The sequence below is a fragment of the Trueperella sp. HMSC08H06 genome, assembly GCF_001808465.1.
In the GTDB taxonomy this organism is placed as follows: Bacteria; Actinomycetota; Actinomycetes; order Actinomycetales; family Actinomycetaceae; genus Trueperella; species Trueperella bernardiae.
The window spans coordinates 170,314-226,629 of sequence record NZ_KV793341.1 but is presented as its reverse complement, the minus strand read 5'-3'; the positions used below and the strand labels follow the sequence as shown (position 1 = coordinate 226,629).

Annotated in this window: 49 protein-coding genes and 4 tRNA genes (2 of these 53 cut by a window edge); 36 read left to right on the top strand and 17 right to left on the bottom strand. The window is 66.7% G+C overall.

Features of this window, described 5'->3' with window-relative positions; genetic code table 11:
- Together HMPREF3174_RS01650 and HMPREF3174_RS01645 are read left to right on the top strand one after the other, a co-directional pair.
- On the top strand, positions 1-1,011 hold the 3' portion of the coding sequence (locus tag HMPREF3174_RS01650) for a pyrophosphate--fructose-6-phosphate 1-phosphotransferase (protein ID WP_070447531.1). The gene continues 213 nt to the left of window position 1, outside the view; only the last 1,011 of its 1,224 coding nucleotides appear in the window; its start codon lies beyond the left edge, outside the window; it ends in the stop codon at positions 1,009-1,011.
- 98 nt (positions 1,012-1,109) lie between these two features.
- A complete protein-coding gene (locus HMPREF3174_RS01645) occupies positions 1,110-2,462 on the top strand; it encodes a class II 3-deoxy-7-phosphoheptulonate synthase (protein WP_070447528.1) in 1,353 nt (450 codons plus the stop codon).
- Positions 2,463-2,490: 28 nt separating this feature from the next.
- On the opposite strand, the gene pknB is transcribed toward HMPREF3174_RS01645, so the two are convergent.
- Positions 2,491-4,512 (bottom strand): Stk1 family PASTA domain-containing Ser/Thr kinase, encoded by a 2,022-nt coding sequence (pknB, locus tag HMPREF3174_RS01640; RefSeq protein WP_070447525.1) that lies wholly within the window; start codon positions 4,510-4,512, stop codon positions 2,491-2,493.
- Between the two features lie 61 nt (positions 4,513-4,573).
- Positions 4,574-5,833 carry a lytic transglycosylase domain-containing protein gene (locus HMPREF3174_RS01635; protein WP_068538352.1) on the bottom strand — a complete coding sequence of 420 codons (1,260 nt, stop codon included), beginning with the start codon at positions 5,831-5,833 and terminating at the stop codon, positions 4,574-4,576.
- Between the two features lie 136 nt (positions 5,834-5,969).
- Here HMPREF3174_RS01635 and HMPREF3174_RS01630 point away from each other — a divergent pair, with 136 nt between their 5' ends.
- Positions 5,970-6,320: an Rv2175c family DNA-binding protein gene (locus HMPREF3174_RS01630; protein WP_244899201.1), complete on the top strand. Its 351-nt coding sequence runs from the start codon at positions 5,970-5,972 to the stop codon at positions 6,318-6,320.
- A gap of 3 nt (positions 6,321-6,323) precedes the next feature.
- On the opposite strand, the gene HMPREF3174_RS01625 is transcribed toward HMPREF3174_RS01630, so the two are convergent.
- Positions 6,324-7,373 carry a polyprenyl synthetase family protein gene (locus HMPREF3174_RS01625; RefSeq protein ID WP_062612322.1) on the bottom strand — a complete coding sequence of 350 codons (1,050 nt, stop codon included), beginning with the start codon at positions 7,371-7,373 and terminating at the stop codon, positions 6,324-6,326.
- 117 nt (positions 7,374-7,490) lie between these two features.
- Between HMPREF3174_RS01625 and HMPREF3174_RS01620 the strand changes: the two genes are divergently transcribed.
- The 3 genes from HMPREF3174_RS01620 to HMPREF3174_RS01610 are packed head-to-tail and all read left to right on the top strand — an operon-like array spanning position 7,491 to position 10,790.
- Positions 7,491-8,594 (top strand): DUF4192 family protein, encoded by a 1,104-nt coding sequence (locus tag HMPREF3174_RS01620; RefSeq protein ID WP_168160550.1) that lies wholly within the window; start codon positions 7,491-7,493, stop codon positions 8,592-8,594.
- Between the two features lie 42 nt (positions 8,595-8,636).
- Entirely contained in the window at positions 8,637-9,035 is a 399-nt protein-coding gene (locus HMPREF3174_RS01615; RefSeq protein WP_062612325.1) for a universal stress protein, read from the top strand.
- A 57-nt stretch (positions 9,036-9,092) separates the two neighbouring features.
- The gene (locus HMPREF3174_RS01610; RefSeq protein WP_371440856.1) at positions 9,093-10,790 is read left to right on the top strand and encodes an RNA polymerase sigma factor; all 1,698 of its coding nucleotides are present in this window, start codon (positions 9,093-9,095) and stop codon (positions 10,788-10,790) included.
- Between the two features lie 50 nt (positions 10,791-10,840).
- Here the strand turns inward: HMPREF3174_RS01610 and HMPREF3174_RS01605 are convergent, their stop codons facing one another.
- Positions 10,841-11,443 (bottom strand): 3'-5' exonuclease, encoded by a 603-nt coding sequence (locus HMPREF3174_RS01605; RefSeq protein ID WP_070447579.1) that lies wholly within the window; start codon positions 11,441-11,443, stop codon positions 10,841-10,843.
- A gap of 390 nt (positions 11,444-11,833) precedes the next feature.
- On the opposite strand from HMPREF3174_RS01605, the gene HMPREF3174_RS01595 reads away from it, so the two are divergent.
- From HMPREF3174_RS01595 to HMPREF3174_RS01585, 3 genes are read left to right on the top strand one after another with little or no spacing between them, the layout of a single operon-like run.
- Entirely contained in the window at positions 11,834-13,966 is a 2,133-nt protein-coding gene (locus HMPREF3174_RS01595) for a DNA gyrase/topoisomerase IV subunit B (RefSeq protein WP_068538349.1), read from the top strand.
- Between the two features lie 33 nt (positions 13,967-13,999).
- Entirely contained in the window at positions 14,000-15,028 is a 1,029-nt protein-coding gene (locus HMPREF3174_RS01590) for a GNAT family N-acetyltransferase (RefSeq protein WP_062612329.1), read from the top strand.
- A complete protein-coding gene (locus HMPREF3174_RS01585; RefSeq protein ID WP_062612331.1) occupies positions 15,028-15,993 on the top strand; it encodes a GNAT family N-acetyltransferase in 966 nt (321 codons plus the stop codon). The genes HMPREF3174_RS01590 and HMPREF3174_RS01585 overlap by 1 nt, the downstream gene beginning before the upstream one ends.
- Positions 15,994-16,004: 11 nt before the next feature.
- Here HMPREF3174_RS01585 and HMPREF3174_RS01580 read toward each other — a convergent pair whose 3' ends face one another.
- Complete coding sequence (locus HMPREF3174_RS01580; protein ID WP_070447518.1) at positions 16,005-18,395, bottom strand: DNA gyrase/topoisomerase IV subunit A; 2,391 nt, start codon at positions 18,393-18,395, stop codon at positions 16,005-16,007.
- 112 nt (positions 18,396-18,507) lie between these two features.
- On the opposite strand from HMPREF3174_RS01580, the gene HMPREF3174_RS01575 reads away from it, so the two are divergent.
- Together HMPREF3174_RS01575 and HMPREF3174_RS01570 are read left to right on the top strand one after the other, a co-directional pair.
- On the top strand, positions 18,508-19,068 hold the full coding sequence (locus tag HMPREF3174_RS01575) for a DUF5998 family protein (RefSeq protein WP_062612335.1): 561 nt from the start codon (positions 18,508-18,510) through the stop codon (positions 19,066-19,068).
- Positions 19,065-20,144 (top strand): alkaline phosphatase family protein, encoded by a 1,080-nt coding sequence (locus tag HMPREF3174_RS01570; RefSeq protein ID WP_070447513.1) that lies wholly within the window; start codon positions 19,065-19,067, stop codon positions 20,142-20,144. Before HMPREF3174_RS01575 ends, HMPREF3174_RS01570 begins: the two co-directional genes overlap by 4 nt.
- Before the next feature lie 15 nt (positions 20,145-20,159).
- On the opposite strand, the gene sepH is transcribed toward HMPREF3174_RS01570, so the two are convergent.
- Entirely contained in the window at positions 20,160-21,125 is a 966-nt protein-coding gene (gene sepH / locus HMPREF3174_RS01565) for a septation protein SepH (protein ID WP_062612338.1), read from the bottom strand.
- A 185-nt stretch (positions 21,126-21,310) separates the two neighbouring features.
- Between sepH and HMPREF3174_RS01560 the strand changes: the two genes are divergently transcribed.
- The 4 genes from HMPREF3174_RS01560 to HMPREF3174_RS01545 are packed head-to-tail and all read left to right on the top strand — an operon-like array spanning position 21,311 to position 23,169.
- Positions 21,311-21,610, top strand: a complete 300-nt coding sequence (locus tag HMPREF3174_RS01560; protein WP_062612340.1) for a DUF4193 domain-containing protein — start codon at positions 21,311-21,313, stop codon at positions 21,608-21,610.
- A gap of 8 nt (positions 21,611-21,618) precedes the next feature.
- On the top strand, positions 21,619-22,239 hold the full coding sequence (locus HMPREF3174_RS01555; RefSeq protein WP_062612342.1) for a DUF3710 domain-containing protein: 621 nt from the start codon (positions 21,619-21,621) through the stop codon (positions 22,237-22,239).
- Positions 22,236-22,484: a single stranded DNA-binding domain-containing protein gene (locus HMPREF3174_RS01550; RefSeq protein WP_062612344.1), complete on the top strand. Its 249-nt coding sequence runs from the start codon at positions 22,236-22,238 to the stop codon at positions 22,482-22,484. The genes HMPREF3174_RS01555 and HMPREF3174_RS01550 overlap by 4 nt, the downstream gene beginning before the upstream one ends.
- Complete coding sequence (locus tag HMPREF3174_RS01545) at positions 22,477-23,169, top strand: DUF3159 domain-containing protein (RefSeq protein WP_062612346.1); 693 nt, start codon at positions 22,477-22,479, stop codon at positions 23,167-23,169. The genes HMPREF3174_RS01550 and HMPREF3174_RS01545 overlap by 8 nt, the downstream gene beginning before the upstream one ends.
- On the opposite strand, the gene HMPREF3174_RS01540 is transcribed toward HMPREF3174_RS01545, so the two are convergent.
- Positions 23,166-23,822 carry a potassium channel family protein gene (locus tag HMPREF3174_RS01540; RefSeq protein WP_062612348.1) on the bottom strand — a complete coding sequence of 219 codons (657 nt, stop codon included), beginning with the start codon at positions 23,820-23,822 and terminating at the stop codon, positions 23,166-23,168. The genes HMPREF3174_RS01545 and HMPREF3174_RS01540 overlap by 4 nt on opposite strands.
- A gap of 1 nt (position 23,823) precedes the next feature.
- Positions 23,824-24,486 (bottom strand): potassium channel family protein, encoded by a 663-nt coding sequence (locus HMPREF3174_RS01535; RefSeq protein WP_246783046.1) that lies wholly within the window; start codon positions 24,484-24,486, stop codon positions 23,824-23,826.
- Between the two features lie 45 nt (positions 24,487-24,531).
- Between HMPREF3174_RS01535 and HMPREF3174_RS01530 the strand changes: the two genes are divergently transcribed.
- The 4 genes from HMPREF3174_RS01530 (at position 24,532) to dxs (ending at position 32,416) form a co-directional block, all read left to right on the top strand.
- Positions 24,532-26,343, top strand: coding sequence for an APC family permease (locus tag HMPREF3174_RS01530; protein WP_070447510.1), 1,812 nt, complete (start codon positions 24,532-24,534; stop codon positions 26,341-26,343).
- A complete protein-coding gene (locus tag HMPREF3174_RS01525; protein ID WP_062612351.1) occupies positions 26,343-27,533 on the top strand; it encodes a class I SAM-dependent RNA methyltransferase in 1,191 nt (396 codons plus the stop codon). Before HMPREF3174_RS01530 ends, HMPREF3174_RS01525 begins: the two co-directional genes overlap by 1 nt.
- A gap of 82 nt (positions 27,534-27,615) precedes the next feature.
- Positions 27,616-30,402: an aconitate hydratase AcnA gene (gene acnA, locus HMPREF3174_RS01520; RefSeq protein WP_062612352.1), complete on the top strand. Its 2,787-nt coding sequence runs from the start codon at positions 27,616-27,618 to the stop codon at positions 30,400-30,402.
- A 148-nt stretch (positions 30,403-30,550) separates the two neighbouring features.
- On the top strand, positions 30,551-32,416 hold the full coding sequence (gene dxs, locus HMPREF3174_RS01515) for a 1-deoxy-D-xylulose-5-phosphate synthase (RefSeq protein ID WP_070445093.1): 1,866 nt from the start codon (positions 30,551-30,553) through the stop codon (positions 32,414-32,416).
- Here dxs and HMPREF3174_RS01510 read toward each other — a convergent pair.
- From HMPREF3174_RS01510 to HMPREF3174_RS01485, 6 genes are all read right to left on the bottom strand, one after another.
- Complete coding sequence (locus tag HMPREF3174_RS01510) at positions 32,413-33,612, bottom strand: HRDC domain-containing protein (RefSeq protein ID WP_070447508.1); 1,200 nt, start codon at positions 33,610-33,612, stop codon at positions 32,413-32,415. The genes dxs and HMPREF3174_RS01510 overlap by 4 nt on opposite strands.
- Positions 33,609-34,187: a DUF3000 domain-containing protein gene (locus HMPREF3174_RS01505; RefSeq protein WP_062612357.1), complete on the bottom strand. Its 579-nt coding sequence runs from the start codon at positions 34,185-34,187 to the stop codon at positions 33,609-33,611. The genes HMPREF3174_RS01510 and HMPREF3174_RS01505 overlap by 4 nt, the downstream gene beginning before the upstream one ends.
- Before the next feature lie 63 nt (positions 34,188-34,250).
- Positions 34,251-35,975 (bottom strand): malto-oligosyltrehalose trehalohydrolase, encoded by a 1,725-nt coding sequence (treZ, locus tag HMPREF3174_RS01500; RefSeq protein ID WP_070447505.1) that lies wholly within the window; start codon positions 35,973-35,975, stop codon positions 34,251-34,253.
- Positions 35,968-38,475 (bottom strand): malto-oligosyltrehalose synthase, encoded by a 2,508-nt coding sequence (treY, locus tag HMPREF3174_RS01495; protein ID WP_070447502.1) that lies wholly within the window; start codon positions 38,473-38,475, stop codon positions 35,968-35,970. Before treY ends, treZ begins: the two co-directional genes overlap by 8 nt.
- A gap of 68 nt (positions 38,476-38,543) precedes the next feature.
- Complete coding sequence (gene glgX / locus HMPREF3174_RS01490; RefSeq protein ID WP_082661068.1) at positions 38,544-40,781, bottom strand: glycogen debranching protein GlgX; 2,238 nt, start codon at positions 40,779-40,781, stop codon at positions 38,544-38,546.
- Positions 40,782-40,937: 156 nt separating this feature from the next.
- A tRNA-Val gene (locus HMPREF3174_RS01485) sits at positions 40,938-41,012 on the bottom strand.
- A 158-nt stretch (positions 41,013-41,170) separates the two neighbouring features.
- Here HMPREF3174_RS01485 and HMPREF3174_RS01480 point away from each other — a divergent pair.
- The 3 genes from HMPREF3174_RS01480 to HMPREF3174_RS01470 all read left to right on the top strand — a co-directional run bounded on the left by HMPREF3174_RS01480 (position 41,171) and on the right by HMPREF3174_RS01470 (position 41,434).
- A tRNA-Gly gene (locus tag HMPREF3174_RS01480) sits at positions 41,171-41,243 on the top strand.
- A gap of 35 nt (positions 41,244-41,278) precedes the next feature.
- Positions 41,279-41,349, top strand: a tRNA-Cys gene (locus HMPREF3174_RS01475).
- An 8-nt stretch (positions 41,350-41,357) separates the two neighbouring features.
- Positions 41,358-41,434: transfer RNA gene (locus HMPREF3174_RS01470), tRNA-Val, on the top strand.
- A gap of 292 nt (positions 41,435-41,726) precedes the next feature.
- Here HMPREF3174_RS01470 and HMPREF3174_RS09340 read toward each other — a convergent pair.
- Complete coding sequence (locus tag HMPREF3174_RS09340; RefSeq protein WP_160326856.1) at positions 41,727-41,903, bottom strand: hypothetical protein; 177 nt, start codon at positions 41,901-41,903, stop codon at positions 41,727-41,729.
- Positions 41,904-43,154, bottom strand: coding sequence for a PspC domain-containing protein (locus tag HMPREF3174_RS01465; RefSeq protein ID WP_070447499.1), 1,251 nt, complete (start codon positions 43,152-43,154; stop codon positions 41,904-41,906). It abuts the gene before it with no gap.
- A 134-nt stretch (positions 43,155-43,288) separates the two neighbouring features.
- Here HMPREF3174_RS01465 and HMPREF3174_RS01460 point away from each other — a divergent pair, with 134 nt between their 5' ends.
- The gene (locus tag HMPREF3174_RS01460) at positions 43,289-44,452 is read left to right on the top strand and encodes an ATP-binding protein (RefSeq protein WP_070447496.1); all 1,164 of its coding nucleotides are present in this window, start codon (positions 43,289-43,291) and stop codon (positions 44,450-44,452) included.
- Positions 44,449-45,090 (top strand): response regulator, encoded by a 642-nt coding sequence (locus HMPREF3174_RS01455; protein WP_062612365.1) that lies wholly within the window; start codon positions 44,449-44,451, stop codon positions 45,088-45,090. Before HMPREF3174_RS01460 ends, HMPREF3174_RS01455 begins: the two co-directional genes overlap by 4 nt.
- A gap of 7 nt (positions 45,091-45,097) precedes the next feature.
- Here HMPREF3174_RS01455 and HMPREF3174_RS01450 read toward each other — a convergent pair whose 3' ends face one another.
- On the bottom strand, positions 45,098-46,465 hold the full coding sequence (locus tag HMPREF3174_RS01450) for an L-serine ammonia-lyase (RefSeq protein ID WP_070447493.1): 1,368 nt from the start codon (positions 46,463-46,465) through the stop codon (positions 45,098-45,100).
- 119 nt (positions 46,466-46,584) lie between these two features.
- Here HMPREF3174_RS01450 and thrS point away from each other — a divergent pair, with 119 nt between their 5' ends.
- The 12 genes from thrS to secD all read left to right on the top strand — a co-directional run.
- Positions 46,585-48,600 carry a threonine--tRNA ligase gene (gene thrS, locus HMPREF3174_RS01445; protein ID WP_371258049.1) on the top strand — a complete coding sequence of 672 codons (2,016 nt, stop codon included), beginning with the start codon at positions 46,585-46,587 and terminating at the stop codon, positions 48,598-48,600.
- A 9-nt stretch (positions 48,601-48,609) separates the two neighbouring features.
- Positions 48,610-49,236 carry a phosphatidylinositol phosphate synthase gene (pgsA, locus tag HMPREF3174_RS01440; RefSeq protein ID WP_068538334.1) on the top strand — a complete coding sequence of 209 codons (627 nt, stop codon included), beginning with the start codon at positions 48,610-48,612 and terminating at the stop codon, positions 49,234-49,236.
- Positions 49,233-50,192, top strand: a complete 960-nt coding sequence (locus tag HMPREF3174_RS01435) for a phosphatidylinositol mannoside acyltransferase (protein ID WP_068538333.1) — start codon at positions 49,233-49,235, stop codon at positions 50,190-50,192. Before pgsA ends, HMPREF3174_RS01435 begins: the two co-directional genes overlap by 4 nt.
- Positions 50,189-51,313 (top strand): glycosyltransferase family 4 protein, encoded by a 1,125-nt coding sequence (locus tag HMPREF3174_RS01430; protein WP_068538332.1) that lies wholly within the window; start codon positions 50,189-50,191, stop codon positions 51,311-51,313. The genes HMPREF3174_RS01435 and HMPREF3174_RS01430 overlap by 4 nt, the downstream gene beginning before the upstream one ends.
- Positions 51,310-51,894: a hypothetical protein gene (locus HMPREF3174_RS01425; protein WP_070447490.1), complete on the top strand. Its 585-nt coding sequence runs from the start codon at positions 51,310-51,312 to the stop codon at positions 51,892-51,894. Before HMPREF3174_RS01430 ends, HMPREF3174_RS01425 begins: the two co-directional genes overlap by 4 nt.
- 4 nt (positions 51,895-51,898) lie before the next feature.
- Positions 51,899-52,435, top strand: a complete 537-nt coding sequence (locus HMPREF3174_RS01420; RefSeq protein WP_244899202.1) for an NUDIX hydrolase — start codon at positions 51,899-51,901, stop codon at positions 52,433-52,435.
- Positions 52,436-52,487: 52 nt separating this feature from the next.
- Positions 52,488-53,246, top strand: a complete 759-nt coding sequence (locus tag HMPREF3174_RS01415) for a YebC/PmpR family DNA-binding transcriptional regulator (protein ID WP_062612380.1) — start codon at positions 52,488-52,490, stop codon at positions 53,244-53,246.
- A 2-nt stretch (positions 53,247-53,248) separates the two neighbouring features.
- Positions 53,249-53,857: a crossover junction endodeoxyribonuclease RuvC gene (gene ruvC / locus HMPREF3174_RS01410; protein ID WP_062612383.1), complete on the top strand. Its 609-nt coding sequence runs from the start codon at positions 53,249-53,251 to the stop codon at positions 53,855-53,857.
- 79 nt (positions 53,858-53,936) lie between these two features.
- A complete protein-coding gene (gene ruvA / locus HMPREF3174_RS01405; RefSeq protein ID WP_062612387.1) occupies positions 53,937-54,527 on the top strand; it encodes a Holliday junction branch migration protein RuvA in 591 nt (196 codons plus the stop codon).
- A 2-nt stretch (positions 54,528-54,529) separates the two neighbouring features.
- On the top strand, positions 54,530-55,540 hold the full coding sequence (ruvB, locus tag HMPREF3174_RS01400; protein WP_070447485.1) for a Holliday junction branch migration DNA helicase RuvB: 1,011 nt from the start codon (positions 54,530-54,532) through the stop codon (positions 55,538-55,540).
- A gap of 99 nt (positions 55,541-55,639) precedes the next feature.
- Positions 55,640-56,008 (top strand): preprotein translocase subunit YajC, encoded by a 369-nt coding sequence (gene yajC / locus HMPREF3174_RS01395; RefSeq protein WP_062612392.1) that lies wholly within the window; start codon positions 55,640-55,642, stop codon positions 56,006-56,008.
- A 23-nt stretch (positions 56,009-56,031) separates the two neighbouring features.
- Positions 56,032-56,316, top strand: partial view of a protein translocase subunit SecD gene (gene secD / locus HMPREF3174_RS01390; protein ID WP_068538328.1) — the start only. It continues 1,548 nt past the right edge of the window; the window shows 285 of its 1,833 coding nt (coding positions 1-285); the start codon lies at positions 56,032-56,034; its stop codon lies off the right edge, out of view.

The window sequence follows — 56,316 nt, the reverse complement described above, 5'->3', positions numbered from 1 at the left end:
GGCTCGCCGATCGGTAACTCCCGGGTCAAGCTCACCAACTCCCAGAACCTGGTGGATCGCGGCCTCATTAAGCCCGGCGAGAACGCCCTCGAGGTGGCGGCCGAGCAGCTGCGCAAGGATGGCGTGGACGTGCTGCACACGATCGGTGGCGATGACACGAACACCACGGCCGCCGATCTTGCCGCCTACCTCCACGAGCACGATTACGAGCTGACCGTGGTGGGCCTGCCCAAGACGATCGACAACGACATCGTCCCGATCCGCCACTCGCTGGGCGCCTACTCGGCGGCCGAGCAGGGCGCGCTGTTTGCCCAGAACATCGTGGGCGAGCACCGAGTCAACCCGCGCATGCTCATCATCCACGAGATCATGGGCCGCGGCTGCGGCTACCTCGCCGCGGAGACCAGCCGCTACTACCGTGAGTGGCTCGAGGCCCAGGACTGGGTGCCCTCGGCCGGCCTGTCGAAGGAGCGTTGGGACATCCACGCGCTCTACCTGCCCGAGATCACCTTCGCCCTCGACGTCGAGGGCTCCCGCCTGCGCAAGATCATGGACGAGCAGGGCAACGTCAACATCTTCCTCTCCGAGGGCGCTGGCGTGAAGGAGATCGTCGAGGAGATCCTCGAGGACGGCGGCGAGGTGGAGCGTGATCCGTTCGGCCACGTCAAGCTCGACACGATTAACCCCGGCGAGTGGTTTGCGAAGAAGTTCTCCAAGATCATCGGCGCGGAGAAGGTCATGGTCCAGAAGTCGGGCTATTTCTCCCGCTCGGCGAAGTCGAACGAGCGTGACCTGGAGCTGATCGGCCAGATGTGCGACCTCGCGGTCGAGTCCGCGATCAAGGGCGTCTCCGGCGTGGTCGGCCACGACGAGGAGAACGGCGACGTGCTCACCACGATCGACTTTACGCGCATCGCGGGCCACAAGGCCTTCGACGTGACCCAGCCGTGGTTCACGGAGCTCATGGAGGCCATCGGCCAGGACTGGGAGCCCCAGCCCACGGCCGAGTAACGGCTGAGCAACTCATAGAAGGCGGGGAGCGAGCGCTCCCCGCCTTCCGTGTGCCGGACCAGATTCGCGCCGGGGCGGTTTATGCCTAGAATCGTTCTATGTTCGAAGATGCAGATGAGATGACCCGCGAGCTCCTGTCGGCATGGAAGGAGCGCTCGGCCAAGCACCAGCCGGCCTACCCGGACGCGGATTTTCTTGGCACCACGGTCGACTATCTGCGCTCCTTGCCCCCGCTCATCTTCGCGGGCGAGGCCGATTCCCTCACGGCGGAGATGGCGCGAGCCTCCCGCGGTGAGACGTTCGTGCTCCAGGGCGGGGACTGTGCCGAATCCTTCGTGGACGCCACGGCTGACAGGATCCGGGCGAAGATCCGTACGATCCTGCAGATGGCGGTGGTGCTGACCTACTCGGCGTCGGTGCCGGTGGTGAAGCTGGGCCGGATGGCCGGTCAGTACGCCAAGCCGCGCTCGAACCCGATGGAGGGCCGCGACGGGCTGGAGCTGCCCTCCTACATGGGCGACGCCGTCAACGGGCATGCCTTCACCCCCGAGGCGCGTACGCCCGACCCGCACCGGCTGGTAGAGGCCTACCAGCACTCAGCGGCCACCCTCAACTTGATCCGCGCCTTCACGGGCGGCGGTTTTGCGGACCTGGCGAAGGTCCACGAGTGGAACCGCGGTTTTTCCGCGAACCCCGCCTATCACCGCTACACGGCGATGGCACGCGAGATCGATAGGGCGATGCAGTTCATGCGCGCCGCCGGAGCCTACACCGATTCGCTGAAGACGGTTGATTTTTACTCTTCGCACGAGGCGCTCCTGCTTGACTACGAGGACGCGATGACCCGCATCGATTCGCGCACGGGCCTGCCCTATAACACGGGCGCGCACTTCCTGTGGATCGGCGAGCGCACGCGCGATGCGGACGGCGCGCACGTGGAGATGCTCTCGCACGTCCAAAACCCGATCGGGGTCAAGCTTGGCCCGAATGCCACCACGGACGAGATCCGCGCGCTCATCGACAAGCTCAACCCGGAGGGCAAGGAGGGCCGGCTGACCTTCATCACGCGGCTTGGGGCTGAGAAGGTGGGGGATAAGCTCCCCGAGATCATCGACGCTGTTCGCGACGACGGCCGGCCGGTCACCTGGATGTGCGACCCGATGCACGGCAACACGATTTCGGTGGGGGACTTCAAGACCCGCCGGCTCGACGACGTGTTGGACGAGGTGCGCGGCTTCTTCCGTGTCCATCGCGAGCTGGGCACGATCCCTGGTGGCCTGCACATCGAGCTCACGGGCGACGACGTCACCGAGGTGCTCGGCGGTTCCGAGGCGATCGTGGAGGCCAAGCTGGGCGAGCGCTACGAGACGCTCGTGGACCCGCGCCTCAACCACCAGCAGTCCCTCGAGCTGGCCTTCCTCGTCTCTGAGATCCTGCGCGAGGACTTCTAGCGCAGGGCGCGCCTCGGACGCCTGGGCGCTAGACGATCGTGATCGTGATGACCGAGCCGGGCTTGACCTTCTCGCCCGCGCCGGGCGACTGAGCTCGCACGGTGCCGAAGTAGCCTCCGAGGAAGCGGTCGTAGGCGACCACGAATCCGGCGTCTTCGAGGATCTGCGTGGCCTCTCCCTCCTGCTTGCCAAACACGTTGGGCACTTCGATCAGTTCAGGGCCCTTGGAGACCGTGAGCGCGATGGAGTCTCCCCGGTAGCGCGATTCGCCCGCTACGGGCTCCTGGGTCATGACGACGCCGGCCTCCACCGTGTCGGAGAATTCCTCGGTCACCGTGCTGGTCAGGCCCAGTTCTTCGAGGCGAGCATTGGCCGAGTCCAGCTTGTCGCGGGTGAGGTCAGGTACCGAGATGGGTTCGCGCCCCTTGGACACGGTGAGCTGCACCAGGCTTGAGTGAGGCACGGATTGGCCGGGCTCGGGCGACTGCGAGATGACCGTGCCCGCGGGCACGGTCTCCGAGTAGGCCTCCGTGACGTCGAGGGTGAGGCGGCCGTCTTGCAGGATCGTGCTTGCCTCATCTTGGGTCTTGCCGGCGACGTCCGGTACGACCACGTGTTCGATCCCGAGCGAGACGACCATAGTGACGGGCTGGGAGGGGTGGATCGGCTCGCCGACGTCGGGATCCACGCTGATGACGGATCCGGCCTCGATGTCGTCGGAATAGTCCTCCGTGACCTCGTAGGTGAGGCCGGCGTTCGTGAGCGCGGCCTCGGCGTCGGCCTGGGCGAGGTTGATGACGTTGGGGACGTTGACTCGCAGGCCGGGGCCCTCCGAGTAGTACCACCACAGCCCGTAGGCGCTGCCCCCGATGAGGGCGATGAGCAGCAACAGCAGGACGGGCCAGCGCCGGCGGCGCGGCCTGTCTTGGCTGACCTCCGTGTGGTGGCGGCGTTCGAGCACCGCAGTGTGCGACATGGCTGGCGGGATGGACGCCGGCAGGGCGTCGTCGGCCGGCTCGCGTTCGGGCGACGCGTCCGAACGCGAGCCGCCGGGAGCCGGAGCCTTGGACGCGACCGGGGCTACGGCGTCGGCGGGCAACACCGACGTGCCACCGGAGGGTACCCGCGCCGACTCGGATGGGAAGACGGGGATGCGACGGATGAGCGTTTCTTGCGGGAGGGAGGCGATGACGTCGGTGAGCGCGTCGAGCGCGGCGCGGGCATTGACCGGGCGCTTCGAGGGGCTCTTGGCGGTAAAGAGCGCGATGAGGGAGTCGACGGTGGCGGGCATCCAGTCGGCCTGGTCGGACAGGCGCGGCATCGTCTCATTGACGTGTTTGAACGCGACGTTCATCGCGGTCTCGCCGCGGAAGGGCAACTGGCCGGCGATGAGCTCATAGAGCATGACGCCCACCGAGTAGATGTCGGCCGTCTTGGACGTGGTGCCATCCGAGATGAACTCCGGGGCCACGTAGCCCACGGTGCCCAGCATCGAATTCGTGTGCGTGGAGGTGGCGTCGGTGGCGGCGCGGGCCAGGCCGAAGTCGGTGAGCTTGGCCTGGAAGCGCGGCTCGAGTGCGGTGGTCTCCAGTGGTTCGGTGAGCAGGACGTTTTCGGGTTTGATGTCGCGATGGATGATGCCGGCGTCGTGAGCAACCGCGAGGCCCTCGAGCACCTGGCGCGTCAGCTCAAGGCTGATGCCGAGGGGGAGCGAGCCGTAGGTGTTGAGCTCCGAACGCAGGTCCGGCCCGGACATGAGCTCCATGACGAGGTAGGGGCGATCGCCCGTGGGCAGCGTGGCCACCCCCTGGTCGTGGACGGCGACCACGTGCTGGCTGGACAGGCCTGCGGCCGCGCGCGCCTCCGAGATGAAACGACGCACGAAGTCAGGCTGCTCGGCCAAGTGGGCGTGGATGACCTTGATCGCGACCTTGCGCTCCAGGCGCCGGTCCGAGGCCTGGTAGACGGTCGCCATGCCGCCGCGCGCGATGCGCGCGCTGATTACGTAGCGATCGTCAATGACCTCGCCGAGAAGTGGATCAAGTTTCACGCTTCCTACCTTAGCGAAAGCCGGCCACTACCATAGGCAGTGACCGGCCGTGTCTTTCGCTTTAGAAGCGGGCCATGGCCGCCTTTACCTTCGCCACGTAAGCGACGGTGTCGGAGCGCATGCCGTACTTTTTCACGCCGCCAAGGCCCTGGTAGTAGCCCGCGATGCCCTCATCGAAGCTCGATGCATTGTTTTGCAGGTAGCGGATGATCGACACGCCCGCCACCACGTTGTCATACGGATTGAGCAGGTCGAGGTTGCGGCCGACCATCTGGGAGGCCCACTGGCCCGAGGACGGGATGACCTGCATGACGCCGATCGCGTTGGCGGGAGAGACCGCCGTGGCGTCAAAGCCGGATTCGACGAAGGCGTGCGCGAGGGCCAGGCGCGGGTCGACCCCCATGTCACGAGCCACACTGACTATCATCGACTGGACCTCGGCGCGCGAGGGCTGGGCCTTGCTGATGAGCGCGTACTTGTTGTCGTTCGCGGCCTCGACCGTGGAATCGGCGTACGTGTAGCCGGGGAAGTTGTTCTGCACCAGCTGCGGGCGGGAGGTCTGCGTTCCCGACGACGACTGGCCGGCGTTCGCCTGCGGAGCGGACTGCGCCGCGCCGCTGATGACGAGGGTCTGGCCCACGCCGATGCGGTTCGGGTTCGAGATACCGTTGGCGGCCACGAGTGCGGCGACCGTGGTGCCGTGCTTGGCCGCGATACCCGACAGGGTGTCGCCCGCGCGGACCACGTAGGTGGTGGCGGCCGGGGCGACGGGCTTGGTGGCAGGAGCGGCGGGGGTGGCCGGCTTAGCTGCGGGAGCTGTGGTGGCAGGTGTCGTGGCCGGTGCGATCGTCAGGCGCTGACCCACGTGGATGAGGTTAGGGTTCGCGATGCCGTTATCGGCGGCGAGCTTGGCCACGGTGGTGCCGTGGGCGGAGGCGATCCGGCCTAGCGTGTCGCCGGCCTTGACCACGTAGGCCGTGGTGGCCGGGGCGGACTGGACGGGCGCCGCAGGAGCCGCGGGGGCCGCCGCCTGTGCGGCCGAGGGAATCTTCAGCTGCTGGCCGGGGAAGATGAGGTTGACCGAATTTAAGGAGTTGGCCCGGGCGATCGCGGTAATGGTGGTACCGGCGCGCTTGGCGATTGTGGAGAGCGTGTCGCCAGGCTTGACCTGATAAGTCATCTCGGGGTCCTTGAAGACCGGGGTCTTAAAGACCGGGGCTTGCGGGGCCGGAGCGGTGGCCGCTTGTGCGACGGGTGTGATGAACGTGGCGGCCGTGGTTGCTGCGAGCGCGGCACCGGAGCGCCGAAGCCATGAGGACATGGAACCTCCATTAGGGCTTTGCACGTGTGACATATGTGCAAAGTGGTAAGAATGTTATTAATGATTCACCTGAGACATTAGTCGACTCGGCGGCGTGTTTCCACCCAAATCTTGAAAAGTGGGCTATATTGTGCGCGTGTTTGACGACCTTGAGTATCTGTCAGTGCCAGAAGTCGGCCATCGGCTGGGAATTCGCCAGCAGGACGTGCGCACAATGCTAAACGACCGTCGGCTGCTCGCCGTGCGGCGCGGGCCCAATCGCGCGCTCATGATCAGCGTTGACCAAATCGCAACCAAGGATGGCGCCGACGTCGCCCTGCCTTCGCTTCACGGCACGCTTACCATGCTCGCCGACCGCGGTTTTGACGAGGAGGAGGCCTTCGCTTGGCTCCACACCGACGAGTCGGAGCTGGGGGTAGCGCCGATCGACGCGCTACGCGCCGGCCATCACAGGGCCGTGCGCCGCGTCATCTTGGGGCTCGGCTAAGTGCTAGGAGCGCCGCTCTTCGAGGCTGCTCATCGCTGCGCGCAGCAGGGGTGCCTCGGGCAGGGCGTCGGCCGCCGCTAGCGCCTGCTCCTCGTAGTCCCGGATCATCTGCTCGTGCGCAGCGAACGCGCCCGAGGAGCGCACGATGTCACGCACCGCCTCGACGTCGGCGTCGGTGAGGTCGCGCCCGAGGGCGCCGTCGACCAGGGCGCGGTCGGCGTCGCTGGCCATCTCCCGTACGAGCGCGAGGAGGGCGGTGTGCTTACCTTCGCGGAGGTCGCCTCCGGCGGGTTTGCCGGTCTGGTTGGGGCTGCCAAAGATGCCGAGCTCGTCGTCGCGCAATTGGAAGGCGATGCCGAGTGGGCGGCCGACAGCCGAGAGGGCGTCGATATCGGCGGGGGAGGCCCCGGCGAGCGCGCCACCGATCATGAGGGGCAGCTCCACCGAGTAGCGGGCGGACTTGTGGCGTAGGACGAGGAGGGCCTCGTCCAGTGCGGTGCCGAGGTCGTCGCGCAGGGGGGTGGTTTCGGCGCGCAAGTCAAGGTACTGGCCGTAGGCGGTCTCGGCCGTCATCTCGTGGAAGAGCGTGCGGGCGCGGGAAAGCGCTGCGGCGTCGGCGGCCTCTGCCCGGTCAATCTCGAGTGCCGCGAGGGAGAGCAGGAAGTCGCCGAGCAAGATCGCGGCTTTGGCCCCGAAGTCCTCGGCCTGGCCGATCATGCCCAGGTCGGCGTGCGTGGCGCTGAAGGCGCGGTGTGAGGCGGGTGCGCCGCGGCGGGTGTGAGATTCGTCGATGATGTCGTCGTGGACGAGGGCGGAGAGCTGATAGAGCTCGGCCGCGGTGCCGGCGTAGACGGGGCGGCCATCCCCGCCGAAGGCCTCGTGGCCGGCCGCGATGAGGAGGGCGCGTGTACGCTTACCGGACGCGGCGAGCGTGCGGGCCGGGGCGAGGAACTCCCGCCAGTGGCAGGTGGCGGCGGGGTCGTCGATAAAGGGCGCAGATTCGTCAAGCGCGCGGATGAGGCTGTGCGAGACAGCCGAGCTAAAACTCTCCATGCCCTGAGCCTATCGGCAAGGGCGAAAGTTAACCACATCCGCGCTTCGCGTACACCCTTTCCACATTTGTGGGTATACACGGCAAGGATTATGCAGGGCGTTCGCAATACTTGCGTCATGGAAAGAATACGACTCAATCACCCCCATGAAATGCTCGCCCTCTTCCCCTACCTCTTCGGCTTCAAACCGAAGGAATCCGTGGTCCTTGTGGCGCTGACTGGAATCCACGGAAGGGTGGGCGGGCCCGTCGCTCGCGTCGATGCCCCCAGGGTGCATGCGGGCATCATCGACGTCGCACTCGAATTCGTCGACACGTTCTGCGTCAAGGACCTCTACATCGGCTGGTACGGCTCCGACCTGCACACCATGCTCGATGACCGCGATTCGGTGGACATTCTCGACACGGTGGGCCTTGCCTGCCAGCAACTGATCAACATGCGCACGGGTGGCGACGGCTGCGTCACGGTGGGGATGACCGACTACGACTCGTGGGCCGCCTGCCTCGACGCCCGCCACGGCACCTGGGAGGACCTGTGCGCCGAGGATCTCGTTATGCCCTTCGCCGAACTCGAGGCTGCCCCCGCCGTCGCCCAGGCCGTCTTCGACGGCAACGCGCCCGCGGGCAGGGAGCCGCCGCAGAAGCGGATGCGCCTGGAGTGGCCCGAGCGTCGTGACGCCGTAGCCGCCGCGCGAGCCTGGAAGGGAGGCAAGCGGCGCGGAGTGAAGCTGTGGCAGGGCGTTCTCGACGCGCTCGACGCCGGGGCAGACCCCGCAAGCGCGATCGGAAGCGAGGAGACGGCCGGTCAGCTCATCGCCGCGATGCACGACATCCTGCTACGCGACCAGCTCATCCTCTTCGGTGTGGACAAGGGCACGGTGAAGATGGGAGGAATCTCGGCCCGGCAGCTCATGAAGAAGCTGAGCGCCGTTCGAGAGCCCGCGCCCGAGCGCATCGGGATCATGATCGACCTCTTCGAATACCTAGCGGAGCGTTCCGACGACGCCGAACCGGCGCCCGCCGCCATGGCCGGCTACCTCTCCTGGTGGCAAGGAGACACAGATCGGGCGCTGATGAACGCCGTGTTGGCGATCGGATCGGACTACACGTACCCGCTGGCCAAGCTCGTTATGCACGCGCTCCACGTCAATCTGCCCTCGCCCAAGGACTACCCGCTTAAGCTCGTGAGAGAGCGTGAGCCGTCTTGGAACGGGGTTGAATAAACGTGTACATTTGAGAATAAATCCGACATAAGGAGGGGCGATATGGCGGTTATTGTTCCTGTCAGTCACGGCGGACGCGACGACGCGCTGAGTAGTGCCATCAGGCTGTGCAGGCGCGAAGATCAACCGCTCATCGCCCTCCTGCGCCGCCCAATCGGCGAATTCGAGCAGGAAGAGATCGATTCGGAGATCGATGAGCTGACCGACCGGCTCGATGGAGCCGACATCGGCTTCAGGATCGACGTGCGGGTCGATGAGACCGACCTGGCCACGCAGATCTCGGAGCTGGCGCGCGAGGAGTCCTCGTTCGTCGTCGTCTCGCTCGCACACAAGCCCGCCGGCGGAAAGCTCAGGCTCGGCTCGCAAATCCAAAAGCTCCTCCTCGAGTGCCCGTGCTCTGTGCTCGTGGTCCGCGAGCAGGGCGCTGAGGGGAATAATTAGGCCACGCGTGCGTTGACCTTAAGCGCGGAATCATGATTCGTCACGATTACCGCTATAATGGGCGAGTTGTACTACGAAAGGTTGCATGTGGCCGCATCAAAGTCTCAAGCTGTTACCCCCTCTTCTACCAGAGAGGTGTCAGTCGATGTCGCTGCGTTGCCGGGGATGAAGGTCGCCGAGCTACGCGCGCTCGCAAAGGAGCTCGGGCTTCAGTTGAACTCGCGTGCGGTCAAGGCGGAGCTGGTTGAGGCGATTACCGCCGCGGCGCCCGGAAAGGTTGCCGGCACGGACGGCCCCGCGAAGGCGGAGACTCCCGCCAAGAAGGCACCTGCTGCCAAGCAGGCCGCCAAGAAGGAAGCGTCCGCCAAGGCGACTGCCGCTGACGAGCAGGCCACCCAGCCCGCACCCGCCGAGCTGTCCAAACTCAAGGTGGGCGAGCTGCGTGAGAAGGCCACCGAGCTGGGCGTGGAGAGCCCCTCGAAGCTGCGCAAGGCCGAGCTGGTTGAGGCTATTCTCGCCGCCGCCCCGGCCAAGGCCGCGGTCGAGCCGAAGGTGGAGGACGAGGACGAGCCCGAGGAGAGCCCGGCCTCCCCGGATGAGCCGGAGACGGACGAGGAACTCGATGAGGACCTGGATGATGAGGACCTCGACGAGCTTGAGCTCGATGACGACCTGGACGAGGACTCCGGCGAGGACGAGGAGGGCGAAGACGAGGAGCGAGAAGACGAGTCGGCCGACCAGTCGGTGGTCATTACCGCCGAGGCGGCCAAGACGTCCAAGGGCGTGTTCGTCGTCAAGGATTCGGACGATACCGACGAGCCGGCCCAACGCGTACTCGTGGCGGGTGCTACCGCCGATCCGGTCAAGGATTACCTCAAGCAGATCGGTAAGGTGCCCCTGTTGAACGCGGCCGAGGAGGTCGAGCTCGCCCAGCGCATTGAGGCGGGCCTGTTCGCCCAACACATCCTCGACACCACGGAGATTGAGGACCGCAAGTACCACCGCGAGCTCGAGATCATCGCCCGCGACGGGCGCAACGCCAAGAATCACCTGCTCGAGGCGAACCTGCGCCTCGTAGTCTCGCTCGCCAAGCGCTACACCGGACGCGGCATGCTCTTCCTGGACCTCATCCAAGAAGGCAACCTGGGCCTCGTGCGCGCGGTGGAGAAGTTCGACTACGCCAAGGGCTTTAAGTTCTCCACGTACGCAACCTGGTGGATCCGCCAGGCGATCACGCGCGCGATGGCCGATCAGGCCCGCACGATCCGCATCCCGGTGCACATGGTTGAGGTCATCAACAAGCTCGCGCGCGTCCAGCGCCAGATGTTGCAAGACCTCGGGCGCGAACCCACTACCGAGGAGCTGGCACGCGAGCTCGACATGACCGAAGAGAAGGTCATCGAGGTGCAAAAGTATGGCCGCGAGCCGATCTCGTTGCACACGCCGCTGGGTGAGGACGGCGATTCGGAGTTCGGCGACCTCATCGAGGACTCCGAGGCCGTGGTCCCGGCCGACGCGGTGGGCTTCACGCTCCTGCAGGAGCAGCTCCACCAGGTACTTGACACGCTCTCGGAGCGCGAGGCCGGCGTGGTCTCGATGCGCTTCGGCCTCACCGACGGCCAGCCGAAGACTTTGGACGAGATCGGCAAGGTCTACGGGGTCACGCGCGAGCGTATCCGCCAGATCGAGTCGAAGACGATGTCTAAGCTGCGTCACCCGTCGCGGTCGCAGGTGTTGCGCGACTACCTGGAGTAACGGCCGGGGCCGCCCGGGCCGCCAAGCATCACGCGCCTGGAGTAGGACGCCTAGCTGATGGGCGCCCAGCACCGGGCGCGTTCCCATTGGGCGGGGTAGACGGGGGTGCCGTCGCGGTTCGTGGCTGTGTCGGTGTAGCGCTGGCCGCGCTGTTCGAACTCCACGTAGTAGCGTAGGAGGCTGGCGCAAGTTTCGGCATCGTGCATGGCGCGGTGGCGCGGTGCGGGCGGCAGTCCGAGCCGTTTGGCCACCCCGCGCAGCGAATGCGATCCCGGGGGCAGGTATATGCGTGACTGGTCCATCGTGCACACGCACGCCCCCTCGTCGAGGCCAAGGTCGTACCCGGCCCGCGCAAGCTCGCGGCTGAGGAAGGCGCGTTCGAAGGCGGCGTGGTGGGCCACGAGCACCCGCCCGGCCAGCAGCTCGAGCACCCGCCCGGAGATCTCCGCGAAGCGCGGAGCGCCTGCGAGCGCGGCGTCGGTCAGGCCGTGGATCTCCACCGCGGAGGTGGCGCGGCCGGGGTTGACGAGACTCTGCCAGCGCCCTTCCTCGACCAGGTTGTGGTCAAGGAGGATGACCGCGATTTCGACGATGCGGTCGGCGCGGCGGTCGAGCCCAGTGGTCTCGACGTCGACAACGGCGAAGGAAGTCATGGCCACCATTGTTCCACACCGCCTTTAGGCCGCAGGCGAACGTGGGTGAGATAAGAGGAATAATGTGGGCGCGACGTGCTTTGATCGTAGTGTGAACGCAATACTTGATACTCCCGTGCTAACCGCCGCTGACCGCTGCGATGCCTGCAACGCACAGGCCTACGTCCGTGTGGAGTTGCCGTCGGGTCAGCTTCAGTTCTGTGCCCATCACTGGCGCAGGCACATGCCAGCCTTGGAGAAGGTGGCCATTACTGTCATCGACGAAACGAACCGGGTATAACACTCGTTCGCGGGGGCCGGCGCGAGCCGGCCTTTTTCTTTGCCCGAATGCGCTTCGTGGCGCGTTCTACTCCGCGTGCGTCCCTCACAGGGTGGCGGCGAGCGGCTATCATGCCAAGCGTGTCAAGTACTGAAAAGCAGGAATATAACGCCCGCCACCTGTCGGTCCTCGAGGGCCTGGAAGCCGTGCGCAAACGCCCGGGCATGTACATCGGTTCCACCGATTCGCGCGGGCTCATGCACTGCCTATGGGAGATCATTGACAATTCGATCGACGAGGCGACCGAGGGCTATGCGTCCTCGATCCGCGTGACGCTGTTCTCGGACGGCTCGGTTGAGGTGGAGGACAACGGGCGCGGCATCCCGGTGGACGAGGTGCCGGGCACGGGCGCCTCCGGCGTCGAGGTGGTGTATACCAAGCTGCACGCGGGCGGCAAGTTCGACTCGGCCAACTACGGTTCGGCCGGCGGCCTGCACGGTGTGGGCGCCTCGGTGGTCAACGCGCTCTCCCAGCGCCTCGACGTGGCCGTCAAGCGCGAGGGCAAGGTGTGGGAGATGTCCTTCCAGCGCGGCGAGCCCGGCGTGTTCGACGACGCCGGCGCCCCGGCCCCCGACGCCCCCTTCACCCCGTTCACCACCAGCTCCGAGCTGCGCGTGACCGGGAAGGTGGCGAAGAAGGTGACGGGCACGCGGGTGCGGTATTGGGCTGACCCGGAGATCTTCCCGAAGGATACCGAGTTTTCCTACGCGCACTTGATCGAGCGCGTGCGCGAGAAGGCCTTCCTCGTGCCGGGCCTCGAAGTCGTCGTGCGCGACGAGCGCGGCCTGCCCGAGCGCGCCGACGCGCCGGTGGAGGAGGTCTTCAAGTACGACGGCGGCGTGGTGGACTTCGTCGACCATCTGGCCACCGACCCGGCCGTGTCTCGCACCATGCACCTGACCGGCCAGGGCACGTTCGACGAGACCGTCCAGGTGCTCGACAAGAAGTCGGGCCATCTGCGGGCGCGAGAGGTGGAGCGTGTGTGCGACGTCGACATCGCGCTGCGCTGGGGCAACGGTTACGACACGCGCGAGGAGACCTTCGTCAACATCATCGCCACCCCGAAGGGCGGCACGCACCTGGTGGGCTTCGAGCAGGGGCTAGTCAAGGTGGTCCGCGCCCAGATCGAGGCCAAGTCGCGCCAGCTCAAGGTCACGGCGCGCGATCCGCGCATCGAAAAGGACGACATCCTGGCGGGCCTCACGGCCGTCGTCGCCGTGCGCTTCCCCGAGCCGCAGTTTGAGGGGCAGACCAAGGAGGTGCTGGGCACGGCACCTATCCGCGCGATCGTGGCGAAGGTGGTCGAGGAGGGGCTAACGCGCGAGTTCGCTTCCACCAAGCGGGATGCGAAGGGCGAGAACCAGCGCGTTTTGGAGAAGGTGGTGGCGGAAATGCGCGCCCGCGTGGCCGCCCGCACCCAGAAGGAAATCTCGCGGCGGAAGAACGCGTTGGAGACGTCGTCGTTGCCGGCGAAGCTGGCCGACTGCCGATCGGACGACATCGAGCGCACCGAGCTGTTCATCGTGGAGGGAGATTCGGCGCTCGGCACCGCCAAGCTCGCCCGCGACTCCGAGTTCCAGGCCCTGCTGCCGATCCGCGGCAAGATCCTCAACGTGCAAAAGGCCTCGCACACCGACATCTTGAACAACCAGGAGGTCTCTTCGATCATCCAGGTGGTAGGGGCCGGCTCGGGGCGCACCTTTGACCTGGACGCGGCGCGCTACGGCAAGGTGATCTTCATGACCGACGCGGATGTGGACGGCGCCCACATCCGCACCCTGCTGCTCACGCTGTTCTTCCGCTACATGCGCCCCCTTGTGGAGGCCGGGCGCGTGTATGCGGCGGTCCCGCCGCTGCACCGGGTGGAGGTGGCAGGCCGCGGCGGAAAGAAGGGGGAGTATATCTACAGCTACTCCGACGCCGAGCTGCACCGCATCCTCGCCCGTCTGGAGAAGAGTGGGCGCACGTACAAGCAACCGATCCAGCGCTACAAGGGCCTGGGCGAGATGGACGCCAACCAGCTGGCGGAGACCACCATGGATCCATCCCACCGGATGCTGCGTCGAGTGTCGCTCGCCGACGAGGAGGCGTTGCGTTTCGCCGAGGACACCTTCGAGCTGCTCATGGGATCGGAAGTGGCGCCGCGGCGCGATTTCATCGTCGAGGGCGCGGACGATATTTCGCGCGAGCAGATCGACGCGTAGGCGTTGCACGGCACCATTGGTAGACTGAGGCATATGCAGACGGGAGAAATCACGGGACGTTCACTCGCACAGCGTTTGGCTGCGCCGAGCGAGCTGGCGGGGCCAAGCCCCCACCTGGGGTTGACCTGGGCCCGGCTCGCCGCAGGGGACCTCGACGAACTGTCCGAGCTCCTGGCCGAATCGGCCGACCCGGAAATCTGCGACGAGCTCCGCATCCTCCAGCAGGTCACGCCATGGGTAGAGGCCAGCGAGGAGGAGCGGAAGAACCTGGACGCGATCGTGGGACGCGACGCCAGCGGTCAGCTCCAGGCGATCGGGCTTGTCTTCAACAATCCCCACCCGCTCACCGAGGCCCAGGCCAACATCTACGGCGTGATCCGTCCGCACTGGCGCGGCCGTGGCATCGGCCGGGCGCTTCTCGAGTGGCAGGACGGGCGGGCGCGTCAGCTCATGCTCGACGCCGGCTACGACCTGCCGGCCTCTATCCGTTCCAGGGCACGGCTATCGAACATGGAACGACGCCGCCTGCTCGCCGCTGGCGGGTTCTCCCCGCACACGCGCTGGACGTACATGGACGTGGACTTGGGCGCCGAGCACGCCGAGCACGCGCGCGGGGCAAGGGCGCGCCTCGAGGAGCGCGGCATGGAGCTCATCGCCTTTGACGACAAGCATTCGGATGAGGTGCTGCGCCTGCACAACCGGATCTCGATGGTGATGGATCGGCGCCAGCCCATGTCGCAGGCCGAGTGGGTGGACTGGATGACGCCGGAGGATCGGGCGACGTCGGTGCTACTCACTGACGGGTCGAACCTGGTGGGCTACTCGCTCAACTCCGCCGACGGGTCCACGATGTGCGTGAAGTTCTACGGGGTGGAGCGCGGTTTTCGCCACCAGGGCATTGGCACCGACCTGGTGGTGGCCCAGATGGGCACCGCGTTGGAACGGGGGATCGCGCACATGCGCGTGCCGGTGATCTCCGAGGCGACGCCAGCCACCGACTTCCTTACGTCTTATGGCTTTTTCGAAGGCTCCTCCCAGATCCTCTACTCGATTGATATCTGATGGCTGACTGGACGTGGAGTGCGCTGAGCGCGGAGGACGGGCCTCACGTGTACGCGATCATCGCGGCGATTGAGGAGGCCGACTCCGCAGCGAACCGAACCACCCGGCACGAGGTGGAGGGATATTTTGCCGACTCCCACGCCTGGCGCGCCCAGGGCGTGTGGGAGGGGGAGGAGCTCGTGGCCTTTGGCCTGGCCCGGACCCCGGCAAAGAACGCCGGCGAGCACCCGATCACGATCTCTGGTGGGGTGGCGCCGTCGTGGCGCTCGCACGGGGTGGGCCACAACCTGCTCGAGCGCCAGCTCCGCACGGCCCACGATCTTGCCACCGAGCTTGGTCTGGACGACGCGCTGGTCCAAATGTACGTGGATGCCTCGCAGGGCGCCCTGTTTGAGATGGCCACCCGTTTCGGCTTCCGCGCCAATTCGCGCTACGTGCAGATGCGGCGGAGCCTGGACGTACCCGCCACGGTCACTGAGGTCTCCTCCTACATTCAGATCGTCAAGATGGGCACGGACTGGGTGAAGGATTCGCGCAAGGCCCATAACCGCGTGATGGCCGAAAACGAGATGTCCGCGATGAGCGGCAATGCGTGGGCCAAGCGCCTGGAGCAGATGGACGAGGACCTGTGCCTGGTGGCGATCGATCTCTTCGGGGATCGGCCCCGGCTCGCCGGCTACGTGCTGGCCTCCCGCTTCGCGTCGGGCCTCGACGGCCACGGAGTCGACAACACGGTGCCGGACGAGGGCTACATCGAGGAGATCGTGGTGCTGCCCGAATGGCGCGGCAAGCACGTGGCCTCTAACCTCCTGGCCACCGCCGTGGAGCGCTTCCGCGCGGCGGGTCTGAGCTACATCGGGCTGGACGTCACGGCCGACGGCGCGGACTCGGACCTCGTCACGGTCTTCGAGCACTTCGACTTCACGCGTGTGGCCGAGACTTATATCATGACCACGCGCGTCTAGCCGGCCCGGCCTTAGCCGATCGCCGTGACCACCGAGCTGAGCTGAGTTCCGGAACCGTCGCGCCGCTCGTCAACGTCGGGGAGCGCCACCGGCTTGCCATGGGCGTCGCTCGCGCGCGGGGGCAGCTCACCCACCCACGCCATCTGCAGCTGGTCCTCGCCGCGCAGGAAGCGCTGTGTGCGCACGCCGCCGGTGCCGCGGCCCTTGGCGGGGTAGCGGTCGAGCGGGGTCACCTTGGCTGAGCCGGGCACGGTGCCGGGAAGCGATCCGGACGAGCCGGCGATGGTGACCACACAGTGGGCCGCGAGGTCGCCCGCGGGCACTACTCCGAGCGCGATCACCCGCGCCTCGCCGAGGCGGATGCCGGCAATGCCCTGGCCTGCCCGGCCTTGCGGGCGCACGCCGGCCGCTGGGAAGCGCAGGAGCTGGGCGCCGGAGGTGACGAGGACAATCTCGTCGTTATCGGAGGCGGGGGCCGCGCCGATGACCTCGTCACCGTCGGCGAGCTTGATGAGGTCGATCGCGCCGCGGTCGGGGTAGTCAGGGTTGACGCGTTTGATCTTGCCTTGGGCGGTGGCGAGCGCGAGGACGGGCGGCTCGTCGAGGTTGACCAGGCCGACCACGTGCGAATCCTTGCCCGCCAGCAGGAGCTCGCGCACGGGCGCGCCGCCGGACAGGCCCGGGGCCTGCTCGGTTTCGGGGATCGCGGGGATGTCGACCACGTTCAGGCGCGTGACCGAGCCGTCGGAGGTGATGACCCCGATCGCGGACAGGTTGGTGGTTGCGACCTTGGTAACCACGGCGTCGTGGCGCTGGCGCGGACCGGAGCGCGAGGGCTCGGTGGGGGTGACGACGCGGGCGATGAGGCCGTCGCCGGACAGGAGCACCCAGCACGGATCGTCCTCGACCTTGAGCGTGGAGGTGGCCGTGGCGGCCTCGGATTCGAGTAGGACCGTGCGGCGCGCAGTGGCGAACTCGCGGGCGGTCTGGGCCAGCTCAGCAGAGACGAGTGAGCGCAGCTTGGCCTCGGAGGCGAGGATCTCGCTCAGCTGTTCGATCTGGCTTTCCAGCTCGCTCTTTTCCTGCTCCAGCTCGATCTGGGAGAACTTGGTCAGCCGGCGCAGGCGTAGCTCGAGGATGTAGTCGGCCTGGACCTCGGTGAGGTCGAAGACCTTCATCAGGCGGTCCCTGGCGATCGCCGAGTCGTCGGAGGAGCGGATGACGGCGATGACCTCGTCGATGTCGAGGATCGCGATGAGCAGGCCCTCCACCAGGTGCAGGCGGTCCTTGGCCTTCTGGAGTCGGAAAGCGGTGCGGCGCCGGGTGACGGTGAGGCGGTGGTCGAGGAAGACCTCGAGCAGGCCCTTGAGGCCGAGCGTGCGCGGCTGGCCGTCCACGAGCGCCACATTGTTGATGCCGAAGGAATCTTCGAGCGGGGTGTGCTTGTACAGGTCGGCCAGCACGGCCTCGGGGTTGAAGGAGTTCTTCACCTCGATGACGAGGCGCGTGCCGTGCTTACGGTCGGTGAGGTTCTGCACCCCCGTGATGCCCTGCAGTTTCTTGGACTGCACCCCGTCCTTGATCTTGTCGATCACCTTTTCCGGGCCCACCAGGTAGGGCAGCTCGGTGAAAATGATGCCCTTCTTGCGGGCGGTGATGTTTTCGATGTGGGCGGTGGCGCGGGTGCGGAAGACGCCGCGGCCTGTCTCGTATGCCTGGCGGATCCCGTTCAGCCCCACGATCTTGCCGCCCTCCGGCAGGTCGGGGCCGGGAATGTAGCGCATGAGCTCGTCGAGCGTCGCCGCGGGGTGATCCAGCAGGAAGCGCGCGCCGGCGATCACCTCGCCGAGGTTGTGGGGGGCCATGTTCGTGGCCATGCCCACCGCGATGCCCGACGAGCCGTTGACCAGCAGGTTCGGGATTGCGGCCGGCAGCACCTCGGGCTGCATGTAGGTGTTGTCGTAGTTGGGCACCATGTCCACGACGTCCTCATCCAGGTCCGCCGTCATCGCCAGGGCGGCGGGCGCCATGCGCACCTCGGTGTAGCGGGCGGCCGCGGGCCCGTCGTCGAGCGAGCCGAAGTTGCCGTGCCCGTCCACCATGGGCAGTCGCATGGTGAAGGGCTGGGAGAGGCGGACCATGGCGTCGTAGATGGCCGAGTCGCCGTGCGGGTGGAGGCGGCCCATGACCTCTCCGATCACGCGCGAGGACTTGACGTGCCCCCGGTCGGGGCGCAGGCCCATGCGGTCCATCTGGAACAGGATGCGGCGCTGGACGGGTTTGAGGCCGTCGCGGGCGTCGGGCAGGGCGCGCGCGTAGATGACGGAATAGGAGTACTCGAGGAAGGACGTGCGCATCTCCTGTGACACGTCGATGTCAACGATTTGCTCAGTGGTGGCCATTGTTCCATTATCTGGCCCACGCGAGCTGCTACCGGCGAGCCGGCACCCCGTGTTGCCGTGATGTTCGTGACCCGACGTCGCTTGCCGGGCGTGGTTTTGGGACAATGGGGCAATGATTGATATGCGATCCGACCTCGACGATGCGCTGTTGACCCTGGTGGCGCAGGAGTCGCCCGTTCTTGCTGACATCCGCCAGGCCCTTGGCGACGACGTCGTGCGCGCCTTCTACGTCCGGCCCGAGACGGTCTTCGACGCGGACTCGGTCTATGACAGGATCGTCGCCTTCATCGTTACCGTCACACGGCTCGTACTCGTCTATTCGGACACGAACTACGAGATGGACACTCGCGGCGAGTACGTCACCACGGCGCAGTCGGTGTGCCTGTCGGAGATCAAGGAGCATCACGTGGTGCGCCGGCGTGAGTTTCGCGGGGAGCGCGTGGGCGAGCTCAACTCCATCCTACTGCGCCTGCGCTGGGGTGCCGCCTACAGTCAGGACCTCCAGCCTGGCGCATGCGACGACCCGAACTGCACGAACGACCACGGATACGTGGGTGTGGCGACGAACGAGGACCTCCAGCTCTTCCTCGACCGCCACGTCGATTCCACCCATTTCGCCCAGGGGGTGGCCTTCATCGACGACGTGGAGCGGATCCTCGGGCGGCTTTCATGATCCGGCCGGGCCAGGAGAACATTGCCGGCGTCCTGCCGGGCGTGCTGCGCGCCCTCGGGGCGGGCGGCGAGTCCGCGCTCGAGTTCCCCTCCGCTCGCCGCGCGTGCGTGGTTATGGTGGACGGCCTGGGCTACCGCAACCTCGACCAGCGCCGCGGGCACACGCCGACCCTGCGCTCTCTTGACATGCGCGCCATCACCACGGTGGTGCCGTCGACGACGGCGGCCGGCATCTGCGCGCTCGGCACCGGCGCTCTGCCGGGCAGGACGGCCATGGGCGGATATGCCCTGCGCGTGCCGGACAGCACGGACGTCTTCAACCTCATCGCGTGGAACTCCCCGCACGTGGATCCGGTGGAGTGGCAGACCGTGCCCACCGTCTTCGAAAGCACGGACCTCGACACAGTGAAGATCCACCCACGCCGCTTCGTCGACTCCGGGCTCACGCTTGCCGCGCTCCGCGGCGGCCGCACCGCCGTCGCCGAAAAGCTCGAAGCGCGCGTTGACGCCGCGATCGCCGAACTCAAGGCTGGTGCCGACCTCGTCTACCTGTACTGGGGCGACCTCGACTCCACCGGCCACCACAACGGCTGGGAATCGGAGGCCTGGATCTACGAACTCGAGCACTTGGATGCCGAGCTCGGCCGGCTACGACGCCTCCTGCCGCGCGACACGCTGCTCGTGCTCACGGCCGACCACGGCATGATCGACGTCAACGAGCGCTATGACATCGCGGACGTGGAGGAGCTCACCCGCGGGGTGGAGGTCGTGGCCGGAGAATCGCGCGCGCTACACCTGTACACGGCGGAACCGCAGGCAGTGGCTGCGCGCTGGCGGGACGTGCTGGGGGAGCGGGCCTGGATCTTCACTCAGGGCGAGGCCGAAAAGGCCGGGTTGTTTGGGCCGATGGGGAGCTTCGCGCGCGAGGTCTTGGGAAATGTCCTCGTCTTCGCGAAGGGCAACCTGGCGATCGTCGACTCGCGCTACCAGAGCGAAGGCGCAATTGGGCTCGTCGGCGTGCACGGCTCGCTCACCGAGCAGGAGATGATGGTCCCGCTCGTCATCGACCACGCCTAGAACTATGGTGTGGTCCTAGTCGTCCTTCGAGTATCCGAAGACGATCTCGTCCCACGTGGGCATCGCCGGGCGGTTGCGCCGTTTCTTCGGCTTGTCCACCTTTTCAACCTTGGGGGCCTCCGGTGCGACGCCGGGCAGGGCCTGCTGGGCCTCATCCTTCGAGGCGTCCCCATCTTCCTTTGCCGCGGGCGTGGGCAGGGAAAGAACCGTGGCGTCCTGGGCCGCCTCCGGCTCGGAGTCAGCCGGGTGGGCGCCGTCGAACTCGGGCATCGGCTGGACCTGGCCGCGCTTGGAGTTGAGGGAGGCGAGCATCGAATCGATGTCCACGGGGCTGCCCGCAGAGGCCGGCTGGGCGTCGATCACCGAGGCCTTCTGCTCCGGCTCGGCCGCCGGCGTGTTTGGCTTACGCCAGGGGCTCGCGGGGGCCGGGATCTGGTTTTCGGTGAGCCAGGTCGCCTCGTCGTTGCGCGCCTGGAGAGTCTGGGCCTTCGTGTTAACCGACCAGCGGGCGACGTTGACCACCCCGCCGCTGGTGTACGTGGCGGAGAGAATCCACGGTTCGCCTTGCTCGCGGCGGGCGTCCCACGTGACCTCCCCGGCCTCCACCCCGCGGGTCAGCAGGCGTGAGGCCACCAGCTCCTCCAGGCTCATGCCGCCGTCCTCGTGGCCCTGGCGGTACAAGCGGGCGTTCTGGGCCACGTACTCGCGCTCGGCAAAAATTGGGTAGGCCAAGTTGGTCAGCTGCGAGGGCGGGAGCGAGGAGATCTCGGAGACCTCGGCCACCGTGCGCCCGGCGCGGAAGTACGCCTGGATCTCGCGCGGCGTGATCGGCTTGGGTGCATCCTCGCCCGCGGCGCTCACGTCTGTGCGCAGAGCCGCCCGCAGTTCGTCGGTGATTGGAAGTACGTATCGATTGCCATCTGAATCATTCAGGCTCAGCTTTTGCCCATCCTGAAGCCCCAACAATTCGAGCTCGATCATGTTTGCCTCCTACATTCCTGCAACAAGCGTGCCACCTGGCGGCATTCAATGGGGCCACGGGCGGCGGTGTGTTGGCCAATGTGAGCCAAATTGTCTCACGTATTCACTAATTCAGAACCAATGTTGTCAAACGCGGCAAGCTTTGGTAGAAAGTGCGTGAACATCGAGCTATTCAAGGGGAGATCATGGCCACAGATTACGATGCGCCGCGAAAGCAGGATGAGGAACTAAAGGAGGATTCCCTCACCCAGCTCAACGCGCGAAACAACAATCACCAGTCCAACTCTGTTGATGAAGACGAGGTGGAGGCCGCCGAGGGCTTCGAGCTTCCGGGTGCGGACCTGTCGAACGTTGAGCTCTCCGTTGCAGTTGTTCCCGCCCAGGATGATGAGTTCACCTGCTCCCACTGTTTCCTCGTCCATCACCGCTCCCAGCTGGCATACGAGGAGGACGGCCTGCCCGTCTGCGCCGAGTGCGCTTCCTAGGAGGACCGATGGTGTGGCCCTTCGGGAAGAAGAAGCAGGTAGTAGGCGCGGACGCCGTCGTTGATGAGGCGGAGGTCGAGGCAGCGGTAGAGGCGCCCACGGTCGGTCCGTTCGACGCCGGCGATGTGGCGATCGGCAAGCGCCTGGACGCCGGCTCGCTGTGGATCCCCGTCATCCCCGACACGACTCTCCAGTTCACCCTTGACCGCCGGCGCGAGCAGGTACTCGGCATCGTGTACTCGAAGAACTCTTCGGCCCTGCAGCTACAGGTGTTTGCCGCTCCACGCTCGGCGAAGCTGTGGGACGACGTGCGGCGCGACATGCGCACCTCGATCGCCAACCAGGGCGGTTTCTCGCAGGAGGTGGAGGGCCCGCTCGGCCCCGAGCTGCACGCGCAGATGCCCGTTCCCAATTCCAAGGCGATGGCCCCGCACCGCTTCCTCGGCGTGGATGGGCCGCGCTGGCTGTTGCGCGCCACGCTGTATGGCAAGGCCGGTTCGGATGAGGCGGCGGCGAACGAGATGATCGAGATCGTCCGCGACGTGGTGGTCAACCGCGGTCAGGCCCCGCACCCGCCGCGCGAGCTGCTCCCGCTCGAGATCCCGGAGCAGGTGACGGCGCAAGAATGACGCGGCGGCGCGAGCTGGTTGGCACGGTCCGCTCCATCACCTACCCCGGTGCGGGGTTGGTGCACCGGGTACTGGTCCGGCTCGACACCGACGACGGCCCGCTCACCTTGCATTTCATGTCGAGGACCACCCTCGAATGCGTAGATATCGGCACGAAGATCCGCGTAGCGGGCGCCCTCACGCGCCACCGCGGCGTGCCCACCATGTTCAACCCCAGCTTGGAAGTGACGAACGACGATGACTGAGTCCACGAACACCACCGGAATGCGCGCCCTGGTTGAGGACGACTTCGACGTCGTGGCGGCCGTGGGCGGCGTGCGCGGGGTGGTGGAGGCCACGATCCCCACCGTCCTTTTCCTCGTTCTCTACACCGTGATGCACAACCTCAACCTGGCTGTCGGCATCTCGCTGGCCTCCTCCCTGGCCTTTATCCTGATCCGGGCGATCCAGCGTATCCCCGTCACCCCCGCGCTCGGCGGCCTGTTCGCCATCGCCCTGTCCGCCTTCGTCACGTGGCGCAGTGGGGAGGCGTCGAACTTCTTCGTGTGGGGGCTCCTGACGAACGCGGGCTACGCCGCGGCCCTACTCATCTCAATCCTCGTGCGTTGGCCGGCGCTCGGGTTGCTCATCGGGTTCTTCCGTGGGGACGCCACAGGCTGGCGCACCGACCCCACCCAGCGGGTCACCCGCCGCCGCTACGTGCTCATCACGTGGATGTGGCTGGGCTTATTCCTCGTCCGGCTTGCCGTCCAGGGCCCGCTCTACCTCGCCCACGCCACCGAGGCGCTCGGGATCGCCCGTCTCTTTATGGGCGTGCCGTTCTTCGCGTTGGTCGGCTGGTTCACGTGGTTGCTGGTCAAGGACTTGCCCGACGTGCCCGCGGTTATGGACGAGACCGACGCGACCGGCGTCGTGACCGAGGAGCGCTAGAGGATCTCCTCGATGTCGGCCAAACCCTCGGAGGCATTGGCGCCCACGAGGACGAGGAGCTGATCGCCGGCGTCGATCGACATGTCGGTGCTGGGGAAAAGTGGAACGCCGTCGCGCACCACGCCCGTGACCAGAATGTCGGGCGGGAGGGCGATCTGACCGAGCGCGTGGGCGGTGAAGAGCGAGCCCTCGGAGACGGTGGCCAGATACATCGTGGCGCCGGACTGGAACTCCATGCGGCGCACGAGCTTGCCGGTGGAGACGGCCTCGGAGATGATCCCGGCCATGATCTGCGGGGTGGAGACTGCGACGTCGACGCCCCAGGATTCGTCGAAAAGCCAGGCGTTGGACGGGTTAGAGACGCGGGCGATGACGCGCGGCACGCCGAACTCGGTCTTTGCCAGGAGGGAGAGGACGAGGTTGGCCTTGTCATCTCCGGTGGCGGCGACAACGGCGTCGGTGTCGTTCAACCCGGCGGCCTCGAGGACGGACAGTTCGCACGCGTCGCCGAGGACCCAGTCCGCCTCTGGCACGGAGGCCACGCGCATCGCCTCGGGCTTGATGTCGATGAGGGTCAGTTCGTGCCCAGCTTCGCTCATTTCGCGGGCGAGCGAGCGGCCAACTGAACCGGCTCCGGCTACCAGAATCTTCATGTCACCGTACCTTCGCGGGGTGGTTGGTCACGCGCTGGATCGCCTGGGCGTCGGCGAGCGCCGCGACGAAGCGCAACTCATCCCCGTCCTGGATCACGGTGGAGGCCGTGGGCATGACGAGTTGGAGGTTGCGGGTGATATAGGCCAGGCACGCCCCAGTTTCGGCCTCAATGTCGGCTACCGTGCGCCCATACCAGGAGGGATCGAGGTCAACGAAGAAGAGCGCGGTGCCGGTGGCTGAGTCGATGTGCTCCACGTATGGCCCGAGCGGGATGAGGTTGCGCATCACCTGGTCCGCCGTCCAGGAAACGGGGGCCACCACGTCGATACCGAGCTTGTTGTAGACCCCGGCACGCGAGGAATCGTAGATGCGGGCCACCACGTTGTCCACGCCGAACGTTTCGCGCACCACGCGGGCGGCGATGATGTTCGAGTTGTCCCCGGAGGACACGGCGGCAAAGCCGGCCGCCTCTTCAATGCCGGCTTGGCGCAACGCGTCGCGGTCGAAGCCGACGCCGGTGACCTGCTGGCCCTGAAAGGAATCGGGAAGGCGCTGGAAGGCGTGCGAGTTTTGATCGATGATGGCCACCGAGTGCCCACGATCTGCGATGTTGACGGCGAGGCTGGCGCCAACCCGGCCGCAGCCCATAATGACGAAATGCACGACTTAGACGTTACCCCAAATGCGTTTACAGCGTAACCTAACCATGTGAACCTCGAAGTCTCCCAGCACGGTAAGGACATCGTCCGCTCGATCACCAGGTCGACGTCGGTGTCCATCATCGTGCTGGGCATGGTCCTCGTGCCGCAGGTGGTGCTGCGGTCGGCGTCGTACTCGGAGAAGGTCACGGCGATTTTCATCGCTCTGGTCAGCGCGTTTCTCACGCTGGTGGGCTCCCTGTTTATCGCGGGCCTGTTGCACCGCCACGTTCCGCAGAAGGCCTCCCACCAGCTGGCCGAATGGTACGTGGGGCACTGGGCGGGCCTACTCCTTTCCGCCGCCCGGATATTGGCCTACGCGCTGATCCTGATCCTTGGCGTGGGTCTCGCGGTTAATTCTGCTGAGGCACTGCTCGATATCTCGTGGGACTGGGCGCTCGAATCGGTGCTCATCTTGCTTGTCGCCGTCCCGGCGCTGGCGGGGCGGATGCGCCGCATCGAGCGCTGGGGCGTATTCTTCGCCGCGGGCGCGGTGCTGGGCATGGTGGTCCTGCTCGGATACGGCCTAATCCTCGAGGCCACCGGCTCGATCGACTTCGAAAACATCCGCCTCGCCCAGGAAAACTCCTTCACCTCCGACCGGGTGGTCGGCCAACTGAATTACTACGTGGAGTCGGCCCTGGCAGGCGCGATGGTGGGCGCGATCTCCTCGCTCATTTCCGAGCGGATCCTCAAAGATTCCGCCGAGCGTCGGGTGAGCAGGCGCAGGCTTGGCGCCTTCATGCTGGCCGCCTTCCTCATCATCGCGATCGTGTTCTACTTCATCGTGGCGCTGCATATGCCCGGCCACCGCGAGGCCCTGCCCACGCTCACGATGTCCTATTCCTTCTTCGGGCCCGTCGGCCAGGTCGTCTACGTGGTGCTGTTCGCGCTGCTTGGCCTGGCGGTGGCGATCACGGTCTACGCCCAGCTGCCGCGCCTCCTGCGTGAACTCGCGCTCGACGGCCTCCTGCCGCGCAAGCTCGCCGCCGCCGACGCCGTCGCCCCGCGGCGCGCCATCGTGGCACTGATCGCCGCGCTCGCCGCCACCGTGACGCTCGCGCTCGATTCGGCGCGTTCGATCGCAGCCGTCTTCGTCTTCATCGTCTACATCATCATTGCTTTCGTTAGCGCCGCGATGGTCTCGCGCTCGCGCACGATCCTCACCGACTCCACAGTAGGCGAGGAACGCCGGGTGGCCCGCGGCCTAGCGTGGGTGTTTGCGTTCTACGGGCTGGCGGCTCTCGGGGTTGCGGGCCTGGTGGTCTACGCCCAGCCGATGTGGGCGCTGGCCGGCGTCGTCGCCCTGTCGGTGCCAGTCCTCTTCCTCGTGGCCTATTCGCGCGGGCAGTCGAAGGTGCGCGAGCAGCTGAAGCTGGGGGACGTGAGCGAGGGGCGCCACCTGCCCACGCGCGTGCACGGTGTGGTCATCATTGACCGGGTCGACGCCGCCACGATCTCGGCCGTCACCTGGGCGCGCGCCATGCGCTTGTCCTCCCTCACCGCGGTCTGCGTGGACATCGATCCGCGTCAGACTCGCCGGATCCGGGAGGCATGGGAGGCCTCACTTGTGCCGGTGGACCTCACGATCCTCGGAGAACCGAAGGGCGCGTGGCGCGGCCCGGTGGTCGACTACATCCGCTCCCAATTGGCCCAAAGCCCGCACGATATCGTCAACGTCATCATCCCGCGCGTGATCTACTCGAGCGCCTGGGAGCGCTTTTTCCTGCGCCACTCCACCCCGCGCGTAATCTCGGACCTACGCTTCGAGCCGCGGGTGATGATCACTGAGGCACCCTACCGCCTGGGCGAGGGGGACTAGTGCTGCTCGAAATCACGGACATCGGCCACGGCGGCGTGGGGATCGCCCGGCACGAGGGCCAGGTGGTCTTCGTGCGCGGGGCGATCCCGGGCGAGCGCGTGGAGGCCGAGCTCACCGCCAGCCGCTCGCGTTACCTCACGGCCGTGGTGTGCGAGGTCATCGAGGCCAGCCCCGAGCGGGTGGCCCACCCCTGGCCCGACGGCGCGGCCGGAGTTACCGGCGCTGCCGACTTCGGCCACATCACCCTGGAAGGCCAGCGCGCCCTCAAGGAGCGCGTCGTCCTTGGCAATCTGCGTCGGATCGGCGGGCAGGAGCTGTACGAAACGGCGCTCGGGCTCGGCTTTTCTGTGGCCGCGGTGGACGACACGGACGGCTGGGGGAGTCGCACGCGCTTCGACGTCGTGAAGCTGAAGCGCGGGGTGGGAATGTACCGCGAGGGCACGAACGAGCTCGCGGCCATCACCTCCATGCCACTGGCGCTACCGGAGCTGGAGCGCCTCATCTTCGACCCGGCGTGGGACCGAGTGATCGCGCCGGGCACGCGCCTGCACGTGGTGGGCCCGGCGTCGGGGGAGGACGTGGTGGTGGCAGACCGCGTCTATGCCGCCCCAGGCCGCGAGGCTGCTGGCCACATCTGGGAGCGCGCCGCCACGGAGGCCGACGTGTACGACTACCGCGTGTCGGCCGCCGGCTTTTGGCAGGTTCACACCCGCGCGCCCAGCACGTTACTACGCGCCGTCATGGGGGCGGCCGCCGTGAGCCCGGGCGAGTCGGTGCTCGAGCTGTTCTCCGGCGCGGGACTCTTCACCGTGCCGCTTGCCAAGGCCGTGGGCGATGCTGGCCGGGTGCGGGCGATCGAGGGTTCGCAGCGCGCCGTGACGGATGCGACCGCAAACCTCGCGGGCATGCCATGGGCGAGCGCGAGCGCGGCCAGGATCGACGAGCGGACCGCAGCCAAGGTGAGCGCGGACGCCGTCGTGGCAGACCCGCCGCGCGCGGGCCTGGGCAAGAAGACCGCGTCGGCGCTGGCGAAGGCCGAGGCGCGAATCGTGCTCGTCTCCTGTGACCCGGCCGCGATGGCCCGGGACGTGGCAGAATTGGTGGCAGGCGGAAAGACGGTGGAGTCCATGGCGGCCTTCGACATCTTCCCGCACACGCATCACGTCGAGGTGGTCACCGCGCTGCGATAGAGCGAAATCGATAGACAGGCTCCCCGGAGGCTGATAGTTTGATATCGAGATAATGTGATCCGGGACGTTCATAAGGAGAGCTATGAGCATTGATACCTTTAAGGCCAAGTCCACGCTGCTCGTGGGGGAGAAGGAATACGAAATCTACCGGCTCGACGCCGTGCCGGGCACCGAGAAGCTTCCCTACTCGCTTAAGGTCCTCGCCGAGAACCTCCTGCGCACCGAAGACGGCGCAAACGTGACCGCCGATCAGATCAGGTCGCTGGCCAACTGGGACGCCTCGGCCGAACCCAGCCACGAAATCCAGTTCACCCCCGCGCGCGTGGTCATGCAGGACTTCACCGGCGTGCCCTGCGTGGTTGACCTTGCCACGATGCGCGAGGCCGTGACCGAGCTGGGCGGCAACCCCGATCAGATCAACCCGCTCAACCCGGCCGAAATGGTGATCGACCACTCGGTGCAGATCGACGTCTTCGGCACCGCCAACGCCCTCCAGCGCAACATGGAGATCGAATACGAGCGCAACCAGGAGCGCTACCAGTTCCTGCGCTGGGGCCAGAGCGCCTTCCAGAACTTCAAGGTGGTCCCGCCGGGCACCGGCATCGTCCACCAGGTCAACATTGAATACCTCGCGCGCGTCACCATGGCCCAGGTCAACGACGGCGTGCTGCAGGCCTACCCCGACACGTGCGTGGGTACCGATTCGCACACCACGATGGTCAACGGCCTGGGCGTGCTCGGCTGGGGCGTGGGCGGCATCGAGGCCGAGGCGGCCATGCTCGGCCAGCCCGTGTCCATGCTCATCCCGCGTGTGGTGGGTTTCAAGCTCTCGGGCCAGATCCCCGCGGGCGCCACCGCCACCGACGTCGTGCTCACCATCACCCAGATGTTGCGCGAGCATGGCGTGGTGGGCAAGTTCGTGGAGTTCTACGGCGAGGGCGTGGGCGCCGTGCCGCTGGCCAACCGCGCCACGATCGGCAACATGTCCCCGGAGTTCGGCTCGACCGCCGCGATCTTCCCCATCGACGACGTCACGCTCGACTACCTGCGCCTCACCGGCCGCGACGAGGAGCAGATCGCCCTCGTGGAGGCCTACGCCAAGGAGCAGGGTATGTGGCATGACCCGTCGGTGGAGGTGGAGTACTCCGAATACCTCGAGCTGGACCTGTCCACCGTGGTGCCCTCGATCGCCGGCCCGAAGCGCCCGCAGGACCGCATCGTGCTGTCGGAGGCCAAGTCCGCCTTCCGCGACGTGCTGCCCACGTACGTTAAGGAGGAGATCGAGATGGAGATCGACTCCGCGCTCGAGGCGACCTTCCCGGCTTCCGACCCGGTGGCGCCGGGCGCGGACGACGAGCACCCAGCCCCCGTCGAAGAGCCCGGCGCGGGCCGTCCTCACCGCGTCACCCCGGTGACGCTGGCCGACGGCACGCTAACCGAGCTAGACCACGGCGCGGTGGCGATCGCGTCGATCACGTCGTGCACCAACACTTCCAACCCGTCGGTCATGATGGCGGCCGCGATGCTCGCTCGCAACGCGAACCGCTTGGGGTTGCGTCCCAAGCCGTGGGTGAAGACCTCGATGGCGCCCGGCTCACAGGTGGTGACCGACTACTATGAGGCCGCCGGCCTGTGGGACGACCTCAACGCGCTCGGCTTCAACCTGGTCGGCTACGGCTGTGCCACCTGTATCGGCAACTCCGGCCCGCTGCCGGAGGAGGTCTCGAAGGTGGTCAATGACGCCGACCTTGCGGTGGTTTCCGTGCTCTCCGGCAACCGCAACTTCGAGGGCCGCATCAACCCGGACGTGAAGATGAACTACTTGGCCTCTCCGCCGCTGGTCATCGCCTACGCGCTGGCCGGCACGATGGACTTCGACTTCGGCACCGAGCCGCTCGGCCAGGATAGGGACGGCAACGACGTGTTCCTCGCCGACATCTGGCCCGACGCCGACGAGGTGCAGGCCACGATCGACGCCTCGGTCAACCGCGAGATGTTTACCTCCTCCTACTCCGACGTGTTCGCTGGAGACGAGCGCTGGCGCTCGCTCGACACCCCGGAGGGCTCCACGTTCGCGTGGGACGGGGAGTCGACTTACGTGCGCAAGCCCCCGTACTTCGAGGGGATGACGATGGAGTTAACCCCGGTGGAGGGCATCGAGGGCGCCCGCGTGCTGGCCAAGCTGGGCGACTCGGTGACCACCGACCACATCTCGCCGGCAGGCGCGATCAAGTGGGATTCGCCGGCGGGCCTGTACCTGGCCGGGCGCGGCGTGGAGCGGCGTGACTTCAACTCCTACGGCTCGCGCCGCGGCAACCACGAGGTGATGATCCGCGGCACGTTTGCCAACATCCGCCTGCGCAACCAGCTACTCGACGGCGTGGAGGGCGGCTACACCCGCAACTTCCTTTCCGGCGAGCAGGAGACGATCTTCGATGCCGCGCAGGCCTACCGCGAGGCGGGCGTGCCGCTCGTGGTGCTCGCGGGCAAGGAGTACGGTTCGGGCTCCTCGCGCGACTGGGCCGCGAAGGGCACCGCGCTCCTCGGCGTCAAGGCGGTCATCGCCGAGTCCTTCGAGCGCATCCACCGCTCGAACCTCATCGGCATGGGCGTGCTCCCGCTTCAGTTCCCGGCCGGTGAGAACGCCGATTCGTTGGGGCTTGCGGGCACCGAGGTCTTCACGATCGCGGGGATCGAGGAGCTCAACGAGGGTCGCACCCCGAAGACTGTGAAGGTCCGCACCGAGAAGGACGGCTCGGTGACCGAGTTCGACGCCGTGGTGCGCATCGACACCCCCGGTGAGGCGGACTACTTCCGCAACGGCGGCATCCTGCAGTACGTGCTGCGCAACCTCGCGCGTTCGGCGTAAGGGCATGTGAGCGGGGCGGTGGCCGGGCCTGGCCACCGCCCCGCTCGCGTCCCCGGCGTACAGATTCGTAGAGGTGTGTGGCTCTTGCGCGAAGGAGACGATGGGCAGGTGCAGTGGTAATCTCTATGGGTAGTTCAAAGGAGACCCGGTGATTCTTGATTCGATTACATGCCCCGCGGACCTCGCCTCGCTGAAGAAGAAGGAGCTGGACAAGCTCGCGGCGGAGATCCGCCGCTTCCTCGTGGTCAACGTGGCGAAGACCGGCGGGCACCTCGGCCCCAACCTCGGGGTTGTTGAGCTCACGATCGCCCTCCACCGGGTCTTCGATTCCCCGCGCGACGTGCTCGTGTGGGATACCGGCCACCAGGCCTACGTGCACAAGATCTTAACCGGGCGCAAGGACTTCGATCGCCTGCGCCACGAGGGCGGGCTCTCGGGCTATCCGAGCAGAGCGGAGTCCGAGCACGACGTCGTCGAAAACTCCCACGCCTCCACCGCCCTGTCGTGGGCGGACGGGATCTCGCGCGGCATGCAGATGTCGGGCAAGGATCACCACGTGGTGGCGATCATCGGTGATGGCGCGATGACGGGCGGCATGGCCTGGGAGGCTCTCAATAATATCGCGGAGGACCCGGAGCGCCCCGTCGTTATCGTGCTCAACGACAACGGGCGTTCGTACGCGCCCACCGTGGGCGGGATCGTCCGCCGCTTTGACCCGGTGCGCAAGCTGGACGCCGTGCGAGTCAACCGCGATTATGAAAACTTCCTCGACTGGGGCAAGCGCACGCTCCAGGACGGCGGCCTGCCGGGCAAGCTCACGTACGACACGCTGCGCGGGATCAAGAAGGGCATGAAGGAGATCTTCTTCGACGCCGGCATTTTCGACTCCTTGGGGCTCAAGTACATCGGCCCTGTCGACGGCCACGACATCGTCAGCCTGGAAGAGGCGCTACGGATGGCGCGCGACTTCGGTGGGCCAGTGGTGGTCCACGCGATGACCGAGAAGGGCCGCGGTTACAAGCCTGCGGAGGAGAACAAGGCCGACCGCTTCCACGCCGTGGGCAAGATCCACCCCGAAACCGGCCTGCCGATGGAACCCTCCCGCTTCGGCTGGACCTCGATCTTCGCCGAGGAAATCCTTCAGATCGCGCGTAAGGACGCCGCGATCGTGGGCGTCACCGCCGCAATGCTCCAGCCCGTGGGCCTGTCGCTCATGAAGGAGGAGTTCCCGCGCCGCGTCATCGACGTCGGCATTGCCGAGCAGCACGCCGTGACCATGGCGGCGGGTCTGGCGAAGGCCGGCTTCCATCCCGTCGTGGCGCTCTACGCCACGTTCTTGAACCGCGGCTTCGACCAGCTGCTCATGGACGTTGCCCTCCATGGTGCGCCCGTCACCATCTGCCTCGACCGTGCGGGCGTGACTGGCGACGACGGCGCCTCCCACAACGGCATGTGGGATCTGTCGATGGCGGCGATGATCCCGAACCTGGCGGTGGCCACCCCGCGCGACGAGCCGCGCATGCGCGAGCTCCTCCACGAGGCCACCGCCATCGAGGCGCCCACGATCGTGCGCTACCCGAAGGGGTCGGTGCCGCCCGAGCTGCCGATCACTCGCAAGCAGGGTAGCCTCGATGTGCTGTTCGAGCGCGAGGCCAATGGCAAACCGCTGGTCTTCGTAGGGATCGGCCCCCTGGCCCACACCATGGTCGAGGCCGCGGAGCAAATGGACGAGTCCCTCATCGTGGTCGACCCGCGCTGGGTGCTCCCCACGAACCCCGACCTCGTCGAACTCGTGGCAAGCTCGGCGGGAGCGGTGGTGCTCGAAGATGGGCTCATCGACGGGGGAGTGGGAGACGAGTTACGCTCCGCGCTGGCCCGCGCCGGATCGGACGTGCCCGTGCGCAACCTCGGCGTCCACAAGGCATTCCTCTCTCACGCCTCGCGCTCGACGATCCTTCACCGGGAGGGCATGGACGCAGCCGCTGTCATCGCGGCCGCCGCCAGCCTGCGCTAGCCTCGCACGGCGTCGTCGATGCGGCGCGCCGTGAGCTCGATCTGCCAGGGGCGCGCGCCGTCCTCGGCCAGGTGCGCTTCAAGTTCGGTGAGGGAGTCCCACCCGTTCCATGCCACGAGTTTCTGCGTGCGCGGCTTGAGCACCACTTCCTGGCGGATGCCCAGTTCTTCGGCGATCTCGAGGACCGTGGGGCGCAGGCGTGCCCACCTCTCCGCTGCCTCGGGGCGCTTGCGCCCCCACTCGTTCGTGGGCGGAAACGGGTCGCGCTGCTCGCTGAACCTGCGTTCGGGCAGCATGCGCTCGTCGAGGTGCCAGGCGATGTCGATGGCGTGCCACCACGTGTCAGCATCCTGCTTGCGGGCGCCCTTGCGAAGAAGGGAAGACGTGGCGACGTCGGCGCGCGAGCGCGGTTTGCGCTTGGCGAGCTCGGCCAGCACGGCATTGGGCAGCACCTTGTGGGGCGCGAGGTCGCGGCGCTTGGCCAGATCGTCGCGGGCGTTCCACAGCTCGCGCAACATGGCGAGGGCGCGCTGGTCGCGGATCCCGGCCTGGCGCGACGAGCGGCGCCACGGTTGCTGATGCGGCGGGGCGGGCTTGCGCAAGCGCACCTCTTCGCACTCCTGCGCAAACCACTCGAAGCGGCCCAGCTCCTTGAGCTCGGCTGTCATGACCTCCCGTAGCTCGCCCAGTAGCTCCACGTCGAGCGCGGCGTAGGTGAGCATCGGCAGGGGAAGGGGGCGCTGGGCCCAATCCGAGCGCGAATACTCCTTCGCCAGCGTCCAGCCGAGCGCCCGCTCACACACGGCCTGCAGGGAGATCTTCTCGTATCCGAGAAGGAGCGCCGCGACCTCCGTGTCGAACACTGACGTGGGGCGCAACCCGAGCTCGGCCATGCACACGAGGTCCTGGTGAGCGGCGTGGAGGATCCACGCCTCGTTCATGATCTTCTTCAGCCCGTCCAGGCGGTCCTCGATGCCCACCGGGTCGATGAGCACCGTGCCCGCACCTTCGCGGCGGATCTGGATGAGGTAGGCGCGCGAGGAATAGTGCATCTCGTTGGCGCGCTCTGTGTCCACGCCGAAAGGCCCAGTTCCGGCGGCAAGGCGGGCGACGGCGTCGTCGATGTCATCGTGCGTGACGGGCGGCAGACCCTCACGCGGCTTATCGAGCAGGCGGGCGGGTTCGGGCAGGGTCAAATCTTATCCACCTTACGGATGCTTCGCACTGCCTCACTCGGGCCGAGGCCCGCCATCGAGGCCGCGAAATCGGCCCACGCGTGCAGGTGCTCCGTGAGGTAGACGGTCTGCGGGGTCCACGAGGCGCGAAGCTCCAGTTCCACGCGCGAGGAATTGATGTAGAGCCCGCCAAACGTTTCGTTGAACACGCGGGTGACCGTGCCGTTGAGACTGTGGTAGGAGGCGCCGGCGCCATCGAGCGCGTCGACCAGCCACGACCACGCCACCTCGCCTAGCAGCGGATCGTCACCCATCGTGGCGTCCATCGGCGCCTGGGCGTGCATGACCACCCGGAACGTGCCGTTCCAAGCCGGCTGGCCCGCCGGGTCGTGCAACACCACGAACTTGGCCGAGCCGCGCAGGAAATCCGGATCGAGATTCGGCGAATCGTTCACCTCGGCCTGCAAGGCCACCGCCCACGGCGCGATCCGCGTGGGGCCCGGAATCTGGGCAACGTGGATCTCGGGACGAAACTGCTGGCCCTTAAGGGACTCGAGAGCAGTCACAAACTCCGAAGGCGGCTGTTGATTGGTCACATTAAGACTGTAGCGGCGCGCGGGCGCGCTGTGGCCGCGGCGCGCCGTTGGAGCCCGCCCATCTTAGCGAAAGACCGCCACTCCGGGCCCCTCGAAGCGCACCTGCCCCTCCTCAATCGCCGTGGCGTCCCACGCGAGCACGAGCTCCCCGCCCGGGGCTGCTAGGCTCCGCGGTCCGTCCGCGATGGAGAAGACCACGGTGGTCCCGCCCCGCCGCATCCAGCCCGCCTCGCCGTCCAGGTCGAACTCGGTGCGCAAGCGGTCGCCCGAGGCGATGTCCGGATCCTGGCGCAGCGCGATGAGGGCGCGGGTGAACTCGAGTAGGCGGCGGTGACCCGCGTCCTCCGCCTCAGACCAGTCGAGCTTGGACTCCAGGAAGGCCTGCTCGGACTGCGGGTCCGGCATTGCCACCTCCTCATCTCCGTAGACGGAGGTCATGTCCCACGAGGAGAATTCCGCTTCGCGCCCGGCCTTGATGAGCGGGCCGAGCTCGGGGCCGTGGTCCGTGAAGTAGTTAAACGGGCGGGCCGTGCCCCACTCCTCGCCCATGAACAGCATGGGGGTGTAGTGGGAGAGCAGGATGAGCGCGCGCGACACGGCGAGCGCGCCGGGGGAGAGCGAGCGGGCGGGTCGGTCGGAGATGAGGCGGTTGCCCACTTGGTCGTGGTTCTCGTCGAAGACGATGAAGTGGTGGCCGCTCACGCCTTCGGGGATCGGCTTACCGCGCGGGGCCGGCTCGAACCGCAGTTCCTGGCCCACCCTGACGAAGCCGTGGCGGAAGGCTTGGCGCATCGCGGCCGGGTGCTTGTAGTCGGCGTAGTAGGCGTTCGCCTCGCCGGTCAGCCACACGTGCAAGGCGTGGTGGACGTCGTCAGCCCACTGCATGTCCATCCCGAACCCGCCCTCGCAGGTGGGAGCCACCATCGCCGGGTCGTTGAGGTCCGACTCCGCCGTGAGGGTCAGGCGCCGGCCGAGCGCGCGCCCGAGCTGCGCCACCTCGTCCGAGAGCTGGGCGAGGAAGTGGTAGTCCGAATCGTCGCGCAGGTGGGGGACGGCGTCGAGGCGGAGAGCATCGAAGTGGTAGTCGCGCAGCCACTGGAGGGCGTTGTCGATGAGGTAGCGGCGCACGTGCTCCGCCCCCTCGGAATCGAGGTTGAGCGCCTCGCCCCACGGCGTGTGGTGGCGGCTGGTGAAGTACGGGCCGAACTGGGCCAGGTAGTTCCCGTCGGGCCCAAAGTGGTTGTAGACCACGTCCAGGCACGCCGACATCCCACGGGCGTGGATCGCGTCCACGAGCGCCGCCAGGTCCTCAGGGCGGCCGTAGGGGCGATGGATGGCGTAGATCGACACACCGTCGTACCCCCAGCCGCGCGTTCCCGGCATGGGCGCGATCGGCATGAGCTCGACGACGTTGACCCCCAGCTCGCGCAAGTAGTCCAGCTTCTCGATCGCTGCAAGGAACGTGCCCTCCTCGGTGAACGTGCCCACGTGCAACTCGTAGAAGACCTTGCCGGCGAGCTCCTCGCCGTGCCAGTCGGTGTCCGTCCAGGTGAACGACGCCAGGTCCACCAGTTCGCTCGGACCGTGCGGCCCCTCGGGCTGGCACATCGAGCGCGGATCCGGCAGGGCCATCCCGCCGTCGACTCGCAGCTGGTAGCGCGTGCCGGTGGGCAGCTCGTCGGACAGGGCAAAGTGGCCATCGGCCGTGGGCTGCAAGGCGAGCTCGCGGCCCTCGATGATCGCGGTAACGGACCCGGCGCTGGGCGCCCACACAGAAATCTTAGGCATCAATCTTCTCCAAAACGGCGGCGGGGAATCGGCCGAGGACCTCGGCGAGGTCGCGGGTGCCACCCTCGACCTCGGCGCCCGTCAGTACGTTGAGCCAGGATCCCTCGGGCAGGACCACGGTGTACTCGCCGGCAAACTCGGGCACGTGGCGCATCGCCACCGTGGCCAGGATCGCCTGATCGGCGCGGGTGCGGGCGAAGGCGAGCGCGTAGCCGGTGGACACGGGCAGTGCCTGGTAGCCGCACTCGGCCGACGCGAGCTCGGGCAGCTCCCGGCGCAGGCGCGCAAGCCGCGAAGTAAACCACAGCTTCTCCTGATCCAGGCTTGGGGAGGAGGGAAGGCCATCGCGGTCGAGCTTGGCAAGCATCTTGGCAAGCCCTGTGAAGTCCACTGGGCGGCGGTTGTCCGGATCCACCAGCGAGGTCTGGGTGACCTCCTCGCCGTTGTAGGTGTCCGGCACGCCAATCGCCGTCATTTGAATCGCTTTCTGGCTGAGGATCATCGTGCGGGTCGCGGCCCGGGTCAGCTCGTGGAAGTCGGCGAGAAGGGCCAGGGCGTCGTCGTCGGACAGGATCGCGCTCGCGTAATCGAGCATGCCCTGCTCACCGGCCTCGTTCTGCTCGGTCCACGTGGTCCACGACTTTTGCTCGCGGGCGGCCTTGAGCAGGTAGTCCTCGAGCCGACGTTGCTCGATCGGGCCGCCGTCCCACGTGCCGATCAGCGTCTGCCACAGGAGGTTTTCCATCTGCCCGTCGAGGTCGGCGGGGCGCTCGTCGGCCACGAGGTCGCGCGCCTGGGTGAGCGTCGCGATCCACTCCTGCGCATACTGGGAGATAGGCGCGATCCGTGCGCGCACGTCCTCGCACCTCTTCGTGTCGTGGGTGGAGAGCGTGGACATCGTTACCGGCCAGGTCAGGTGCGTGCGGGTCTGGAAGTCGTGGAACTGGTCCGGGGTGGTGGTGAAGTGGCTCGGGCCCCCGCCCACCTCGTTCGCGCTGGTCAGCGCGGTGTACCGGTAGAACGTGGTGTCCTCGACTCCCTTGGCCATGACGGCGCCGCACACCTGCTGGAAGCGCACGATCACCTCGTTGCGCCGTGATTCGTGCGTGCGCCCGGCCGATCCAATCTCGTTGCCGAGCAGGATATCGATGACGACGTCCAGGCTCTCCTGCCGATCCGCGTCGAGGTTGCGGGCGGCGCGCTCGGCGGCCGCGCGCAGCACGCGCTCGTCTTCCGGGTCGGGGCGCTCGCCTGGCACCACGTAGGCGCGGTAGCGGTCCATGTGGACCACGAGCTCGACCACGACGTCGCGCAGAGAGCGGAACGTGTGGTCGCGCAGCCGGACGTCGGAATGGCAGATGGCCGCCAGCAGGCTGGCCAGCCGGTCCACTTCGGCAAAGAGCGAGGTGGCCACGATCTGCCGCTTGGCCTTGACCTCCACGGTGGCCACCGAGTCTGTGGAGCCCGACATCTCTCCGTACAGCTGGGTGAGGGCCGGAAGGCCCTCCGGGGCGGTGAAAAGGCCTTGCAGGCGCTGCAGCGTGTCGTAGCCCGTGGTGCCGGCCGCCGGCCAATCGGTGGGCAGGGTCTCCTCGCCCTCCAAGATCTTCTCCGCCACCGACCAGGCACCGCCCGAGGCCTCGTGCAAGTTGCGGAAATAGCCGCGGGGGTCCGCCAGCCCGTCGGGGTGGTCGATGCGGAAGGCATCGATCAAGCCCTCCTCGAACAACTCGATGAGCAGCGCGTGGGACTGGCGGAAAACTCCCTCGTCCTCCACGCGGATCGCCGCGAGTGTGTCCACGTCGAAGAAGCGCCGGTAGTTGATCTCTTCGTTCGCCACCCGCCAGTGAGCCAGCCGGTAGTACTGGGCGTCGAGCAACTCCGCGAGCGGCAATGCCTCCGTGCCCCGGCGCACGGGGAACACGTGGTCGTAGTAGCACACCACCTGGGTGGGCCCATCCTCCTCGAAGCCGGGTACCACCATCTTCTCGATCGTGATCTCGCCGGTGGCGAGCACCTTGCCGATCCTGTCACCCAGCACCGGCATGAGTAGCCCGTCCCCCGAATCGGACAGCGAAATGTCAAACCACGCGCGGTAGGGCGAATCCTCCCCATCCCGCAGGGCCGACCACAGCGCCCGGTTGCGATACAGGGGCGTGGGCACCGCCATGTGGTTCGGCACGATGTCGACGATGAGGTGCATGCCGGTGTCGTGAATCGCCCTCGACACGCTCCGGAACGCCTCGATGCCGCCGAGGTCGGCGGAGATGCGCTCGTGGTCGACGACGTCGTAGCCGTGCATCGAACCCGGCGCCGCCTGAAGGATGGGGGAGAAGAACACGTCCGTGATCCCGAGGCTGGCAAGGTAGGGCACGATGGCCTCAACCGCGGCGAAATCGAAGTCGGGGCTGACCTGGATGCGGTAGCTCGTCACCGGCTGGTGGCGGCCCTTGGACGGGACATGAGAATGGTGGCGGACGACGACATCTTCAACAGGCATAAAACTCCTTGGTGGCGAAATATTGGGCAAGCCCCCGCAGCGCCGCTGACAGCCGGCGGGGGCTCGCATCACTTATGCGGTGCCAACACGTGCTCACGCACGGCGGTATCGGACACGGTTCCCACCGCCGGGCCGGCCTCCGAGCTGGCGGCGTTGAGGGAGGTGCGCAGGTCGCTATCCATGAGCCCGCGCTCGGTGGCATTGTGGCGCACGAGGATCGTGATCGACCTCGCTGTCACAGGGAAGACATCCCCGCCACCCAAGACGGCGCCGAGCGTGGCGTCGTCGTCGGTAGACAAAATCACCGTCCACGTGGTGTCCGTGTCGGTGCCGGGGATCGTGAAGTCCAGATCTTCTTCGGAGGCGTTGTAGGCCAGCAGGAAATCGTCGTCGATCACGCGCTCGCCGCGCGCGTTCGGCTCCGCGATACGCTCGCCGTTCAGGTACACCATGACCGAGCGCGCAAACCACGTGTCCCAGTCCTCGTCCTCCATGAGCTCGCCATTGTTCGCGAACCACATGATGTCCCCGCGCTCCGACTCGCCGCCGCGGCCGGCGTCGCCCATAAAGAAACGACGCCGCCTGAACACCGGGTGGTCGTGGCGCAACCTGATGACCTGTTGTACAAAGGCGTGCATGTCGAGTTGGGCCTCGTCCAGGTCCCAGTTCACCCACGCCAGCTCGTTGTCCTGGCAGTACGTGTTGTTGTTGCCCTCCTGCGTGCGGCACAGCTCATCGCCGTGGGAGATCATCGGCACGCCCTGGGAGGTGAGCAGGGTGGTGAAGAAGTTCTTCATCTGCCGTGTGCGCAGCTTGAGGACCTCCGGGTCGTCCGTGGGGCCCTCGGCTCCCATGTTCCACGACTTATTGTTTGACGAGCCGTCCGCCCCGCCCTCGCCGTTTGCCTCATTGTGCTTCTCGTTATAGGAGACGAGGTCGGCAAGCGTGAAGCCGTCGTGGGCCGTGATGAAGTTGATCGAGGCGAACGGGCGGCGCCCCGAATGTTCGTACAGGTCCGACGAACCCGTCAGGCGCGAGGCGAACTCGGACAGCACGGAGGGCTCCCCGCGCCAAAAATCGCGCATCGTGTCACGATAATCGCCATTCCACTCGGTCCACAGCGGCGGGAACTCGCCCACGTTGTACCCGCCCTCGCCCACGTCCCACGGCTCGGCAATGAGCTTGACCTGGGAGATGATCGGGTCTTGCTGGATAATGTCAAAGAAGGCCGACAGTTTGTCCACCGCGTGCAACTCACGGGCAAGCGTGGAGGCCAAGTCGAAACGGAAGCCGTCCACATGCATGTCCACCACCCAGTAGCGCAGCGAATCCATGATGAGCTGCAACGAGTGCGGGGAGGACATGTTGAGTGAATTGCCCGTGCCCGTGGTGTCGAAGTAGTGGGCCAGGTCGCCGTCGACCAACCGGTAGTAGGCGCGGTTGTCAATGCCGCGGAAGGACAGGGTGGGGCCCATGTGGTTGCCCTCGGCCGTGTGGTTGTAGACCACGTCGAGGATCACCTCGATGTCGGCGTCATGGTAGGCCTTGACCATCGCCTTAAACTCCTCCACCTGCGAGCCCACCTCGCCCGAGGAGGAGTAGGTGTTTTGTGGGGCGAAGAAGCCGATCGTGTTGTATCCCCAGTAGTTGGACAGGCCCTTGTCCTGCAACGAGGTGTCATTGACGAACTGGTGGACCGGCATGAGCTCAACCGCGGTCACCCCCAGCTCCTTGAGGTACTGGACCATCGCCGGGTGAGCCATACCCATGTACGTGCCGCGCAGCTCTTCGGGGATATCCGGGTGGATCGCCGTCATGCCCTTGAGGTGGGCCTCGTAAATCACCGTGTTGTGGTACTCGTGCTTAGGCGGGCGGTCATGGCCCCAGTCGAAGAAGGGGTTGACCACCACCGACAGCATCGTGTGCCCGAGGGAGTCCACCTCGGCACGCTTATCTGGATCATTGAAGTCGTAGGAGAAGTTTGCCTGGTGGTTATCCACTTGGCCCTCGATCGCCTTCGCGTACGGGTCGAGGAGGATCTTCGACGGATCGCAACGGTGGCCGTTTTCCGGCTCGAAGGGGCCGTGGACCCGGAACCCGTAGCGCTGGCCGGGCCGGATGCCGGGCAGGTAGCAGTGCCAGACGTGGGCGTCGACCTCGCGTAGCTCCACGCGCGATTCGCCCCCCGAATCGTCGATGAGGCACAGCTCGATCTTGTCTGCCACGGAGGAGAAGATCGCGAAGTTCGTTCCGGTGCCATCGAAAGTGGCGCCGAGCGGATAGGGTTTTCCAGGCCAAATTTCCATAACATATAGACTCTCACGTCTGGCACTGCTTTGGGTAAAGATGAGGCCAGAGGCGAAAAAGCGCAAGTCGTTCGCGCGATGGTGCAGGTGCGCACGGCTTGACGCCATGGGGTTTTATACAGGGAAGGTGCGGCACGTATGGCCGCTGAGGATAGATGGTGGGCGATACTGGGATCGAACCAGTGACCCCTTCCGTGTGAAGGAAGTGCGCTACCGCTGCGCTAATCGCCCTAGGATCAGGTGATCTCTGCTCAAAGACAGTAGCTGACAATCGAGGGTAGAAGCAAACGCAATCGGCGTAGCGCACGTCACGTTATCCGGATTAGACACCGGTCGAAGATTATGGCTATATTAATCAGGCAGTCAGCGAGACGCGATCGAGCTGATATGCGGATGTAGCTCAGCTGGTAGAGCACCACCTTGCCAAGGTGGGGGTCGCGGGTTCGAATCCCGTCATCCGCTCGAAGGCCAAGTAATGTAGGATTACTTAACCACTTGGTGGGTTGGCCGAGAGGCGAGGCAGCGGCCTGCAAAGCCGTATACACGGGTTCGAATCCCGTACCCACCTCTCAATCAGGGCGATTGGCGCAGTTGGTTAGCGCGCTTCCTCGACACGGAAGAGGTCACTGGTTCGAATCCAGTATCGCCCACCACGTCCCCAGCACGCTGGGGATTTTTTCATGCCCGCTGCACGTTGGCGGCGAGGAGCACCTGGCTTTCCCACGGCGTTGTGGCTGGCCCGGCCGTCGTCGTGAGGAAGCCCGGCCGTCGTCGCGGGGCCGCTCGCAAACGCGACACTAAACCGCAAGATGCGGCACTAATTTACCGTGAATTAGTGCCGCATCTTGCGGTTTTGTATAGCATCTGCGCAGAGGAGGGCAGGGCGCAGGTGGGCCCGGCGGGCAGGGCGGGGCGCGGGTGCGCCCGCCGCGGTGCGTGTGGGTGCTAGTCTTCGGCGGGCTCCACTCGCCGGAAGGCGCTCATAGCAAGCAGCGCGGAGACCGTGAAGAGCATGATGACGACGACGATCCGGACGTCAACCACCGCGCCCGCGGCGCGCGCGATGCCGGTCGAGGCGAGGATGAGGGAAAGTGAGCCGAAGATGGCGGTGCTGATACGCATTTAATTTCCTTTCGGGAGTGAGCTGAGATAGAGGGATCCGTAGGAGAAGTTGATGGTGGCCGTAGTGACGGCATCGGGGTTGGTGATGGCGGCGGGGGAGTAGATGCGCACGCTCTCCCCGGCCCCGAGGTGGACGTTGCTCCACCATCTCTCGTCCGGGTTGTCGCCCGTGTCGTAGACGGGTTCGGTCCAGGTTTCGCCGGCGACGTCGACCCGCCAGGGTTCCCAACCGTTGAGGGCGACGTCGGCCACGCCGTAGACGTCTTCGTTGCGGGTGACTTCGATAATGATTGGGTCTGATTCTCTGAAGAGGTAGGGGGCGTCGGCGAGGATGAAGGCGTCGACGTTGTAGTCGCGCAGCTGGCCGGGATCGCTGTTGACCCCGGAGTGGGACACGGACAGCAGTGAGGGCCGCTCGCTCGAGCCGAAGGAGACGAGCTCGAGGTTCGGCGCGGTCACCATGGATGTGGGCATGATGAGGGCGATCGCGAGCGCGGCCGACGCCGGCAGGGCCAGGAACCAGGCGAGCGCGGTGAGCCATGTGGCTCGCAGGCCGCGCACTCCGGCGTACATGACGCCGATGGCGACGATACCAAGGCCCACGCTGAGCGTCATGAGGATCGCGGCGACCTTGCCCGGCACGGCGAGCAGGGCGATCGCGCTGCCGATAAAGGCGATGGCGACGACGACCGAGATGGCCTGTCCGCCAAGTGCCGGCTTTTTGGGCTTGGGCTCCTTGAGCGGCCGCACCGGGTGAGCGGGCGCGGGGAATTCTGAGCCCGGCCCGTACGGCGCGGACCCGAACTGGGCGGCATCGTACACGCCACGCGGCGTGCTTCGCCGCCCGTTGCGCCAGAGCACGAAGAGCACAGAGACGAGGATCACCAGTACGCCCATCAACGCCAGGCCGGGGGCCCGGTTGAGCGCGAAGTCGGCCCAGACGGCGACGAATGGCACGAAGACCACCGCGCCCACCAGGATGAGGATGATGGAGGCCGCAAACGCGGAGTCAGGATTGCGCAGCGCGCCTTCGGCCACGATCTCCTCCGTGGCGTAGGAGGGAATGAGGAGCCAGCCGAGCCCATAGAGGAGGAAGCCGATTCCGCCGACGATGGCGAGCGCAACGAAGGCCAGGCGGACCAGCACGGCGGAGATGCCCCAGCGGTGGGCGAGGCCGGCACAGACGCCGCCAGCGAGTGCGTCAGGCGTGCGGCGCAGGGGCCGGGAGCGAAGGGAGTCGTAAAGTTTCATGTCTTCATTCTTCGCTATCGACGGGCCCGAATCGGCCCTGAACACCCCTGAAAGAACCCTGATCCTTCCCCGAAAACCCCTGATTTCGGCCGTTCGTGGTTGGGTTCGGGGCCGCGGGGTGAGACGATCGAGGCATGGAAGACTATGCAGATCTCTTGGCGCCGTGGGCCACCGCGCGCCCGGCCCTTGAGCGGCGGGAGCCCAAGATCCTGGCCGGCGTGTGCCAGGGACTCGCCCAGCACCTTGGCGGGTCGGTGCGCATGTGGCGGTTGGCCTTCCTTCTGCTGTGCTGGACCGTGGTGCCCGTGGTTGTCTACGCGGTGCTCGCGCTCACGCTGTCGCGCGAGGGGGCCGACGTCTCCACGCGCCGGCTCGTCAAGCCGCTCGCGTCCGGCGAGGACTCCCGGCCCACCACCGCCGTGGCACTCGGCGCGATGGGCGTCATCATCCTGCTCGTGATCGTCGGATACTTCCCGGGCGCGCTCGCCGTGCTTCCGCTCGCACTCATCCTCGCCGGCGGCGCGATCGCCTGGTCCGTCCAGGGCCGTTGGGCCAGCCTCGCGCTCGGAGTCGGCCTGCTGGTTGCAACGATGGGCGCGGTCGTCGTCGTGGAGAACGTGGTCGACAGCGCCGACGCCACCACCGCATTCCTTACGGGCTTCGCCGCGCTCGCCGTGGGCGCCTTCGTCCTCTACCCCTCCCAGATGCGCTCGCGCATGCACGCCCGCGAGCAAGACGCCCAGCTCGTCCGGGAGGAAACCCGCGCCGACATCGCTGCCCACCTGCACGACTCCGTCCTCCAGACCCTCGCCCTCATCCGCTCGCGTGCCGACGACGCCGACGCCGTCCGTGTCCTCGCTCGCCAGCAGGAGGCTGAGTTGCGCGACTACCTCTATTCAGACCGGCGTGATGACACGTCGGTAGCCACTGTCCTCACCCGGCGTGCGCGGGAGGTGGAGGCGACGTACGGCGCGCAGGTCGACGTCGTGATTACGGGGGATATGGAGGTGACGGCGCGGACGCAGGCCCTCATCGACGCCGCCGGTGAGGCCCTGACGAACGCGTGCAAGCACGGAGGTAGCCCCATCTCGATGTACGCCGAGCTGGGGGACGGCGGGGATGTGTGGGTGCGCGACCGCGGTGAGGGCTTCGACGTGGGTAGCATTGGTGAGGACCGGCGCGGGGTGCTCCACTCGATCTACGGGCGCATGGAACGCGCGGGCGGGCGCGCGAACATCCGCTCCCCGCTACCGACGGGCGGCACCGAGGTCCACATGAGCGTGGAGGAGGAACAATGAAAGTCATCGTGGTCGACGATCACGCCCTGGTCCGCGCGGGCATCATCGCCCAGATCGACGGGCAGGGCGTTCAGGTGGTAGGCCAGGCGGCGAGCGTGGACGAGGCGATCGATGTGATCCGGGCCGTGGACTGTGACGTCGTCCTGCTCGACGTCCACCTGCCCGGCGGCGCGGGCGGAGGCGGCGCGGAAGTCATCCGGGCTTTCGCCGGCGAAGGCGGCCCGCGCTTCCTTGCCCTTTCGGTGTCGGACGCGGCTGAAGACGTTGTGTCCGTCGTGCGCTCGGGTGCGCGCGGCTACGTCACCAAGTCCATCAACAGGGACGAGCTCATCGAGGCGCTCGAACGGGTGGTAGCCGGCGACGCCGCCTTCTCACCCAAGCTTGCGGGCTTCGTCCTTGACGCCTTCGGCACGTCGCGCAGCGCCGTGGCCGAGCGTGACGAGGAGCTCGACCGGCTCTCGGCGCGCGAGCAGGACGTCATGCGGCTCATCGCCCGCGGCTACACCTACAAGGAGACCGCCTCCGAGCTGTTCATCTCGGTCAAGACCGTGGAGACCCACGTGTCGGCCTGCCTGCGCAAGCTTCAGCTTTCCAACCGCAAGGAACTCTCGCGCTGGGCGGCGGCCCGGGGTATCTAGTCGCCCGTCAGCACTCGATGACGTTGACGCCCACGTGCACCGCGAGCCCGCCGAGTGCCGTCTCCTTATATTTGGCCTGCATGTCCTTGCCCGTCTCGCGCATGGTGGCGATGACGGAGTCGAGGGAGACGAGGTGCGAGCCGTCTCCGCGCAGGGCGGTGCGGGCGGCGGCCACGGCCTTGATTGCGGCGATGGCGTTGCGCTCGATGCAGGGGATTTGCACCAGGCCACCCACCGGGTCGCAGGTGAGACCGAGGTTGTGTTCCATCGCGATCTCGGCGGCGTTTTCCACCTGGCGGGGACTGCCACCGAGCACGGCGGCGAGGCCCGCGGCGGCCATCGAGCACGCCGATCCGACCTCACCCTGGCAGCCGACTTCGGCGCCCGAGATGGAGGCGGTGGTCTTGAAGATCATGCCGATCGCGCCGGCGGTGAGGAGGAAGGTCTCCACCGCATGGGCGTCGAGCCCGATGAAGTCACGGCAGTAGTGCATGACGGCCGGGATGATCCCGGCGGCGCCGTTCGTGGGCGCGGTGACCACACGGCCGCCCCCGGCGTTCTCCTCGTTGACTGCCAGCGCGTAGAGCCCGATCCAATCCATGGCCCGAAGCGGGTCGAGGGCATCGGATTCGGCGAGGAGGGCGGTGTGGAGCTTCGGGGCGCGGCGCAACACCTGGAGGCCACCGGGGAGCACACCTTCGTGACCGAGCCCGGTGGCAACGCACCCCTGCATGACCTCCCAGATGGCGGCCAGCCCGCTCGCGATCTCCGCCGTGGTGTGCAAAGCGAGTTCGTTGGTGCGCGCAACTTCGGCGATCGACATGCCGGTGCGATCGCAGATGAGGAGCAGCTCGTCGGCCGTGCGGAAGGGGTGGGGGAGGTCGGCGGTGGGGATGATGGCCATGTCGGCGTCCTCCTCGCACACCACGAAGCCGCCGCCCACGGAATAATAGGTGCGCTCAAACACGAGCTCCTCGCCGCTCCATGCGCTCATCGTCATAGCGTTGGGGTGCCCGGGAAGCTCGGTACGGCCGATGAGCTCGATGTCGGTGGCCGGGTCAAAGTCGATGGTGACCTGCCCGTCCGCCGTGGCGAGCGGAAGGCGACGATCGGTGCGGACCTTCCCCACGGCGTCGCCGACCCGCTCAGGCTGCACGCGCGCCGGTTCAAAGCCCATGAGGCCGAGGATGACAGCCTTGTCGGTGCCATGCCCGATCCCGGTGGCGCCCAGCGAGCCGTAGAGCCGCACCCGCACGCGGTGAACCGTGCCGGGCAGGTGGCCGGCAAACATGTGGGCGGCCGTCATCGGCCCCGACGTATGCGAGGACGACGGGCCGATCCCGATCTTGAACAGGTCAAACACGCTTAAGCTCATGGGACGATAGTAACGGTATGCAGGGCTTCACATGAAGGTGAGAAAAGGCCCGCTCACGTGGCGGGGTATGATGGCGACGTGCGTACCTTGTCTGTGCGTACCGGATGAGAGGAGCCAGGGTGCCCAACCTAGTAATTGACGGCGACTCGCTGCAGATCAGCGAGTCCGTGAGCGGCATTGACCACTTCAAGGACAGCAAGGAGATCGTCGCGCTTCGCGTGGACGGCGAGCTGAAGGACCTGGCCACGGACCTGGCCACGTTGCCCGACGGCGCCACTGTCGAAGGAGTCACGATCCACGAGCAGGACGGCCTGAACATCCTGCGCCACTCGGCCACCCACGTGCTCGCCCAGGCGGTCCAGAACAAGTTCCCGTCCGTCAACCTCGGCATCGGCCCGTTCATCACCGACGGCTTCTACTACGACTTTGGCAACATCCCCGCCGTCACCCCCGAGCTCCTCAAAGAGCTGGAGAAGGACATGGCGCGGATCGTGAAGGAGGGCCAGCGTTTCGTGCGTCGCCCGATTTCCGACGACGCCGCCGCGGCCGAGCTCGCCGACCAGCCCTACAAGCTCGAGCTCATCTCCCTCAAGGGCGGCTCCGACGCCGATAACGACCAGGCGGCCGAGGGGGCCTCGGTGGAGGTCGGCGGGGGAGAGCTGACGATGTACGACAACGTCAACCGCCGTGGGGAGACCGTCTGGACCGACCTGTGCCGCGGCCCGCACCTGCCGAACACGAAGCTCATCGGCAACGGGTTTTCCCTCACCCGCTCCTCGGCCGCCTACTGGCGCGGGGACCAGGCCAAAGACTCCCTCCAGCGCATCTACGGTACCGCGTGGCCGAGCAAGGACGAGCTGCTCGCCTACAAGACACGGATCGAGGAGGCGCAAAAGCGAGACCACCGCAAGCTCGGCAACGAGCTCGACCTCTTCTCTTTCCCTGACGAGATCGGCTCCGGCCTGGCAGTCTTCCACCCCAAGGGCGGCATCATCCGCATGGTGATGGAGGAATACTCCCGCAAGCGCCACCTGGAGGCCGGCTACTCCTTCGTTAACACCCCGCACATCACCAAGGGCAACCTCTTCCAGATCTCGGGCCACCTGGATTTCTACCGCGACGGCATGTACCCGCCCATGCATATGGACGAGGTGGTCGACGCCGAGGGCAATGTGGTCAAGGAAGGCCAGGACTACTACCTCAAGCCGATGAACTGCCCGATGCACAACTTGATCTTCCGCTCCCGCGGGCGCTCCTACCGCGAGCTGCCGCTGCGCCTGTTCGAGTTCGGCACGGTCTACCGTAACGAGGCCTCCGGCGTCATCCACGGCCTGACCCGCGCTCGCGGCTTCACCCAGGACGACGCCCACATCTACTGCACCCGGGAGCAGATGAAGGAGGAGCTGACCGCGCTGCTCGACTTCGTGCTGTCGCTACTCAAGGACTACGGCCTGGACGACTTCTACCTCGAGCTGTCTACCAAGGATCCGAAGAAGTACGTAGGTGATGACGAGGTGTGGGAGGAATCCACGCGCGTGCTCGAGGAGGTGGCCACCGCCTCCGGCCTGGAGCTGGTGCCGGATCCGGAGGGCGCCGCCTTCTACGGGCCGAAGATCTCGGTTCAGGCCAAGGACGCACTCGGGCGCACCTGGCAGATGTCCACCATTCAGCTCGACTTCAACCTGCCCGAGCGCTTCGAGCTCGAATACACCGCACCCGACGGCTCGCGCCAGCGCCCGGTGATGATCCACCGCGCGCTCTTCGGCTCGATCGAGCGCTTCTTCGGCGTGCTGACTGAGCACTACGCGGGGGCCTTCCCGGCGTGGCTCGCGCCGGTGCAGGTGCGCTGCGTGCCGGTGGCCGAGGCCTTCGACAACTACCTGTTCGAGGTGGCGGACAAGCTGCGGGCGCGGGGCGTGCGCGTGGAGGTCGACACCTCCGATGACCGCTTCGGCAAGAAGATCCGCAACGCCTCGAAGGACAAGATCCCCTTCACGCTTATCGCTGGTGGCGACGACGCGGCGGCCGGCGCGGTCTCCTTCCGCATGCGCGACGGCTCGCAGGACAACGGCATTGCCGTGGACGAGGCGATCGAGCGCATCTGCGCGGCCATCGACAACCATGAGAACCAGTAGGGAGTAGCCATGCTGTCTCGCAGCGGCCGGCCGCTGGCCAAGGTCATCTTCGGCCCTATCGCCAAGGCCCTGGTCCGGATGGGGGTCACCCCCAACGCCGTCACGATTGTGGGCGGGGTGGCCTCCTCGGCCGCCGCGCTGGTCCTCTTCCCGCTTGGCTACCTGCTGGTGGGTGCGCTTGTGGTGACCATTCTCGTCATCTTCGACAACCTCGATGGTCAGATGGCGCGCATGACGAGCAAGAGTACGAAGTTCGGGGCCTTCCTCGATTCGACCATGGACCGCTTCGCGGACGGGGCGATCTTCGCCGCGCTCGCCATGTGGGGCTACCTCCAAGCCGACGAGCCGACGAAGGCCTGGGTGGTGTCGGGAGCGATCGCGGCCGCCGTCGTCGGCGGAATCGTTCCGTATGCCCGGGCGCGCGCCGAGGGCGTGGGCTATTCGGCGTCGGTGGGGCTGGCCGAGCGGGCCGACCGCCTGGTGTTCGCCCTCATCCTCGTGCTCGCCACCGGGTTTGGAGCCACGCACTGGGTGATGGCGATCGGTCTGTGGGTGCTCGCGGTGCTTGCCCTGTTCACGGTGGGGCAGCGGATCGTCTACGTCTACAAGCAGATGGCACAGGCTGGTGACGCGTGAATATCCTGCGCGTATTTGCGGCCGCCTCGTGGCTGGTGAAGACGCTGCCTGAGCCGGTGGGCCGGGCGATCTTCCGGGCCGTTGGTACGGTCACGGGCGCGTCGAACATGCGCGGGGCCGTCCAGCTGCGGGCGAACCTTGAACGGATTGTGCCCGCGGCCGGCTCGTGGCGGGCGCGGCGGCGCAGCGCGAAGGCGATGCGCTCGTACATGGACTACTACTATGAGATGTTCCGGCTGAGCTCGCTCACCCCCGACCAGATCGACGCACGCGTGAGCTGTGAGAACGTCGAGGCGTTCCGGGAGCACCTGGCGGCGGGGAGGTCCGCGTCGGCGGCGCTGTTGCACATCGGCAACTGGGACCTGGCAGGGGCCTGGGCCACGAAGCACCTCGCGCCGGTGCACTCGATTGCAGAGAAGCTCAATCCGCCCGAACTCGCGGACCAGTTCCTCGATTTCCGCCGCTCGATCGGGTTGACCATCTACCAGACCGGCGGCGGGGCGATTGCGAGCCTCGAGCGCTCGATGCGCGAGGAGTCGGTGATCGTCACGCTCCTGTGCGACCGCGACCTGTCGGCCTCCGGTGTTCAGGTGAATCTGACGGGCAAGCCGGTGCGCGTGGCGGTCGGCTCGGCCCTGCTTGCCCAGCGCACGGGAGAGCCCATGTGGCCGATCACCATCGTCACCGACGATTTCGGCCACGACGCCGAACGGGTGCGCCGCTCCGGGAGCCGCTACGGTATCAAGATCATCTTCGGCGAGCCGATCAGCGCCGGCGTCGGCCCGGAGGCGAGCGCGGAGGAGCGCGAGGCCGACATCTTGCGGATGAACCAGGAGTGGCTGGACCAGGTGGGGCCGTTGCTTGCCAGGCACGTGACGGATTGGCATATGCTTCAAAAGGTATTCGTCGAGGACCTGGACCCCGAGCGGCTGGCCAGGGCGAAGGAAACCACATGAAGATAGGAATTGCCTGCGGGTATTCGTGGGACGTGCACGGGGGCGTGCAATATCACATCCGCGATCTTGCCAAGGAGCTCATCGTGCGCGGACACGAGGTGTCGGTCATTGCACCGGCGGAGAACACGCCTGCGGAGGAGTTCGTGTGCCCCGTCGGCGCGGCGATCCCGGTCCGCTACAACGGCTCGGTGGCCCGCCTCAGCTTCGGGCCGCGGGTGAACCGCGAGGTGCGTAAGTGGCTCAAGCAGGGCGACTTCGACGTGCTCCACGTGCACGAGCCCTTCACCCCGTCGGTATCGATGCTGGCGCTCATGAGCGCCGAGTGTCCGGTGGTCTCCACCTTCCACACGGCGATGGACCACTCGCGCATGCTGACGCTCGCTTCCCCGTTCCTCGTGCCAATCCTGGATAAGATCCAGGCGCGCATCGCGGTGTCAGAGGAGGCCCGGCGCACGGCCGTCCAGCATCTGGGCGGGGACGCCTGGGTGATCCCCAACGGCGTGTTCGTCTCCGACCTGCAGATCGACGGTCCTGACCCGCGCTTCACCGGCACGCCCGAGGCGCCCACGCTGGCCTTCCTTGGCCGGCTGGACGAGCCGCGCAAGGGCCTGCCCGTGGTCGCCGAGGCCTTTGACCAGATCCGCGCGGCGCATCCCGGCGTGCGGATGCTCGTGGCGGGCAAGGGCGATGAGGATGAGGCCCGGCGCATGTTCGGCGCCGACGCGCAGGCCGTGGAATTCTTGGGCCCGGTCTCCGATGAGGACAAGGCGCTCTTGCTCGGCAGCGCGGATGCCTATCTTGCGCCCAACACGGGCGGGGAGTCGTTCGGCATCATCCTAGTGGAGGCGATGAGCGCGGGCGCGTTCGTCGTCGCCTCCGACATCCCGGCCTTCCGCGCGGTGTTATCGGATGGGGAGTTTGGCGTGCACTTCCGCAACGAGGATCCGGGCGACCTGGCACGCGTGGTCAACGGGGCGCTCGCCGATCGGCCGATGCGCGAGCGGGTGGCCACGCTCGCCTCCGAGGCCGCCTGGCGCTACGACTGGGGGACCGTGGCCTCCCACATTCTGTCCGTCTACGAGACAGCGATCCGCACGGCAAGGATCGAGGTGGAGCCGTGATCTGGAAGACCGTCCTCCTCGTGATCCTTGGCCTCCTTATCCTCTCCGTCATCGCGGCGACCCTCTATGCCCGCTCGCTCGACCGCGTCCACAAGAACGTCATGAAGTCGCGCGTGGCCCTCGAGCGCGCGTTGGCCGACCGGGCCCAGGCCGCCCTTCGCGTGGCGCGCTCGGGCGTACTCGACGTGGCAAGCTCGATCGTACTGGCCGACCTCGCCACCGAGGCGATCGAGGCCGCCGCCTACCCGATTGTCGACGACGGCCTGGACGCCATCGACATCGACGACGAGGGGCGCGCGCTCACCGGGCGCGCGGGCGAGACGCCGGACCGCCTCAGCCTCGAATCGGAGCTCAGCCGTGCACTGCGCCACTCGGTGGACCAGTTGGATTCCGCCCCGCCGGAGCTGGAGGGCCTGGAGCGCGCCCGGATCGCGGTGCAGATGACGCGCCGCTTCCACAACAACCACGTTGCCCAGGCGCGCCGGGTGCGGCGTAACGCCTTCGTGCGCCTGCTCCACCTGCACGGCCGGGCGCCCGAGCCGCAGATGGTCAACCTTGACGACCGGCTCGACCGTGAGTGAGACCGTGAGCGAGTGGCCACTCGACGCCGACGGCTTCCCGCACCGCAGCGCGGGCCGCTGCGTCGTGTTCAACACGCGCGGCCAGATCCTCATGATCCTCGGCCACGACATCGACCGGCCCGACTACCGCTGGTGGTTCACGCCCGGGGGTGGGCTGATGGAAGGTGAGTCGCCGGCTGAGGGCGCGGCGCGCGAGCTCACGGAGGAAACCGGGCTGAGCGTGGAGCCGGGGCGGCTGGAAGGGCCCGTGCTCGACCGTCGTTCGACCTTCCGCTTCTACTACGTCACGCGCAAACAGGACGAGCTCTTTTTCCTCCTGCACGTGAACGAAGCCGAGGAGGCGCGGATCGACTCTCGGGCCGGCGCGCGCCTGACCGAGCAGGAGTTGGAACTATTGGACGACATGCGCTGGTGGGACCTCGATGAGCTCGCCGCGGCGGAGGAGTCCGGGGAGCTTGTTTTCCCCGTCGGGCTCGTCCAGATGGCCCGACGGTGGCGCTCGGGCTGGGACGGCGAGCTCATCCACGCCGTTGAAGAATAGACGCGCGGGCGTTGTACAATGACCTGCGTACGTGAGTCGAAAGGAAGAATACGTGTCAGGACATTCCAAGTGGGCAACCACGAAGCACAAGAAGGCCGCGATCGATGCTAAACGCGGCAAGCTGTTCGCACGCCTCGTGAAGAACATCGAAGTCGCGGCGCGCTCGGGCGGCGGCGACCCCGATGGTAACCCCACCCTGTACGACGCCATTCAAAAGGCCAAGAAGAACTCCGTGCCGGCCGATAACATCAACCGCGCCGTCAAGCGCGGCTCGGGCGAGGGCGGGGACGCCGTCAACTACGAGTCAATCATGTACGAAGGCTACGGCCCCGGCGGTGTGGCGATCCTGCTTGAGTGCCTCACAGATAACCGCAACCGTGCGGCGTCCGACGTGCGCGTGGCGCTGACCCGCAACGGCGGCACGCTGGCCGACCCGGGCTCGGTTGCCTACATGTTCTCCCGCAAGGGTGTTGTTGAGGTGCCGGCCGAGGGCAACGACGAGGACGAGCTGCTCATGGCCGTTCTCGACGCGGGCGCCGAGGAAATCACCAACTACGGGGAAACCTTCGAGATCCTGTCCGAACCGAACGACGTGGTTGAGGTGCGCAAGGCCCTGCAGGGCGCGGGCGTGGACTACAACTCGGCCGAAGTGCAGTTCGTGCCCTCGATGAAGGTGGGCGTGGACCTGGACACGGCGCGCAAGGTCATGAAGCTCATTGACGCGATCGATGACCTCGACGACATCCAGAACGTCTACTCCAACGTCGACATCTCGCCCGAGATCGCGGCGCAGCTGGAGGAAGAGGACTAAGAGTGCGTGTCCTGGGCGTTGATCCCGGCATGACGCGCTGCGGGATCGGCGTGGTCGATGCGCGGGGGAGGCAGGTGACAATCGTCGCTGTCGACGTCGCCCACACCAAGCCCGAAATAGCGCCCCACCAGCGCCTGCTCATGATCTCGAATGCTATCGAGGAGGCAATCCGGCTCTACCGGCCGGAGGTGGTGGCGATCGAGCGGGTCTTCGCCCAGGAGAACGTGCGCTCCGTGACCGGCACGGCCCAGGTGGCAGGGATCGCGATGCTAGCGGCGGCGAAGGCATCGTTGCCGCTCGGAATGCACACCCCGTCGGAGGTTAAGGCCGCCGTGACGGGCAACGGCCGGGCCGAGAAGGCCCAGGTCCAGCTCATGGTCCAGCGGATCCTGCGCCTCGATGCCCCGCCGCGCCCGAAGGACGCCGCGGATGCGCTCGCCGTGGCGATTTGTCATGCCTGGCGTGGAGGAGCCACCCACCCGGACCGCTCCCAGCACGGCGGCGCCGGCATGTTGCCGCGCGTCGAGGGCAACGACCTCACCCCGGCTCAGCGGATGTGGGCCAACGCCGAACGACTATCGCGTAGGCACGGCGCCGTCGAGCCCAAGTAGCTGACCTGCCACGGCGCCCCTGTCGACACGGCCAATCACGAACGGCTATAATCAAACATATGTTCGAATCGGAGGGTACATGATTGTTTCCTTGCGCGGTCCGGTCCTGCGCGCGTCGGCCACGGAGGCCGTCATCGAGGCAAGCGGCGTCGGTTACGTTTTTTCTGCCACCCCCGACACGCTCGCCCAGCTACGCGTGGGAGAGGAGGCCTTCGTCCATATCGCGATGGTCACCTCGCGCGAGGGGGAGTCATCCCTTTTCGGTTTTCACGACGACGACGCGCGGGTCACGTTCGACGTGCTGCGGTCCGTCACGGGGATCGGCCCCCGGTCGGCGCTGACGATCCTGGCCACGTTGCCGCCCGATGAGCTTCTCCGCGCGATCGAAAGCAAGGACGAGGCGAGCCTCGTGCGCATTCCGGGGGTGGGGAAGAAGTCAGCCCAGCGGATGGTGCTGGAGCTGGCTGGAAAGCTTGGCCCGGCCGTCGGGGCGGAGCCGGCGGAGTCGGCATCGTCGCATGAGGAAGACGTGATCGCGGCGCTCGTGGGCATGGGCTGGAAGGAGCGCGACGCGGCGGCGGCACTGGCCGAGGCGCTGAAGGTCACGCCCACGGGCACGCTCGCCCAGCTGCTGCGCGCGTCCCTGCAGGTCCTCGGGCAGCGGAGGTAGCGGTGAACGAGTACACGGATCCGGACGCCACCGATATCGAACGTGCCCAAGAGGCGGCACTACGCCCGAAGGTCCTCGAGGAGTTCGTGGGCCAGGAGGTCGTGCGTGACCAGCTCTCGCTCGTGCTCGAGGCGGCCGTGCAGCGCAACAAGTCGGCCGACCACGTGTTGCTCGCCGGGCCGCCGGGCCTGGGCAAGACCACGCTGGCGATGATCATTGCCGCGGAGGTCAACGGCGCGTTGCGGTTGACCTCCGGGCCGGCAATCCAGCACGCAGGTGACCTCGCCGCCGTCCTGTCCTCCCTCAACGAGGGGGACGTGCTCTTTATTGACGAAATCCACCGCCTTGCCCGCACGGCCGAGGAGATGCTGTACCTGGCGATGGAGGATTTCCGTGTAGACGTGATGATTGGCAAGGGGCCGGGCGCCACGTCGATCCCGTTGCCGCTGCCGCCGTTCACGGTGGTCGGAGCCACCACCCGATCGGGCCTGTTGCCGGCCCCGCTACGTGACCGCTTCGGGTTCACCGCGCACCTCGATTTTTACTCGGTGCCCGAGCTCGCCCTCATCGTGGAGCGCAACGCGCGCAAGCTCGCCGTCGAGCTCACTGCGGACGCGGCCCATGAGATCGCCTCGCGCTCGCGCGGCACGCCCCGCATCGCCAATCGGCTGCTGCGCCGGGTGCAGGATTGGGCGCAGGTGCGCGGCAGCGGGGTGCTGGATCTCGACGCGGCGCGCGCCGCCCTCGAGGTGTTCGAGGTGGACAAGAAAGGACTCGACCGGCTGGACCGCGCCGTGCTCGACGTACTGTGCATTCGCTTCCGCGGCCAGCCCGTGGGCCTGTCCACGCTCGCCGTGTCGGTGGGCGAGGAGCCAGAGACCGTGGAGACCGTGGCCGAACCCTACCTGGTGCGCCAGGGTTTCATGATCCGCACCCCGCGCGGGCGGCAGGCCACCTCGCTCGCTTTCCAGCACCTGGGCCTTGCGGCGCCGGAGGAGACGCTGTTTTCGTGACTCGCTCCACGGCGGGAGAACATCGACCGTCTGGGTGAATGCGGGTAGACTTGTACGGTTGTCACAAAGCAACAAACGCTTTGGTCGATTGGAGAAAAGATGCCCGGTATTCCCGTTGAGTTGGTGATCCTCACGGTCGTCATGCTCGGTTTTTTCTGGCTGATGAACCGTGGCGCGAAGAAGGCGCAGAAGGCTCAACTCGCCAAGCGCGAAGAAGCCCTCGTGGTGGGCAATAACGTCATGACGCAGGCCGGCTTTTTCGGCCGTATCGTTGACATTGATGGTGACGCTGTAACCCTCGAATCCCCCTCGGGAGATGAGACGGTGTGGCTGCGCACGGCCATCGTGGCCCAGATGGACATCCCACTCGGCAACAGTGAAGAGGATGAGACGGAGGACGTCGAGGCATTCCTCGACTCCCAGGAGGCCGACCCGGACCTTTCCGACGATTCCAACACCGACAAGTAAAGACGAGGCTCAAAGGAACTAACGTGTCGTCAAGCCACCTGGAGGATCCGACGCCGAAGCCGTGGCGCCGCTTGACCGTCCTCTTTATCCTTGTTCTCGCACTCGTGGGCTCCCTCATCGCAGGGAGCCTGAGTGGCGACAAGACCAGATTCACCCCGGATCTCGCACTCGACCTCGAGGGCGGTACCCAGATTATCCTTACCCCGGTCACAACCGACGGCTCGGAGGTGACTGCCTCCGATATCCGCGAGGCAATCAACGTCATCCGCCAGCGTGTGGACGCCACGGGCGTGGCTGAAGCCGAGATC

What these genes read in the sequence shown, in the direction of transcription:
- HMPREF3174_RS01645 (WP_070447528.1), top strand. Translation starts at nt 1,110, where the DNA reads ATGTTCGAAGATGCAGATGAGATGACCCGCGAGCTCCTGTCGGCATGG.
- HMPREF3174_RS01635 (WP_068538352.1), bottom strand. Translation starts at nt 5,833, where the DNA reads ATGTCCTCATGGCTTCGGCGCTCCGGTGCCGCGCTCGCAGCAACCACG.
- HMPREF3174_RS01625 (WP_062612322.1), bottom strand. Translation starts at nt 7,373, where the DNA reads ATGGAGAGTTTTAGCTCGGCTGTCTCGCACAGCCTCATCCGCGCGCTT.
- HMPREF3174_RS01620 (WP_168160550.1), top strand. Translation starts at nt 7,491, where the DNA reads ATGGAAAGAATACGACTCAATCACCCCCATGAAATGCTCGCCCTCTTC.
- HMPREF3174_RS01615 (WP_062612325.1), top strand. Translation starts at nt 8,637, where the DNA reads ATGGCGGTTATTGTTCCTGTCAGTCACGGCGGACGCGACGACGCGCTG.
- HMPREF3174_RS01610 (WP_371440856.1), top strand. Translation starts at nt 9,093, where the DNA reads ATGGGCGAGTTGTACTACGAAAGGTTGCATGTGGCCGCATCAAAGTCT.
- HMPREF3174_RS01605 (WP_070447579.1), bottom strand. Translation starts at nt 11,443, where the DNA reads ATGACTTCCTTCGCCGTTGTCGACGTCGAGACCACTGGGCTCGACCGC.
- HMPREF3174_RS01595 (WP_068538349.1), top strand. Translation starts at nt 11,834, where the DNA reads ATGCCAAGCGTGTCAAGTACTGAAAAGCAGGAATATAACGCCCGCCAC.
- HMPREF3174_RS01590 (WP_062612329.1), top strand. Translation starts at nt 14,000, where the DNA reads ATGCAGACGGGAGAAATCACGGGACGTTCACTCGCACAGCGTTTGGCT.
- HMPREF3174_RS01585 (WP_062612331.1), top strand. Translation starts at nt 15,028, where the DNA reads ATGGCTGACTGGACGTGGAGTGCGCTGAGCGCGGAGGACGGGCCTCAC.
- HMPREF3174_RS01580 (WP_070447518.1), bottom strand. Translation starts at nt 18,395, where the DNA reads ATGGCCACCACTGAGCAAATCGTTGACATCGACGTGTCACAGGAGATG.
- HMPREF3174_RS01575 (WP_062612335.1), top strand. Translation starts at nt 18,508, where the DNA reads ATGATTGATATGCGATCCGACCTCGACGATGCGCTGTTGACCCTGGTG.
- HMPREF3174_RS01570 (WP_070447513.1), top strand. Translation starts at nt 19,065, where the DNA reads ATGATCCGGCCGGGCCAGGAGAACATTGCCGGCGTCCTGCCGGGCGTG.
- sepH (WP_062612338.1), bottom strand. Translation starts at nt 21,125, where the DNA reads ATGATCGAGCTCGAATTGTTGGGGCTTCAGGATGGGCAAAAGCTGAGC.
- HMPREF3174_RS01560 (WP_062612340.1), top strand. Translation starts at nt 21,311, where the DNA reads ATGGCCACAGATTACGATGCGCCGCGAAAGCAGGATGAGGAACTAAAG.
- HMPREF3174_RS01555 (WP_062612342.1), top strand. Translation starts at nt 21,619, where the DNA reads ATGGTGTGGCCCTTCGGGAAGAAGAAGCAGGTAGTAGGCGCGGACGCC.
- HMPREF3174_RS01550 (WP_062612344.1), top strand. Translation starts at nt 22,236, where the DNA reads ATGACGCGGCGGCGCGAGCTGGTTGGCACGGTCCGCTCCATCACCTAC.
- HMPREF3174_RS01545 (WP_062612346.1), top strand. Translation starts at nt 22,477, where the DNA reads ATGACTGAGTCCACGAACACCACCGGAATGCGCGCCCTGGTTGAGGAC.
- HMPREF3174_RS01540 (WP_062612348.1), bottom strand. Translation starts at nt 23,822, where the DNA reads ATGAAGATTCTGGTAGCCGGAGCCGGTTCAGTTGGCCGCTCGCTCGCC.
- acnA (WP_062612352.1), top strand. Translation starts at nt 27,616, where the DNA reads ATGAGCATTGATACCTTTAAGGCCAAGTCCACGCTGCTCGTGGGGGAG.
- treZ (WP_070447505.1), bottom strand. Translation starts at nt 35,975, where the DNA reads ATGCCTAAGATTTCTGTGTGGGCGCCCAGCGCCGGGTCCGTTACCGCG.
- treY (WP_070447502.1), bottom strand. Translation starts at nt 38,475, where the DNA reads ATGCCTGTTGAAGATGTCGTCGTCCGCCACCATTCTCATGTCCCGTCC.
- glgX (WP_082661068.1), bottom strand. Translation starts at nt 40,781, where the DNA reads ATGGAAATTTGGCCTGGAAAACCCTATCCGCTCGGCGCCACTTTCGAT.
- HMPREF3174_RS09340 (WP_160326856.1), bottom strand. Translation starts at nt 41,903, where the DNA reads ATGCGTATCAGCACCGCCATCTTCGGCTCACTTTCCCTCATCCTCGCC.
- HMPREF3174_RS01465 (WP_070447499.1), bottom strand. Translation starts at nt 43,154, where the DNA reads ATGAAACTTTACGACTCCCTTCGCTCCCGGCCCCTGCGCCGCACGCCT.
- HMPREF3174_RS01460 (WP_070447496.1), top strand. Translation starts at nt 43,289, where the DNA reads ATGGAAGACTATGCAGATCTCTTGGCGCCGTGGGCCACCGCGCGCCCG.
- HMPREF3174_RS01455 (WP_062612365.1), top strand. Translation starts at nt 44,449, where the DNA reads ATGAAAGTCATCGTGGTCGACGATCACGCCCTGGTCCGCGCGGGCATC.
- HMPREF3174_RS01450 (WP_070447493.1), bottom strand. Translation starts at nt 46,465, where the DNA reads ATGAGCTTAAGCGTGTTTGACCTGTTCAAGATCGGGATCGGCCCGTCG.
- pgsA (WP_068538334.1), top strand. Translation starts at nt 48,610, where the DNA reads ATGCTGTCTCGCAGCGGCCGGCCGCTGGCCAAGGTCATCTTCGGCCCT.
- HMPREF3174_RS01430 (WP_068538332.1), top strand. Translation starts at nt 50,189, where the DNA reads ATGAAGATAGGAATTGCCTGCGGGTATTCGTGGGACGTGCACGGGGGC.
- ruvA (WP_062612387.1), top strand. Translation starts at nt 53,937, where the DNA reads ATGATTGTTTCCTTGCGCGGTCCGGTCCTGCGCGCGTCGGCCACGGAG.
- yajC (WP_062612392.1), top strand. Translation starts at nt 55,640, where the DNA reads ATGCCCGGTATTCCCGTTGAGTTGGTGATCCTCACGGTCGTCATGCTC.